The sequence below is a fragment of the Candidatus Enterococcus courvalinii genome (assembly GCF_017315945.1).
Classification (GTDB): Bacteria; Bacillota; Bacilli; order Lactobacillales; family Enterococcaceae; genus Enterococcus_B; species Enterococcus_B courvalinii.
In genome coordinates, this window is sequence record NZ_JAFLWI010000002.1 from 346,029 (window position 1) to 403,699 (window position 57,671).

Annotated in this window: 54 protein-coding genes (2 of these 54 cut by a window edge); 8 read left to right on the top strand and 46 right to left on the bottom strand. The window is 37.2% G+C overall.

Annotation, left to right across the window (positions count from 1 at the left end):
* From JZO71_RS02385 to JZO71_RS02435, 11 genes are all read right to left on the bottom strand, one after another.
* Positions 1-94 carry the 5' end (the start) of a glycoside hydrolase family 1 protein gene (locus JZO71_RS02385; RefSeq protein WP_206897999.1) on the bottom strand. Its footprint begins 1,331 nt before the window's first position, so only the first 94 of its 1,425 coding nucleotides appear in the window; the start codon lies at positions 92-94; its stop codon lies beyond the left edge, outside the window.
* Positions 95-118: 24 nt separating this feature from the next.
* Positions 119-2,017 carry a beta-glucoside-specific PTS transporter subunit IIABC gene (locus tag JZO71_RS02390; RefSeq protein WP_206898000.1) on the bottom strand — a complete coding sequence of 633 codons (1,899 nt, stop codon included), beginning with the start codon at positions 2,015-2,017 and terminating at the stop codon, positions 119-121.
* A gap of 125 nt (positions 2,018-2,142) precedes the next feature.
* Positions 2,143-2,991: a BglG family transcription antiterminator LicT gene (gene licT / locus JZO71_RS02395; protein WP_206898001.1), complete on the bottom strand. Its 849-nt coding sequence runs from the start codon at positions 2,989-2,991 to the stop codon at positions 2,143-2,145.
* Between the two features lie 300 nt (positions 2,992-3,291).
* Entirely contained in the window at positions 3,292-3,609 is a 318-nt protein-coding gene (locus JZO71_RS02400; protein WP_206898002.1) for an AzlD domain-containing protein, read from the bottom strand.
* Positions 3,602-4,381: an AzlC family ABC transporter permease gene (locus JZO71_RS02405; protein ID WP_206898003.1), complete on the bottom strand. Its 780-nt coding sequence runs from the start codon at positions 4,379-4,381 to the stop codon at positions 3,602-3,604. Before JZO71_RS02405 ends, JZO71_RS02400 begins: the two co-directional genes overlap by 8 nt.
* Positions 4,382-4,521: 140 nt before the next feature.
* Positions 4,522-5,457 carry a cation diffusion facilitator family transporter gene (locus tag JZO71_RS02410; RefSeq protein WP_206898004.1) on the bottom strand — a complete coding sequence of 312 codons (936 nt, stop codon included), beginning with the start codon at positions 5,455-5,457 and terminating at the stop codon, positions 4,522-4,524.
* A gap of 45 nt (positions 5,458-5,502) precedes the next feature.
* Complete coding sequence (locus tag JZO71_RS02415; RefSeq protein WP_206898005.1) at positions 5,503-5,895, bottom strand: DUF4430 domain-containing protein; 393 nt, start codon at positions 5,893-5,895, stop codon at positions 5,503-5,505.
* Positions 5,876-6,394, bottom strand: a complete 519-nt coding sequence (locus JZO71_RS02420; protein ID WP_206898006.1) for a hypothetical protein — start codon at positions 6,392-6,394, stop codon at positions 5,876-5,878. Before JZO71_RS02420 ends, JZO71_RS02415 begins: the two co-directional genes overlap by 20 nt.
* Positions 6,395-6,491: 97 nt before the next feature.
* Positions 6,492-7,598, bottom strand: coding sequence for a hypothetical protein (locus tag JZO71_RS02425; RefSeq protein WP_206898007.1), 1,107 nt, complete (start codon positions 7,596-7,598; stop codon positions 6,492-6,494).
* Positions 7,595-8,497, bottom strand: coding sequence for a coiled-coil domain-containing protein (locus JZO71_RS02430; RefSeq protein WP_206898008.1), 903 nt, complete (start codon positions 8,495-8,497; stop codon positions 7,595-7,597). Before JZO71_RS02430 ends, JZO71_RS02425 begins: the two co-directional genes overlap by 4 nt.
* A 233-nt stretch (positions 8,498-8,730) precedes the next feature.
* The gene (locus JZO71_RS02435) at positions 8,731-8,922 is read right to left on the bottom strand and encodes a hypothetical protein (RefSeq protein ID WP_067482101.1); all 192 of its coding nucleotides are present in this window, start codon (positions 8,920-8,922) and stop codon (positions 8,731-8,733) included.
* A gap of 224 nt (positions 8,923-9,146) precedes the next feature.
* On the opposite strand from JZO71_RS02435, the gene JZO71_RS02440 reads away from it, so the two are divergent.
* The 3 genes from JZO71_RS02440 to JZO71_RS02450 all read left to right on the top strand — a co-directional run bounded on the left by JZO71_RS02440 (position 9,147) and on the right by JZO71_RS02450 (position 12,771).
* Positions 9,147-10,649, top strand: coding sequence for a DUF1846 domain-containing protein (locus JZO71_RS02440; protein WP_206898009.1), 1,503 nt, complete (start codon positions 9,147-9,149; stop codon positions 10,647-10,649).
* Between the two features lie 223 nt (positions 10,650-10,872).
* On the top strand, positions 10,873-12,054 hold the full coding sequence (locus tag JZO71_RS02445; protein ID WP_206898010.1) for a NupC/NupG family nucleoside CNT transporter: 1,182 nt from the start codon (positions 10,873-10,875) through the stop codon (positions 12,052-12,054).
* A 156-nt stretch (positions 12,055-12,210) separates the two neighbouring features.
* Positions 12,211-12,771 carry a guanylate kinase gene (locus JZO71_RS02450; RefSeq protein ID WP_206898011.1) on the top strand — a complete coding sequence of 187 codons (561 nt, stop codon included), beginning with the start codon at positions 12,211-12,213 and terminating at the stop codon, positions 12,769-12,771.
* Positions 12,772-12,894: 123 nt separating this feature from the next.
* On the opposite strand, the gene JZO71_RS02455 is transcribed toward JZO71_RS02450, so the two are convergent.
* The 13 genes from JZO71_RS02455 to JZO71_RS02515 all read right to left on the bottom strand — a co-directional run bounded on the left by JZO71_RS02455 (position 12,895) and on the right by JZO71_RS02515 (position 26,732).
* Positions 12,895-13,404, bottom strand: coding sequence for a GNAT family N-acetyltransferase (locus tag JZO71_RS02455; RefSeq protein WP_206898012.1), 510 nt, complete (start codon positions 13,402-13,404; stop codon positions 12,895-12,897).
* Positions 13,405-13,430: 26 nt separating this feature from the next.
* On the bottom strand, positions 13,431-14,387 hold the full coding sequence (locus JZO71_RS02460) for a sce7725 family protein (protein ID WP_206898013.1): 957 nt from the start codon (positions 14,385-14,387) through the stop codon (positions 13,431-13,433).
* 4 nt (positions 14,388-14,391) lie between these two features.
* The gene (locus JZO71_RS02465; RefSeq protein ID WP_206898014.1) at positions 14,392-15,081 is read right to left on the bottom strand and encodes a hypothetical protein; all 690 of its coding nucleotides are present in this window, start codon (positions 15,079-15,081) and stop codon (positions 14,392-14,394) included.
* A gap of 160 nt (positions 15,082-15,241) precedes the next feature.
* On the bottom strand, positions 15,242-16,306 hold the full coding sequence (locus tag JZO71_RS02470; protein ID WP_347401324.1) for a C39 family peptidase: 1,065 nt from the start codon (positions 16,304-16,306) through the stop codon (positions 15,242-15,244).
* Positions 16,307-16,532: 226 nt separating this feature from the next.
* Complete coding sequence (locus JZO71_RS02475; protein WP_206898016.1) at positions 16,533-17,195, bottom strand: amino acid ABC transporter permease; 663 nt, start codon at positions 17,193-17,195, stop codon at positions 16,533-16,535.
* On the bottom strand, positions 17,195-18,034 hold the full coding sequence (locus JZO71_RS02480; protein ID WP_206898017.1) for a transporter substrate-binding domain-containing protein: 840 nt from the start codon (positions 18,032-18,034) through the stop codon (positions 17,195-17,197). The genes JZO71_RS02475 and JZO71_RS02480 overlap by 1 nt, the downstream gene beginning before the upstream one ends.
* 23 nt (positions 18,035-18,057) lie before the next feature.
* Positions 18,058-19,491: an amidase gene (locus JZO71_RS02485; protein WP_206898018.1), complete on the bottom strand. Its 1,434-nt coding sequence runs from the start codon at positions 19,489-19,491 to the stop codon at positions 18,058-18,060.
* Positions 19,492-19,649: 158 nt separating this feature from the next.
* Complete coding sequence (locus JZO71_RS02490; protein WP_206898019.1) at positions 19,650-21,416, bottom strand: glycoside hydrolase family 2 protein; 1,767 nt, start codon at positions 21,414-21,416, stop codon at positions 19,650-19,652.
* Positions 21,409-23,235: a glycoside hydrolase family 2 protein gene (locus JZO71_RS02495; RefSeq protein WP_206898020.1), complete on the bottom strand. Its 1,827-nt coding sequence runs from the start codon at positions 23,233-23,235 to the stop codon at positions 21,409-21,411. Before JZO71_RS02495 ends, JZO71_RS02490 begins: the two co-directional genes overlap by 8 nt.
* A gap of 15 nt (positions 23,236-23,250) precedes the next feature.
* Positions 23,251-23,661 (bottom strand): hypothetical protein, encoded by a 411-nt coding sequence (locus JZO71_RS02500; RefSeq protein WP_206898021.1) that lies wholly within the window; start codon positions 23,659-23,661, stop codon positions 23,251-23,253.
* Between the two features lie 6 nt (positions 23,662-23,667).
* Positions 23,668-24,504 carry a carbohydrate ABC transporter permease gene (locus JZO71_RS02505; RefSeq protein WP_206898022.1) on the bottom strand — a complete coding sequence of 279 codons (837 nt, stop codon included), beginning with the start codon at positions 24,502-24,504 and terminating at the stop codon, positions 23,668-23,670.
* 11 nt (positions 24,505-24,515) lie between these two features.
* The gene (locus tag JZO71_RS02510) at positions 24,516-25,424 is read right to left on the bottom strand and encodes a carbohydrate ABC transporter permease (RefSeq protein ID WP_430733274.1); all 909 of its coding nucleotides are present in this window, start codon (positions 25,422-25,424) and stop codon (positions 24,516-24,518) included.
* 45 nt (positions 25,425-25,469) lie between these two features.
* The gene (locus tag JZO71_RS02515; protein ID WP_206898023.1) at positions 25,470-26,732 is read right to left on the bottom strand and encodes an extracellular solute-binding protein; all 1,263 of its coding nucleotides are present in this window, start codon (positions 26,730-26,732) and stop codon (positions 25,470-25,472) included.
* A 251-nt stretch (positions 26,733-26,983) separates the two neighbouring features.
* On the opposite strand from JZO71_RS02515, the gene JZO71_RS02520 reads away from it, so the two are divergent.
* On the top strand, positions 26,984-27,895 hold the full coding sequence (locus JZO71_RS02520) for an ArsR/SmtB family transcription factor (protein ID WP_206898024.1): 912 nt from the start codon (positions 26,984-26,986) through the stop codon (positions 27,893-27,895).
* A gap of 414 nt (positions 27,896-28,309) precedes the next feature.
* Complete coding sequence (locus tag JZO71_RS02525) at positions 28,310-29,848, top strand: helix-turn-helix domain-containing protein (RefSeq protein WP_206898025.1); 1,539 nt, start codon at positions 28,310-28,312, stop codon at positions 29,846-29,848.
* 26 nt (positions 29,849-29,874) lie between these two features.
* On the opposite strand, the gene JZO71_RS02530 is transcribed toward JZO71_RS02525, so the two are convergent.
* The gene (locus JZO71_RS02530; RefSeq protein ID WP_206898026.1) at positions 29,875-30,816 is read right to left on the bottom strand and encodes a dihydroorotate oxidase; all 942 of its coding nucleotides are present in this window, start codon (positions 30,814-30,816) and stop codon (positions 29,875-29,877) included.
* 137 nt (positions 30,817-30,953) lie between these two features.
* On the opposite strand from JZO71_RS02530, the gene JZO71_RS02535 reads away from it, so the two are divergent.
* The gene (locus JZO71_RS02535; protein ID WP_206898027.1) at positions 30,954-31,166 is read left to right on the top strand and encodes a hypothetical protein; all 213 of its coding nucleotides are present in this window, start codon (positions 30,954-30,956) and stop codon (positions 31,164-31,166) included.
* A 117-nt stretch (positions 31,167-31,283) separates the two neighbouring features.
* Here the strand turns inward: JZO71_RS02535 and JZO71_RS02540 are convergent, their stop codons facing one another.
* The 5 genes from JZO71_RS02540 to JZO71_RS02560 form a co-directional block, all read right to left on the bottom strand.
* Positions 31,284-32,498, bottom strand: a complete 1,215-nt coding sequence (locus JZO71_RS02540; RefSeq protein ID WP_206898028.1) for a multidrug effflux MFS transporter — start codon at positions 32,496-32,498, stop codon at positions 31,284-31,286.
* 220 nt (positions 32,499-32,718) lie between these two features.
* Positions 32,719-33,708 carry a LacI family DNA-binding transcriptional regulator gene (locus JZO71_RS02545; protein ID WP_206898029.1) on the bottom strand — a complete coding sequence of 330 codons (990 nt, stop codon included), beginning with the start codon at positions 33,706-33,708 and terminating at the stop codon, positions 32,719-32,721.
* A gap of 11 nt (positions 33,709-33,719) precedes the next feature.
* The gene (locus tag JZO71_RS02550; RefSeq protein WP_206898030.1) at positions 33,720-36,014 is read right to left on the bottom strand and encodes a glycoside hydrolase family 3 N-terminal domain-containing protein; all 2,295 of its coding nucleotides are present in this window, start codon (positions 36,012-36,014) and stop codon (positions 33,720-33,722) included.
* Positions 36,007-37,338: a PTS sugar transporter subunit IIC gene (locus JZO71_RS02555; protein ID WP_206898031.1), complete on the bottom strand. Its 1,332-nt coding sequence runs from the start codon at positions 37,336-37,338 to the stop codon at positions 36,007-36,009. Before JZO71_RS02555 ends, JZO71_RS02550 begins: the two co-directional genes overlap by 8 nt.
* A 178-nt stretch (positions 37,339-37,516) precedes the next feature.
* Complete coding sequence (locus tag JZO71_RS02560) at positions 37,517-38,050, bottom strand: TetR/AcrR family transcriptional regulator (protein WP_206898032.1); 534 nt, start codon at positions 38,048-38,050, stop codon at positions 37,517-37,519.
* Between the two features lie 104 nt (positions 38,051-38,154).
* Here JZO71_RS02560 and JZO71_RS02565 point away from each other — a divergent pair, with 104 nt between their 5' ends.
* Positions 38,155-39,066 carry an NAD-dependent epimerase/dehydratase family protein gene (locus tag JZO71_RS02565; protein WP_206898033.1) on the top strand — a complete coding sequence of 304 codons (912 nt, stop codon included), beginning with the start codon at positions 38,155-38,157 and terminating at the stop codon, positions 39,064-39,066.
* Between the two features lie 97 nt (positions 39,067-39,163).
* Here the strand turns inward: JZO71_RS02565 and JZO71_RS02570 are convergent, their stop codons facing one another.
* The 14 genes from JZO71_RS02570 to menB form a co-directional block, all read right to left on the bottom strand.
* Complete coding sequence (locus JZO71_RS02570) at positions 39,164-39,517, bottom strand: DUF1048 domain-containing protein (RefSeq protein ID WP_206898034.1); 354 nt, start codon at positions 39,515-39,517, stop codon at positions 39,164-39,166.
* The gene (locus JZO71_RS02575) at positions 39,510-39,842 is read right to left on the bottom strand and encodes a PadR family transcriptional regulator (protein WP_206898035.1); all 333 of its coding nucleotides are present in this window, start codon (positions 39,840-39,842) and stop codon (positions 39,510-39,512) included. Before JZO71_RS02575 ends, JZO71_RS02570 begins: the two co-directional genes overlap by 8 nt.
* A 187-nt stretch (positions 39,843-40,029) precedes the next feature.
* The gene (abc-f, locus tag JZO71_RS02580) at positions 40,030-41,499 is read right to left on the bottom strand and encodes a ribosomal protection-like ABC-F family protein (protein WP_206898036.1); all 1,470 of its coding nucleotides are present in this window, start codon (positions 41,497-41,499) and stop codon (positions 40,030-40,032) included.
* A gap of 246 nt (positions 41,500-41,745) precedes the next feature.
* Complete coding sequence (locus tag JZO71_RS02585; RefSeq protein WP_206898037.1) at positions 41,746-42,567, bottom strand: maltodextrose utilization protein MalA; 822 nt, start codon at positions 42,565-42,567, stop codon at positions 41,746-41,748.
* 12 nt (positions 42,568-42,579) lie between these two features.
* Positions 42,580-43,431 carry a sugar ABC transporter permease gene (locus JZO71_RS02590; RefSeq protein ID WP_206898038.1) on the bottom strand — a complete coding sequence of 284 codons (852 nt, stop codon included), beginning with the start codon at positions 43,429-43,431 and terminating at the stop codon, positions 42,580-42,582.
* A gap of 3 nt (positions 43,432-43,434) precedes the next feature.
* Positions 43,435-44,739, bottom strand: coding sequence for a carbohydrate ABC transporter permease (locus JZO71_RS02595; RefSeq protein ID WP_206898039.1), 1,305 nt, complete (start codon positions 44,737-44,739; stop codon positions 43,435-43,437).
* A 96-nt stretch (positions 44,740-44,835) separates the two neighbouring features.
* Positions 44,836-46,095 (bottom strand): extracellular solute-binding protein, encoded by a 1,260-nt coding sequence (locus tag JZO71_RS02600; RefSeq protein ID WP_206898040.1) that lies wholly within the window; start codon positions 46,093-46,095, stop codon positions 44,836-44,838.
* 107 nt (positions 46,096-46,202) lie between these two features.
* Positions 46,203-47,969 carry a glycoside hydrolase family 13 protein gene (locus tag JZO71_RS02605; RefSeq protein WP_206898041.1) on the bottom strand — a complete coding sequence of 589 codons (1,767 nt, stop codon included), beginning with the start codon at positions 47,967-47,969 and terminating at the stop codon, positions 46,203-46,205.
* Positions 47,970-48,113: 144 nt separating this feature from the next.
* Entirely contained in the window at positions 48,114-49,241 is a 1,128-nt protein-coding gene (menC, locus tag JZO71_RS02610; RefSeq protein WP_206898042.1) for an o-succinylbenzoate synthase, read from the bottom strand.
* Positions 49,238-50,074, bottom strand: coding sequence for a 2-succinyl-6-hydroxy-2,4-cyclohexadiene-1-carboxylate synthase (gene menH, locus JZO71_RS02615; RefSeq protein WP_206898043.1), 837 nt, complete (start codon positions 50,072-50,074; stop codon positions 49,238-49,240). The genes menC and menH overlap by 4 nt, the downstream gene beginning before the upstream one ends.
* Positions 50,067-51,794 (bottom strand): 2-succinyl-5-enolpyruvyl-6-hydroxy-3-cyclohexene-1-carboxylic-acid synthase, encoded by a 1,728-nt coding sequence (gene menD / locus JZO71_RS02620; RefSeq protein WP_206898044.1) that lies wholly within the window; start codon positions 51,792-51,794, stop codon positions 50,067-50,069. The genes menH and menD overlap by 8 nt, the downstream gene beginning before the upstream one ends.
* A complete protein-coding gene (locus JZO71_RS02625) occupies positions 51,784-53,166 on the bottom strand; it encodes an isochorismate synthase (protein WP_242590345.1) in 1,383 nt (460 codons plus the stop codon). The genes menD and JZO71_RS02625 overlap by 11 nt, the downstream gene beginning before the upstream one ends.
* Entirely contained in the window at positions 53,147-54,661 is a 1,515-nt protein-coding gene (gene menE / locus JZO71_RS02630) for an o-succinylbenzoate--CoA ligase (protein ID WP_206898045.1), read from the bottom strand. The genes JZO71_RS02625 and menE overlap by 20 nt, the downstream gene beginning before the upstream one ends.
* On the bottom strand, positions 54,606-55,421 hold the full coding sequence (gene menB / locus JZO71_RS02635; RefSeq protein WP_206898046.1) for a 1,4-dihydroxy-2-naphthoyl-CoA synthase: 816 nt from the start codon (positions 55,419-55,421) through the stop codon (positions 54,606-54,608). Before menB ends, menE begins: the two co-directional genes overlap by 56 nt.
* A 118-nt stretch (positions 55,422-55,539) precedes the next feature.
* Between menB and JZO71_RS02640 the strand changes: the two genes are divergently transcribed.
* Complete coding sequence (locus JZO71_RS02640) at positions 55,540-55,899, top strand: PaaI family thioesterase (protein WP_206898047.1); 360 nt, start codon at positions 55,540-55,542, stop codon at positions 55,897-55,899.
* Between the two features lie 69 nt (positions 55,900-55,968).
* Here JZO71_RS02640 and JZO71_RS02645 read toward each other — a convergent pair whose 3' ends face one another.
* Positions 55,969-57,204, bottom strand: coding sequence for an MFS transporter (locus tag JZO71_RS02645; RefSeq protein WP_206898048.1), 1,236 nt, complete (start codon positions 57,202-57,204; stop codon positions 55,969-55,971).
* Positions 57,205-57,357: 153 nt separating this feature from the next.
* A protein-coding gene (locus tag JZO71_RS02650) for a MarR family winged helix-turn-helix transcriptional regulator (protein WP_206898049.1) crosses the window boundary here: on the bottom strand, positions 57,358-57,671 show its 3' portion. The gene runs 154 nt beyond the window's last position; the window shows 314 of its 468 coding nt (coding positions 155-468); its start codon lies off the right edge, out of view; its stop codon occupies positions 57,358-57,360.

Sequence of the window (57,671 nt, forward strand, 5' to 3'; positions counted from 1 at the left end):
TGATTGAATCTCCTTTACCAGCAACATTCCAAGCACCTTCACATTGATTGGCAGCTGTCGCGCCGCCCCACAAAAAATTCTTTGGAAAACTCATCGATTTTTCTCCTTCATTTTTGGTTTAATTAGCAAGAATAGCGGTAGAAACCAACGTTCCTTGCTGTACTTCATTTTCATCCGTCATGATAATATCCGCATAATCAGGAGTATTCGTCACAATTATTGGCACTTGTGTGCTATAGCCTTCCTCTTCAATCGCCTGAATATCGAAACGAACCAACTTATCGCCTTTTTTAACCGTGTCACCTTGCTTCACAAATACTTCAAAGTATTTTCCCTCTAATTGGATTGTATCAATGCCAATATGAATCAGTAATTCCATGCCATCTTCAGAAATAATTCCAATTGCATGTTTTGTTGGAAACAAAGTCATAATCGTTCCATCAAAAGGTGCGACAACTTCACCTACAGTCGGCTCAATCACTACACCCTTCCCCATGATCCCTTCTGAAAAAGCAGCATCCCTTGCTTGGCTCAACGGTAAAATATTCCCTGTGATTGGTGAAAAGATTTCTTGTTTCGCTACTTTTTTCTTTTGTACTGCAAATGACCCTTTTGCTTCTTCTTTACTCATCGCAATCGTTGGCTCATCATCTTTAAAACCAATCGCCCAAGCTAACCCAAAGCCAGCAACTAATGCCACTGCATCTAAGATCATGCTATAAATTGCAAATTTAATATCGCCATCAGGAGAAATAGCACTTGTGTAACGGAAAATTCCTAATCCACCCATTTGATACGCTTGTACTCCTAAAGCCATAGCCGTCCCACCTGTAAATGCACCAACGACACAAGATGCCCAGAATGGTTTCTTTTTAGGTAAAGTAATCCCATAGATTGCTGGCTCTGTTACACCAAAAATCCCCGAAATAAATGCTGGAACAGACAATTCTTTCAATTTGGCATTTTTTGTTTTTAACAGAACAGCTAAAACTGCTCCTGTTTGGGCAAAAGAAACACTACCACTTGGTGTCAATAAAGCTGTTGGTTGTCCTTGAGACAAAGCGATGATTGCAAATGGAATTAGTGCCCAATGCAGTCCGAACATGACTAGCACTTGCCAAGTAAAACCTAAAATCGCACCAAAGATAATCGGATTGAATGTTTGAATCGCAAGCAATCCATTTCCTAATGCATCTGAAGCCATGTTCATGATTGGACCAATCACAATAAACATTAAAGGAACGGTAATCAACGCAGTGAAAAACGGTACTAGAAATAGCTTAACAACATCAGGAATGATTTTTCGTAATTGTTTTTCAAGAAATGCTGCAAATGCTGTTGAGGCAATGATTGGCATCACACTTGAACCATAACCAGCTGCTGGAAGTGAAAATGGAATACCAAAGAAATTCAAGCCACCACTTTCCGCAAATTGACTGGTCAATGAACCATCAATAAATCCAGTGTATACCATACTTGCTGCAATCATCATCCCTAAAAATGGTGATCCGCCAAAACGTTTCATTGCTGTAAAACCAATAAAAATCGGTAAAAGTAAAAATAATCCATCGCCCATAGCGTTGACTACAGCATAAGTCGGTGTTGCCGCAAACTCTGCACCTAGAGCAAATGACAAGATTGCAGCTACCCCTTTTAACATACCCGCTGCAGATAATGGCGCTAGAATCGGTTGGAAAATACTTGAAATAATATCTACAAATTGATCGAATAAGTTTCCTTTTGGTCCCGAATCTGTTTTTTCCTCCAATAATCCTAACACTGCATCCACATCTTTGCGTACATCAGGAACGTGATTGCCAATCACCACTTGGTATTGACCACCTGATTGCATAACTGTTACGACGCCATCCATGTTTTTCAACACATCTGTATTTGCTTTGCCTTCGTCTTTTAATTTAAAGCGTAAACGCGTAATACAGTTTGTTAACGAATTGACGTTTTCTTTTCCACCAACTTCTTTGACAATGTCTTGTGCTAGTTGTTCATATTTTCCCATGATTTTTTCCTCCAAATTTAAGTATATTTTTTAATCCAGAGGTCTCGCCAACTAAATGTAACGATCCAATTCCATTTGCTGTAAGCTAAATTTACTCCTTTCATTTTATTTTAAGAGAAACTCTCTTACTTCGTTTTTTCGATGATTCTTGCAATATGAATGGTGATATACACTTGTTCATCTTTAGAGACTTGATATTTCCAACGCGTCGCCAACAATTCAACTACCTTTTTAGTTGCTTCAAAGACCTCACGATACTTTTTGCTGACGAGAATAAATAGTTCATTTTCGACTAGTTCTTCGGTTGCCTCTCTTCCTTGTGCATTCAAAACTCTCTCCGCAAAAAATCGAAGATGGGTAATGAAACGCTGAAAGTAAATATCGTTTTCCGCAAAGTTGATCTTCAATGTATATTTGATAACCGTTAGAATTTCTTCAATCATTTGTGTAAGGCTGACGGCTGACTCATTCGTGATATCCAACTCAGCATTTACGATATGTAACGTTAAAAAACCAGACTCGTCATCGGATAGCTGGATACCCATTTTTTCATTGATGAACTGGATACCTCTTCGTGCAATGGCTAGTTCCTCCGGGAAAAAGTGTTTGATATCCCATAATAGAAAATTCTTCATTTGAATTCCTTTGCCTTCTCGCTGGATCGCCGTGTATAAATGATCCGCAAAAGAAATAAAGCTTGTTTCATTAAATTCTTTGTTCAGCTTTTTCTTTGCGTAGTTCAAGATATCAAAAGCAATTATTATCACCTCTTCAGGAATTTCTGAAAGCATTTGTTCCACTCGTAATGACTCACTTTGATTCTTTATTTCAAATACTTTTTCAATACTCTCTGGATCAACCTTAAAGCCAGGTTTTTTTTGAAATCCTAATCCATTACCCATCAAAACAATTTCTTGTCCTTCATCATTCAAGGCAACTACGACGTTGTTATTCAAAATCCGCAGAATTTTCAATTGACTCCCCCATCTCTTTCAGTCTCATCAATGCATAAAAAAAGACCCAAACGACACCACAAATAAATGTCGTTTAGGTTTAGCTTAACTGAATAATAACTATCCTAAAACAAAATTACCATTTTTGGTAAGCGCTGTCAATCTGATTTTCACAATTTTTTTGCGCTTTAATACGAAAAAAATGACACACAATTTCTCCTACCACTATTGATAAACCATAGCTAGACATATACTCTTTTTTCATTTTAGCAACAAAAAAAGGGCTTGGACACATCGATGTCCCACCCTTAACTTCGTTATTTAAATCATTGATAATAGAAAAACAGCTGCTAAACCGGTTACTACAGATAACGCCATAGAGCGCGTTTTATACGCTACACCTGCAACTAAGATCATAGCCAAGATCTTGATATTCCAAGCAAAGTCTAAATGTTCATGTGTGATAAAGACGTCTTTGAATGCCAACGCAGAGAATAACGCTACTGGAACGTACTTCATCCAGTCACTAAACCAGGCAGGAACCTTTCTTTGTGTAAAGTAAAGCATCGGTACCACTCTGGGAATGTAAGCTGCTAGAAATAAACAAGCAACTAATAAAATCAAATAACCTTTACTCATGGTTTTGGGCCTCCTGATCTGGGAAGTTAAACAACGGCTCGTTTACTTGTTCTGCACGGTGTCTTAACTTTTTTTCTTTTTCTTTTTGGAAAGCTTTTTCCAAAAGTAATCCAGCAAAAGAAGCAATCACAGTTGCTACGATCAAGCCAAATGTATTTTGGAATAAAACCATAAAAGCAACTCCTAGGACACCAGAAAAAATACCAGTCAAAATCAATAAACCATTCTTCATTTGCATGATAAACATAAAAATAAACATCGCAGTTAACGCGAAATGAACTAAGTCAGCATCTACCCGAATCACTGAACCAAAAACATTTCCGATCACATTACTTCCTGCCCAAGCAGCCATAGAAAACCAATTGACATACATGGCTTTTTGCTTGTTCCAAGTTGGATCTGTTGAATATTTCAAGTAATTAACTGCATAGTTTTCATCATTTAGTGATTGTGAAAAGACAGCTAAAAATGGACGGCTTTCTTTCTTCATAAATACCGAAAGACTTGAGCCTAGCAATGTATAACGTAATTCTAAGAAAAATACCATCAAGATGGTTGTTGCAAATGATGCGTGTGTTGCTAACATTGAGGCAACTAAGAATTGCGCACCGCCGGAAAAAACCAAAATTGATAATAAACCGGTCAATAATGGATCAAATCCAACCTTCTGTAACAGAACACCACAGGCTAACCCAACCGGGATATAGCTAAAACAAAGCGGCATCACTGCATGAAAAGACTGAAGCCATGGCGCAGTTTTCTTTCTACTCATTAAAATGTCTCCTTTGATTACAACAAATAAACAGCGGACTCATTGTAACATAATTTCAATAAATTGTAGCCGTTTTATCTAAAAACAATATTAAATTTTTCTCATTTCAGCTTCAATTTATCTTTTTTCTTCATCCGAGCTTATTCACGGTGGTAATTAGGATCATACTTATCGGTTTCAATATAAATATAAATCTTCTTGTCGGGTAAACTTTTTCGGATCATTCGTTCAATATCATTGACAATCGCATAAGCGAACTCTTCTTTGATATCCAAAATATCCACTTTCGCAGCCACCAAAATTTCAGTTGGTCCCATGTGAATTGTTTTAATATCGATTAACCTTTCTATTTCTGGTCGATCAAATGCCTTTTTGATTAACACTAAGTCATGTGCAGTCACACTCTCACCAATAATCAGACTATAAAATTCCTTTGCAAGGAAAATAGCCGCACCCATCAATAGGAAACCAATTAACAAACCACTAATCGCATCAAAAGCAGCGATGCCAGTCACCATGGTTAAAATGGTTCCAGCCATAGCTAATACCAAGCCAATTACTGCGCAAAAATCTTCTGTGAAAATAATCAAAATTTCGCTATGGCGACTTTCACGTAAAAAGGCTAACAGTGATAGATTTTCTGTATTCAATTCTTTGATTTCTTTAAATGCAATCCGTAAGGAACTTCCTTCGATAATAATTCCGAATAACAAGATTGCTAAAATAATCATCGGATTTTCCACTTCGTGTGCAGGATGCAATAATTTTTCAAACGCCTCCATGACCCCCAATGCGCCCCCACCAAAAAAGAGCATCATTGCAACAATTGTACTGAAAAAATATTTTGCTCGACCTTCTCCAAACTGATGAAGGTCACTTTGACCAACCGCGGCACGTTTATTACCAAATAATAGTAATATTTGGTTACTACAATCCACGATACTATGGATACTTTCATTCAGCATAGCAGCACTTCCACTGATCGCATAACCAATAAATTTACTGATTGCAACTAAAATATTGGCGCCTAATGCCGCTAAGACAGAAAACATGCCACTTTTTTTTAAATTTTCCACCTATGTTCCTCTTTTCTATAGATTCATTTCCCTTTGAATCTACTCTTAGATTTTTGCTAAATTAAAGACAATTTTTTGACCCGGTTTCAGTTCGATTTCAGCGGCTCCTTTAGTAGCAGATTCGCCATCGATCGTAAATAGCCAATACTTCTGTCCCGTTTGATTCTGTTTGTGTCCTTCGATTTCGGTAATAAATCCTTTTTCTTCTTCAACTTTAAAAGTCTTTTGTAAAACTTCTAAAAGATTTTCACCTGTTTCAAAATCAACTTTCTGATTAGCAAATTCTTTTCCATCTTCTTGAAGAACGATTGTTGCTTCTTGCTGTTGTACACTGGAGCTCAGCTGACTACTAGATGTTTTTTCTATGTTGCTGCTACATCCGCCTAATATCCCCAGACCTATGACAATGACAAACAAACTATAAATAATCTTTTTCATTTTTTCCCCCAAATTGTTTTGCTAGTCGCTGTACGATAGGAAAGAAAAATAAATAAAAAAGTAAATTTCCTATTGCATGCGACACATCGAATGAAATACCTTGTAAATAATAAACTAAAGGCCGCGGTAACTGATACAAAGCCGTATCATAAATCGCCATTAATCCTCCATAAATAAAACCCGCTAAAAAAAAGAAAACACCCTTCAACCAACCGCTTGTTCTGAAATAACTCGACTGTCTACATAAAGTAAACAACAAGAAAATCCCCCCATAGCTAAGCCATTGGCCAATCACCCACGGGCCCATGCCAAAATAAAAACTGCTGATTACTAACGACAAACTCATAACAATCAATCCATCAACTATTCCCAAGTAAAAGACGACCAATAACAAGATTGCCGTCATAGGTTGGAAATTAGGCATAAATTGAAAAGCTATTCTACCTGCTACACAAGCAGCACTGAGCATACTCAGCTGTGCAAGTTTTCTGGTACTCATTTTTTCTCCTCTTCGATCTTAAAAATCAACACTTGAAACTGGCACAAACCGCTTGTTCTGGTTTGTGCCAGTTTCATTATTAACAACGTTCCAGTGTTCAGACTTTTCGTACCATTAACGGAATTAGAAACTCATAGTTGATAAAGAAATCAATAACTGAACGATGATACTCACCAGAAGAAACAAACAATGCGGTTTGCTCTCCTTCTTTAGATACCGTCAGTGATTGGCCTTTATCGAGTAAGACCTCATAAGCATCTTCACCTAATTTTTCCATATCATATTGTGGGTGATCCATTGCAACGATAAAGATATCATCAAGCACCTGCTCCGTTAATTCGAACTCACTTTGCAAATTCAAACGTAAAACTTTGGTATTATCTAAAAGTGTCTCATTGACAGTAAAACCAAGCTGTCGAGCATGTTCCAATAATTGATTCAATTTATGATTAAAAATCGTCATTTGTCCGACTGAAAAGACACGTTCAACTGACCAATAACGAATAAGTGCTAAAACTTGATCATCTTTCACGTCAATCGTCATTGTTTCTGGAGAAATTTTCAAGAGGTTAATTGCATCCACTTGATAACGTTCATCAATCGTTGGCAATGCAAAAGAGAAAATCAAGTTGTCTGAATCATCCAACGCGTAATTAATTGAAAAATGACGTGTTTCCCATGTGTCATAGGTGGTTCTTGATAATTCTAGCCCAATGTCATTTAAAGGCTTCAAAAGCTCATAGGCAAAGTATTCAACCAAACTCGTTCGAGCAATCGGCGAAATGGGGTCACCAGCTAAAATGTATTGTTGATACGCACCTAGCAACTCCGAAAATCCAGATTCAATGAATGCTTTACGCATTCTTAAATCAGCAAGCTGTGTTTCAGCTTCATGAATCATTTGAACGATTTCTTGGTGGTCTTGCTCTTTTCCACTTAGGTAAGACTGATTATCAGCTAACTCTTGTTCTTTTTTCGCAAGCGTTGTGTCTGCGGTCATCTGAGGAACGATTTTTTCTTTTTCATGAATTTTTGTTCCTTCAGCTGCGCCTTCTAGCTCCTCTTCAGAAGCTGATTCTGTTAAAAGCTCAGTCGTTGTTTCATCAAGGGCTGCTTCTTCTGTCGGATCAACTGTTGCTTCTTCGTTCTCGATTTCTGAAGGTTCGACTACCTTTTCTGCTTCTTCTTTATCGTACTCGCTCATTCTTCCAAACCTCCTTCATCAAGGATTGTCGTTTCTGGGTTTTCACTACCAAGATAACTCATTAAAAATTGATGGATAGCTGGACCAAAATTTTCTTTCCCACCAAAGTAACGCGTAATTTGGCGCTGTTCTTTTTGTACGATGGCAGCTTTTAGTTGATCTGCTTTTGCTTGTTGCATCATAGCTTCTTTTTGTTTTTGAATTTTAGCTGGTTCGTCAATATAAGGTAGCCAACCTAACTTTTCATTTTCATAAACTTGTTTTTCTTTTGCCAATGTTTCAATTTCTTCGTCAATTTTTTTTCGGTTTAAGAAACCTTTTGACTCTTCTAAAGCAGCTATCTTTTTATTGTATGCGCCAATTTCTTCATCCAGACGCTCAATTTCTGTTTGTGCAGTAATTACTTTTGCATCCAACTCATTTAGTTCATGACTGTAATCTACTACTTCACCTTGGGCATATTGCTCCCATTCAGCATCAATTTGCGGTAAAACAAAGATTTCCGGTAAACTAGCGTCAATCGCAATCGTTGGGCGTTCATGATAGTATGTGCCAATTTTGTAATAACTTAAAGTGGGTGACATTTCATCCACTAGTTCCATAAAAGGAAATTGTTGCAGGAAACGATCTTGGATTTTTCTCATAAGTAATTGATCAATTTCATGGTTTTCATTCGAGCTTCGTTTTAACTCATCATTTAAATGACTATTGTATAGTCGATAAATTTCAGGAATATTTTCTTCACGTACAGCTTGTTCAAATGCCTGCAGATCTCCTAGCAATTGAGACAAGTTTATACTTGCTTTTTGTTTGATGTCATCAAAAGATGACTCATCGGTATGTTTATCCATCTCTACCGTTTCAGGTTCATGGTGTTCTTCTGTTAAAGAATCTTTCATATTTTTTACCTCCTTGCTTTCAATTGATAACTTAATAGTACCATTTTCTTCAAAAAATTGTTACAAAATGGGGCACGGAAATAACGAGTTGCTCGCTCATTTAGATAAAATCGAAAAAAACAAAAAAACTGTAACAAAAGTCGAGAGACCCATGTCACAGCTCTTAAAACAGCGTAAGAGAATGCACACTTGTGACAACTCTTCTTATCTGCTTTCATCAATCAATGATTGTTTTATTTGTTAGGCAGTTCGCGGGTTGTGAAATGAATGCGTTGTTGTTCGTCGCGAGTTAGTAATGTTTCTTCATTTAAATATGAAAGTCTAAGTTCGCCTAATTCAGGATTTTCTAGCATTTTTTCATACCCAGTAAAAATCGAACGAATATAATTTTTATAAGCATTTTTCTTTTTTTGTCTTTTTTTCATAGGACACCTTCCTTATCAAAAGTATCATACCAATGAATAGCTTCGTAGACAAGATAGAATCGAAAAATTGACTGAAACATTTCTGTTTTTTTAATCTAACTGTTTCTAGTTAAAATCACTGATTATTCAAAACTAACATGATTCTTTTCTTCAAATTTTCTCACGAAGGTTGACGAATCAGTAAAAAAATGAAAAAATGCTTTAGTACTTAAGGAGGGAATCTAGTGAAAAAAATCGGTTTTGACTCAGAAAAATATATTGAAGAACAATCTACTTATATTTTGGAGCGAGTAAATCACTATGACAAATTATATTTGGAATTTGGTGGAAAATTAGTTGACGACAAGCATGCAAAACGTGTACTACCTGGTTTTGAAGAGGACGCTAAGATTAAATTACTACAAAAATTGAAAGATCAAGCAGAAATTTTGATTTGTGTCTACGCAGGCGACATTGAGCGTAATAAAATTCGTGGTGATTACGGAATCACTTACGATATGGATATTTTGCGTTTGATCGACGAATTACGTGGCTATGGTTTAATGATCAATAGTGTCGTTATCACTCGTTATAATGGCCAACCAGCAACGAAAGTTTTCATTAATAAACTTGAACGTCGTGATATCAAAGTTTACACACATTCAGAAATTGAAGATTACCCTGTTAACGTGGATAAAATTGTATCTGAAGAAGGGTTTGGTAAAAATGCTTATATTGAAACAACAAAACCCATCGTTGTGGTCACAGCACCTGGTCCAGGTAGTGGAAAATTAGCAACTTGTTTGAACCAACTTTATCATGAAAGCCAACAAGGACATGCTGCTGGTTATTCCAAATTTGAAACTTTTCCAGTTTGGAATGTACCGCTAAAACATCCATTGAATATTGCTTATGAAGCTGCAACTGTTGACTTAAAAGATGTCAATATGATTGATTCCTTCCATTTTGATGCCTACAACAAAGTAGCGGTAAACTATAATCGTGATGTTGAGACCTTCCCTGTCATCAAACGTATCATAGAAAAAATCACCGGTAAAGAATCGGTTTATTTATCACCTACTGATATGGGTGTGAATCGTGTTGGTTTTGGTATCACCGATGATGCAGTTGTTCAGGAAGCTTCTAAACAAGAAATCATTCGTCGCTATTTCCAAACAAAGTGTGACTTTAAAAAAGGGCAAATTGATGAAGAAGCAGTGAACCGCATCAAGTTAATCATGGAAGAAGTTGGACTACGACCTGAAGATCGTAAAGTGGTTACTCCCGCTCATGACTATGCCAAGACAATTCAAAATCCTTCAAAAGATCCAACTGCTGTAATTGCAATTGAACTTCCAGATAATGTAATTATTACTGGGCGTACAGGGCAGTTGATGGATGCTTCCGCAGCTGTCATTTTGAATGCTGTAAAGCATCTTGCACATATTGCTGATGACATTCCTTTACTTTCACCATTGATTTTAGAAACAATCCAAGGAATGAAGTCACAAGCATTGCATTCTTCCATTGATAAATTAACGATCAACGAAGTCTTGATTGCTTTATCTATTAGCGCAGTGACAAACCCAATTGCACAAGTTGCTTATGAACAGCTTAGTGAATTGGATGGTGCCCAAGCGCATTCGACCGTTATGATGAACAAAAATGATGAACAGACGTTGAAACAGTTAGGAATTGATTTAACTTGTGCGCCAGTTTATCCCTCTGAAAATCTTTATTATCAGTAATCAAATTTTGAATACAACTTGTCAAAACCATATTGAACTTTTTTGTTCGATATGGTTTTTTTATGCTTGAAGTCCCTCATCTTTTTGAAAATTTTTTTAGAATCAAATGGTTTTTTTGTTGTATCCGCTTCACTCTAAAAAAACAATGAAAGTTTAATTGAAAGGTTAGTATTTCGTTATGAAAACAGGTAAAATTAGACGGAATTTTGTTAGGAGTGATTTTTTGAGTTACGTGTTAGGAATTATCGGTTTAATACTAGTTTTAGCGGTTGCTTTTTTCATTAGCAATAATAAAAAAGCAATCAAATTGAAGCCTTTACTTGTTATGTTTGTGCTTCAATTAGTTTTTGGTTTCGTGCTTTTGCGAACTTCTGTGGGGCACGCAGTTGTTTCGGTTTCAGCAAAATTGTTCGACCATTTATTAGCCTTCGCCGGTGAAGGTGTCAACTTTGTTTTTGCTGGTGTTGCAAATAAAGGAAGCTTCCCCTTCTTCTTAAATGTTTTGATGCCAATCGTCTTTATTTCAGCAATTATTGGGATTTTACGTTATATCAAAATCTTGCCTTTATTTATGAAAGCAGTTGGTCTTGGTTTAAGCAAAATCAATGGTATGGGGAAATTAGAATCGTATAACGGGGTTGCCTCTGCTATTTTAGGACAATCTGAAGTATTTATTTCCATTAAAAAGGAACTTCCTTTCTTGTCTGAAAAGCGTTTGTTCACAATGAGCGTTTCCGCAATGTCGACAGTTTCAATGTCAATCGTCGGTTCTTACATGGCCTTGATTGATTCTAAATATGTGATTACTGCCCTTGCTTTAAATTTACTTGGTGGTTTCATCATGGCTTCGATTGTCAATCCTTATGAACTCGATCAAAAAGAAGACGAGTTAATCATTGAAGAAGACAAAAATCAAACATTTTTCCAAATGCTGGGTGAATATATTTTAGATGGGTTTCATGTTGCAGTGACTGTGGCAGCGATGTTAATCGGTTTTGTTGCTTTGATTGCAATGATCAATGCTATTTTCAACGGATTATTTGGCATTACGTTCCAAGAAATCCTTGGATACATCTTTGCCCCACTTGCTTTTATCAGTGGTATTCCTTGGAATGAAGCAGTTGATGCTGGAAGCATCATGGCAACAAAATTAGTTACTAATGAATTTGTCGCTATGACTGAACTTTCAACTGGAAACTTCCATTTCACTGAAAGAACGACAGCCATTTTATCCGTTTTCTTAGTTTCATTTGCAAACTTCTCTTCTATCGGAATTATTTCTGGTGCGATGAAAGGGTTGAATGAAGAAAAAGGAAACTTGGTCGCAAAGCATGGCTTGAAAATCTTGCTTACTGCAACATTAGTCAGCTTCCTTAGTGCGATTGTTACAGGTTTGTTAGTTTAAAACAGACGAACAAGATGCGTGAAAACAATTTTGTTGATCTCATCATGGAATTAAATTGACTGAAAAGAAAGAGACTGGGAGTAAAACTTTTCCCAGTCTCTTCTTTTCATTTTATGCATCATTAGGTTATATTATTAACTAATAAGGAGGTAAAATATGACTTATTGTTATGTGATTATTGGTCCATCTGGTTCGGGGAAAACTTCGTTAGCCGCTTCCGTTTTTCGTCCAGATCAAAAAATCATTACGCACACCAGTCGCCCAAAGCGTCCTGGCGAATTAAATGAAAAAGATTACTACTTTGTCTCTAAAAAAAGATTTCAAGAAATGATTTTGGATGGTGCATTTGCTGAATGGGATGAATACGCGGGAAATTACTATGGCTCTAGTAAAATGGAAATTGCGAATCGTTTAAACAAAGATGATTGTTACGCCGTACTAACAGCCGCTGGATTTTGGCGACTTTATGAAATTTTTGGTGAGCGTATTCGTCCTATCTTTCTTTCAATTTCAAAAGAAACGTTGCAAAAACGTTTAGAAGAACGAGGGGATTCCCAAGCTGAGCGTTCAAAAAGACTGGCACTTTTTGATCATGATCAAGAAGAACTACGGCGTCTGGCTAGTATCCCTACCCTTGAAATTATTTCAAATGACACAACTTTTGAATCAGCACAACAGCAACTCTTAAAAATTTTAGAAGAAAATACTTCACGATAACTTTTTCCAATCATTTTTCGGTTATTTGCTATACAAAAAAGGAATCAGACACACACTCTGCTTCCTTTTTTACTTTTCTTCAAATGACAAAATACAAATTCCTTTTAATTAATGATTTTCCCACTAAATCACCAACTGATAAGCTAGCCTCTCCCCATTTTCAAACGGAAATTCAATCATCCCTCGATAATGGAAGCCTGCTGCTAAAATTGTTTTTTTCATTGGTTCGTTGGTCGGATATGTGTCGATTCGGATATCCTTGACTCCTTGGATGGCCACAATTGTTACTAAATGCTTTAGTAAGTTTTTCCCTAAACCTTTTCCTCTAACAGTTGGATCAACTGCCACACGATGGATAGACAAATAGCCTGATGAGACTTCTTCCCATGAGCCATCGATTGCTGTATAAACAGGATCAATACCAGAAACTAAAGCTGCTGTGCCTACGATCTGTTCGTCATCAATCAACACAAAGCTTTCTTCTTTTTCACTATCCATCAAAATCATGTCTTTGGTTGGCCCGTGACCGTTTTGCCATTGTGGTAAGCCTTGTGCTGCCAAAAATTGTGTTGCTGCTTGAATGATTTCCATCACTTTATCGATGTCTTCAGGTCTTGTTTTTCTAAGGTACATTTTCATTGCCTCCCGTAACTTTCTTTTTATTGATCTAATTCTTGTAAGCGATTGGTTTGTGTCACTTCTTTCAGCCAGTTTGTTGGATGCTCCACTAGCCGACTCATTAGCTCTAAGTGATGGAGTAAGGACCACTTTTTTAATACCCCTAAACCTGGAAATTTTTGCTTTTTTTCTAGTAATAAAAGCTCGATTATTCCTGAAGTAATCAGTAGTTGGTCTTGATTGCGCCAAACCCAACTTTTCATTTTCGCCGCTGCTTCAAAGAATTTGAGTGCTTGATCTTTTGCAGACTCATTACTATCAGAAATGAAATGCTTCACCCGGATATTCCCGTAAGCATCAACATAAGTTAAATGGATGGCTAACGCACGACTAGGATACCCTTTGTCAAAATAACGACTACCTTCAATTGTAAAATCAGCAAAACCAATATAGCCATCTTCTCGGTGAAACAAGTAATCATCGCTAAAAAAATCATCTGGCTTTTCAGCATAGTTTTCAACATATTTTTTCGTTTGAAAAGAGTCGCGTAAAATGATTTTATTTTCTGGTAGCCAAATACGCAATCGGCTATTATCAGGAATAATGAATTTTGTTTCGCTCTTTGCCAACTTTTTCCAGCTTGCTGGCTCTCTTAAATAGTACTGTCCATCGAAAATCAACCATTCAGGAGGATTGTTCACAATCTCTTGAAAATTTTGAGGTGTCAAAATCACCCCATGTTGAATGGCGCTCTTCTGTGTTTCAGTCCATGAATGTAGATGTTCTTGAAACAACTTAAATTGGCCTACCTGTGGATTATCGATTACGGTTAGAGGTTGGTTTTTCTTTTGGAAAAGTTCAATAACGTTTTTAAGTGTCGCAGAATCTCGAACTGGTTCAATAATCGGCTGAACTTTAGCAGATAAAACATTACGATTTATTGCTTCTTTCAAGGCTAACAGATCAAATTGTTTTCCACGCAAATAAGGATAATACATAAGATCACTCCAATGGCTCAGTTGGCAGACGCCGAATTTGTTGTTGTTGTCGTAGGTATTCATAATCTTGTTGTAGGGCAAGAACCTCTTCTTGCAATTCCTCTACTGCTTGATTGTTCAGGTCTTCCATGAAGCGTTCATAATAACGTTCAGTTGAAAATGGATTGTGTTCATCTGAACGTTTTTTTAGTTCTTTATACAATTGTTCAGTCGGAAAATATCTGACCCCACGTTCCATTTGTTTCGCTTTTCGAACCTCTCTAAATAGTGAGGCCATAAAACGGTTAGTTAGTGCCGTTTCCGGTACTGTCAATTCTTTTTTTGTTGCTTTTTTGGCAATTGCAAAGGTTCCTGGTGCAGGCATTTCTTCCATTGTAACGTAGGGTCTGTAAACAAAAACACCAATTTCTGCTGGAATCTCTACCTCGACAGCTTCATAGAGTTCCTGAGGTAAAACGAAATAATTATAGTGTCCAACAAATGAAAGCTTCGCTGCCGAACGGAAATCTGCTTTTGTTACTTTTAATTCATAGCAGCGCCATTCACGCGTCCCATCTGCTTTTGTTAAACAACATAATGTATCGACAATTCCCTGTTCTTCTGGCATTGTGACCTCTTCTACCACGATCCCACCTTGCTCAAGACAGTATTGGTAAAGTGATTGCTCCATATCAATTGTTAAGGATGTTTTCATCTTTCCACCTCCAAAGGGAACGTATTTTCGCCTAATCATCTTGTTTATTTTACACAACGATGATGAAAAATACCAGCTATTTCTTATCAACTGGCAAACCAAAAAAGAGTGCGACAGCAATTGCCACACTCCCAACGAACTTTTCATTTACCATACCTGATTAACGAACAGCTACTGCCATCTTAGTGACATTAAAGGAATTCTCATAGGTACTCGCATTGATCCACTTTGCACCAAAAACAGGATCAACTACGTGGTACGCACCGTTTTTAAAGCCAGCAACTAGTACCACATGACCATTCCAGACAGCACGTCCCCAAGGCATTTGTTTAAACTGCGGTGAAGCATAATTGTAGGTGATCCAAGTAACAACTGGATTTCCTTTGCGAATCTCATTCTTAATTGCATTTGTTCCTTGTCCAGAAATATTTGCTGTATTTCCACCTACTTTTTTCGCCCATTGAATGACTGGATCAGCCATCATTCCTTGATAGGTTCCAGAAACATTATGACGCCATTCACCTGAATAACCGTGATACGGATTATTGTCGTTTGCACGTGGCATCGAGTTAACAAATGTCAGCAAATCTTGATTCGTTACGCCTTTGTAACGCAAAGCTTGTAGTAATGATGCTCCTTCGCACAACATGGTATTTCCTTGCCAAACAACTGGTACATTTAATACTTTTTCGTCACTTGGGGCTGGAGATGGCGCACTATTTGGCATTGCATACCAACCAACGCCTTCGATTTTCCATCCTTGCTTGCTGATAATATTCTTTTCATTGTTATCTAACGTATAATGGTGCCAATTTACTTTTTTACTATATAAACGAGTAACAGGGACACCTCCGCTACCTTTATAGGAATAAAAAGCAATCCCTTCGTACGTCCAATCAGTATGAGAAATTTTATCTCTTTCTCCTGCATCAATCGTATAGAAATGTTCACCGTTATAACGATTGTATAAACGATAGACTGGTGAGCCATTTGTTGGCGCTTGCCACGCTACACCTTCATAATTCCAACCAACACGTTTCAAATTATCTCTTTCTCCTGTACTACGTGTATATAAATGTTCCCCACTGTATTTGTTGAAAAGACGATACATTGGAATGCTACCTGCACTGGTTGTTGCTATTTCTTCTGCTTGTGTGTGTTCTGTTTGTAGACCAATTACTAAAAGTAAACCCAACCCGAACAAAGCGAATCCTCTTTTTTCCACGTTTATCCCCCAGTTCATTCAATTATTTGCACAAAAATTGTAGCACGAAATACCGCATGACAAAATCTTATTCAAAAAAGACTCTTTTTTTCTCATTCTTGCATGATAATTGTACTAAAGATGACTCCTAACAATAAAATTATCTAACAGGAAGAATGAAATAGCAATTTAAAAAAAGAAGCTAGGAATACTTTCTATCCTAACTTCCTTGATTATCTATTCACTTTCATTGGATCAAACGATTCGCATAATGTTTTTCCAATAGTTGTTGGATTTTCTCGATCCCAATACAAATCAACCAATAAACCAAAGCAACTAAAATATACAACGAAAAATAATCAAATGTCCGACCACCAATGATTTTTGCTTTTTGAAAAATTTCTGGAACGGTAATCGTTGCTGCCAAAGAAGTGCCTTTTACCAAATCCATTGCCACGTTACTTAACGCAGGGACAGAGATACGAAAAGCTTGTGGTAGTACAATATAGCGTAGAACTCCTAAAAAAGAAAAACCACCCGCCAAACCAGCATCCCATTGTCCTTGAGGCACGCCAGCTAATGATCCTCGATAAATTTCACCAAGAAAAGCACTGCTTGTAATTGTAAAACAAATGATCGATGCTGTCACTGCACTCAGTTGATAAGGTAAGCCGAAATACAATAAAAAGAGTAACACTAACGCGGGAACTCCTCGAAAAAAAGAGAGATAAAAACGAACGAACCAGCGAATAGGTCGCCAGCGAACGAACCCGAGTATTGTTAATACAATCCCAATCACATTTCCTAACAAGAAAGAAAGGACCCCGATTCCTAACGTATATGTCAGCCCTTGTAAAACAAAGGGAATGGACTCCCACATTAGGAGAAAATCAATTGTGGGAAAATACATTATTCACTCACCGTCTCAGCGATTTCTTCTTTTGGTTTCACTGATACATCTGTTTGGAAATAGCCTTCCGAAATTGTTTTCAATGTACCATCATCTTTCATTTCTTTAAGTGTTTCATTCACTTTTTCTTCTAAAGCATCATGTCCTTTTTTAAACAAAAAACCACTACTATTCGCATTGAAATACACGTTCTCCAAAATTTTAACTGGAATATCCGGTAACGCAGCTACCGACATCTTTTGTAAATAGTAATCATTTAAGATCACATCAGTGCGTCCATTTGCAACATCTGTAAGGTATTGATCATTTGTCGCATTATCATAGGTAACTAGTTCTGCGCCATACTTTTCCGCTAATTTCATATAACTAGTGTTAGGTTCGCCAGCAGCTTTCTTGCCTTTTAAATCTTCTAAAGAAGCAATCCCAGAATCATCTTTTTGACGCACAATCATGCTGTCAAAAGAATATTTGATTGGATCAGATAAAGAGAATTTTTTTTCACGTTCTTTTGTGATCCCAAAATCATTCGCTGCAAAGTCAACTGATTGCTTAGATACAGCAGTAATTTGCCCATCAACATTATACTCTTTAAATGAAATATCAACGCCTAAACGTTTTGCTACTTCTTTTGCTACATCAACATCATAACCAACTAGTTGATTATCATCATTATAATAAGATGCTGGAAACAAGGTTCCTGAAGTTGCAACAACCATCTCTTTCTTGTCTTCCACTTGTTTTAAACTATTGTCTTCTGCTGTTTTAGAATTTCCTTGCCCGCAAGCTGCTAAAGCGAATAAACCACTGACTAAAATAATTGCAAAAACCGACTTTTTCATTTTTTCCTCCTAATAATCACACACTATTGAACATTTTTCGGTAAATAAAATTTTTGATTTTCTTCAAATAACTTTCCTATAGTAAATAAAAGATCTTCACGACCTCTAGCTGCCATAAACTGAATTCCTAACGGCAGCCCTTCGCCAGTTAGATGTGTTGGTAAACTAATACCTGGCTGTCCAGTCAAATTCGCTAACTGAGTATAAGGAGTAATTTGCAAACTCTCCTCAAACATTTCCGTAACAATGTCAAAAGCTTGCCCTTCTGATAGTTCAGAAACTTGACTCATTTTCTCGCGAATCAGGTCACTTTGTAAATCTCTTGCTATTTCTGGCGCTGAGAAAGCGGTCGTTGGTGAAAGAAACAGATCATACTCTTGGAATAGCTCTTCCATTGTTACCGCTGCGCGATCCCAAACATGCAACGACGCGATGTAAGTAGCTGCAGCAATTTTTTTTCCATATTCTAATAACGTCCACGAAATAGGTTCCAATTCTTCCTGTCTGACAGATCGCTTAAGATTTCCCTCAATCGAAGTAATCATTGCCGCAGTTTCAGCAGCATTCATTTGATAATAAGAATTGATCAAGTGACGTCCGTCTAAAGGATAAGCGATTTCTACTACGTCATGACCTTGCTCAACTAAAAAATTCACCGCATTTTTTACCGCTTGTTTTGCTTCTTCACTAATTGTTGAGCCAATCGGTGAGGCAGAACAAACCGCTATACGCAATCTTTGCTTCTCTGGATGTGTTTCCCATTCTGCTGGGGATGCTTGATAAGGCGCACCTGAAGCAGTTCCACGTAACCCATAAAACAAGGCTTCTGTATCTCGCATCGAAATCGTTAATCCAAAGTCAATTGCAGCGCCTTGCCAACCACGCCATGCGTATGGGCCCACAGGCATCGTTCCTCTTGAAGGTTTCAGACCAATCAGACCACAAAACGAAGCGGGGATTCGGACAGACCCTCCACCATCACTTGCTCCTGCCATAGGAACAATACCAGCTGCCACAGCCGCTGCTGCACCCCCACTTGAACCACCAGGTGAATGAGCAACATTCCACGGATTTTTTGCTGGACCATACAGTACAGGATCTGTGATATTTTTAAATCCAAATTCAGGTGAATTCGTTTGCCCAAGTGGTAACAAACCAAGTGACTCAATTTGTCGAACATAGTTTGAATTCATTGAAGCACGATGATCTTTGAACAAAACTGAACCTGATGTTGCTAACCAACCCTTTTTTTCCTGTCCCAACATTTTTAACGGAAAAGGCACTCCCGCCAACAACGAATCAGTCTTTTTTGAAGGCAAATCAGTAGTAGCAAATGTCACAAAAGCATTTAATTCAGGATTCATTTTTTTGGCTTTTTTCGCTGTTTCTTCAAGAAACTCTTGTTGGCTGAATTGCTTCTCTTTCAATGCCTGAGATAGATAGATCGCATCTTTCATTTTAGACCCTCCTTTTTTCCCAAGTTATTCTCCCATAAGTTTCTATACAAAACAATGAATACGCTTGCACATTTATGCACAAACTTTTAAACAATAAAAAAGCTGGGCGTCACTTTTATCTGCGACTAAACCCAACTTTTATTTGTAACTATTTTGACTTATTTCACTCTTCTTGTATTGATTTCTTTCACTTTAGCTAAATCAACTTTTGGTTTTCGATCTGTCGTCAATAAACCATTCACCTCTTGCTCAACATCTGTCAACTGTGTATAACAGTAACCTGTAATAAATGGTAAGTTCTGAATCGCCTGATGGATCGCATCAAAACGTGCCAGAAATTGTTCTTCATCTCTTACTTGATTCCCATAACCCCAGTCCTCTGCCTTTTCAGTTGTAAAAGCAATACCACCAAATTCAGAAATAATAATCGGCTGATCTTGGTAATGATAACCCTCAGCGAAAGCATAAAAATCTTGATTAAATTGATGTTCATTGGTTACAAAATCTTTTTTATTTTCATAACGCATTTTGAACCGTTCACCGTATTCTTCATAATCGTGTAATGTCAAAATATCAGAAATCGTATGAACCCAACCATCATTTGTGATTACTGGTCGTTGCTTATCAAATGATTTCGTTAAATAATAGATACTTTCAGTAAAGTGCTGCTGTTGTTGCTCGTGTTCGATTCCTTTGATTCCCCAAGACTCGTTAAACGGTACCCAAGTAATAATTGATGGATGATTATAATTTTGACGGATGATTGCTTGCCACTCATCGACAAAACGCTCCATTGCTTGATCGTTAAACAGATAAGTCGATGCCATCTCGGACCAAACTAACAAGCCTTTTTCATCACATAGATATAAAAATCGTTCGTCTTCGATCTTTTGATGTTTTCTTAACCCGTTATAACCCATTTCTATAATCCGATCAAGATCTACTTCCAGCGCTTCAAGCGAAGGCGGTGTGATTCCTGATTCTTTCCAATAACCTTGATCCAAAATCAATCGTTGATAAAGCTGATGATGATTCAACAAAACTTGTCCTTTTTTAATTGAAATATCACGCATTCCAAAGTAGCTGGATACTTCATCCAACAATTCACCTGATTCAGTGAAAAGACGGAAAGTCACATCGTATAAATGTGGTGATTCTGGCGACCAGACTTTCGTCCCCCAACATCCATCCTCTTTGAGTCTTGTTTGCAATGAAATGGGGTTGAGCGAATGAGTCAGTAATCCTCGATGTGAACTAACTAATTGTTCAGCAAATGAGACGTCCGCTTCAAATAAATAACTTCGTTTTGGATAAATCGCTCCTTCTTTAACAAGTGGTTCAAAAATTATCTGATCATTTATTAAATCTGGCGTCATTTTAACTGACGCCAATCGGATGTCTGACTGTTGTTCCTCCAACCAAACCGATTTCCAAATCCCCGTTGTTTGTACATACCAGCAACCAAAATTATCTGTTAACCATCGTTGCTTTCCTCTTGGTTGGTCTTCCGCAAGTGAATCTTCCACACGAATCACCAAATGATTTTCGCCGGGCAAAGCTTCCGTTAAATCAAATTCAAAACGTTCGTACGCTCCTTGATGTGTCCCGATTTGTTTGCCATTCAACCAAATTTGGCTAAAATAATCAACACCTTCAAATAATAATGTGTACTTTTTCTGTCCTTCTAAAACGATCTTCTTCTCATACCACACAACGGAATGATGGGAGGAATCATTGATCCCGCTCAATTCTGTTTCATAAGTAAAAGGGACAGTGATTGGAACTGTGTTTGGGATTCCTTGATACCATTGTTGTTGGATTCCTTGATTGTCGTCATCAAATTGGAATGCCCAAGTGCCATCGAGTAAGGTCCAATTTTTTCGAATGAATTGTGGACGTGGATGCGCTCGTCGAAGATTATTCATATTCTGCCTCTTTTCTCCATCGATTTTTGATAAAAATCTGTTCTGGATGATATTGATCATTGATTTCCTTGATTTGTTCTAAAGGAACTTTTGCTTGTCGGTCATAAGTAAGCAAACCGTTGATTTCTTGTTCTACATCTGTTAACTGCGTATAACAATAACCCCATAATGCTTTAGATTCATAAACCGCTCGCATAATTCGACCATAATCAGCAAGAAATTGTGCACCATCATTTACAGAAGTATAGCCCCACCCTTTTTGACTTTGGACTTGATAGCCGATTCCTCCGAATTCAGTTAACAAAATCGGTTGATTCTGATACGTAAATCCTTGAGCAAAAATTGCCCATTTTCCTGGTGGATGATTGATCAGTCCCTCAACGCTTGCTAAACTACGTTTGAAATGATTGTACTTCTCCGTTTCATTTTCCCCACCATGATTATAATTGTGAATTGCGCAAATATCCGTTTCGGTCATTTCCCAACCATCGTTAGAAATAACTAAACGAGTTGTATCTAGCGCATGCAAAAAATTGTAGATACTTTTAGAAAAACTTTGTTGTTGTGCATTCAGATGAATTTCTGGAACCCCCCAGCTTTCATTTAGCGGAACCCACGTTACGATCGACGGATGATTATAATCGCGCTCAATAATTTCTATCCACTCTTTTGTCAGCCTAGAAACTGCATCTGAGGAATAAACAGGTGCAGACGCACATTCTCCCCAAACAATGAACCCTAACTGATCTGCCCAATATAGAAATCGCGGGTCTTCCACTTTTTGATGCTTCCGACAACCATTAAATCCCATTGCCTTCGCTAATTCGATATCCTTGATAAATGATTCATCATCTGGAGCTGTCAGTAATCCCATGGGCCAATAACCTTGATCCAATACTAGCTTTTGATAATAGGGTTGATTATTCAAGAAAATCATTCCGTTTTCTACATGGACCTTACGCATACCAAAATAACTTGTTACTCGATCCAACACTTCTTCGCCTTCAACTAATTCAAAACGAATATCAAACAGATTTGGATTTTCGGGCGACCAAGTCCACCCTTGGTCGTGAAAGTTGGTCCGAAAAATTTTTTGATTATAAAGATCGATCCAACGTTTGGTAAAAGTTGAAAAAATGGTCAGCTGATCTTCGCAAATCACGACACCCTTAAATGAGATTTGGTAGCGCAAGGTTTGACCTACAGCCGCAGCAGATACAGTTAGAGCAAAACAGACATTTCCTTGATCAATATCTGGTGTTAATTCAACTTTTTCAAGATGCTTTTCTGATACCTCTTCCAACCAGACTGTTTGCCAGATCCCTGTACTATTTGTATACCAGATTCCTCTGGATTCTGGTTCCCAAAATTGTTTTCCTCTGGGAATCGTTTCATCCTCATGAGGATCCCAGGCGCGAACGACTAAGCTTTGTTCTCCTGTTATTAAAAAGTCAGTAATATCAAATGAAAAGGACGTTTGTCCACCAAAATGATTTCCTACATAACAGCCATTGACATAAATATCTGCTCGATAATCCACCGCGCCAAAATGTAAGAAACATCTTTTTAATTCCTGTTTTTCCCAAGAAAATGCTCGCTGGTACCAAACAACATCGTGAACCTGACGTTGTTTGATTCCACTCAACTCTGATTGATAAACAAATGGCACTTCAATTTTTTGATTCAGTTTTTCAGGTGTACAATACCACCGTTCTTTTATTCCAACATTTTCATCATCAAAAGCAAATGACCAGACCCCGTTCAAATTGACAAACCGTTCACGGACAAATTGCGGACGAGGATACTCTTCACGCATCATATTTTTAACTCCCAACTAAGATTTTTGAACGTTCAATTTAATTCCCTTATTTCTAGCAAGTAAAATAATCCCTGCTGTCATTCCTAACGCTAGACTAATAATGTCTAGAATCAAGTAAGAAAATAATCCTTGAACTAATAAATACACACCTATTTTTATATTCACCTGATTGTCTTTTACATATCGGTGGCTAATGACTAAATTTGCTAATCCTAGTCCAATCAATAATGTACCAAATGTACATACAAACAAGAAAACATTCCCAAACAATGCATCAATTGCATTCAATTGCGCTAAATTACTTTCGACCATACCAGAAAAGATTTGCTGCTGATAGAAGCCATAAATTCCAATTGTTAACACGCCATCAAGGATTTGCCAGATTCCCATGATTCGAATCAATTGTCGTTCTCTTTTTCGTTCCATTTTTTCCTATCCTTTCACACCAGCTGATAAAGACATCGACTGTAAAAAATATTTTTGAGCAAATAGGTACAAAACAAAAGTTGGAATAATTGCCACCAGCGCGCCGGCCATCAACAAAGTTGGTTGTGCCTGATACATACCTTGTAAAAGTTGTAGTCCTGAAGTAATCGGCATTTTTTCGATATCATTAAATACGATGGATGGCCATAAAAAGTCATTCCAAGAGCCAGTAAAAGCAAATAACGCTACTACTAATAACACTGGTTTGATCAAAGGTAAAATAATTCTACGAAAAATCGTCCATTCGCTCGCACCATCAATCTGCGCAGCTTCATCAAAATCTTTTGGAATATTATCCATAAACTGTTTCACTAAAAAAATATTGAACACACCAGCTGCTCCAGGCACAATCATCGCCAGTGGCGTATTGACCCAGCCCAAAACATCAACGATCTTATAAAGTGGAATCAAATTCACCACACTCGGGAACATCATCGTTGCTAACAAAAAGGAAAAAAGTCCATTTTTTCCTCTAAAACTTAAACGGCTATAGGCAAATGCCGAAAATGAGACGACCACTAAAACTAAAAGAGTGTGTGACACAGAAATGAATAACGAATTAAAGAACCATTTAACCAACGGTGTGCTTGAATTATTCACTAAAAGTTCTGTGTAGTTCGTCAACACCCATTCAATTGGTAATAACTTAAATCCAGCTGTCATTAGCTCCATTTCAGATTTAAACGATGTTAACACGCCGTATAGTAATGGAATCATCCAGATAACTCCCATCACGAGTAAAAAGCAAAATGCCATTACTTTAGACATTGACTTTTTTTTCATCTTGTCTCCCCCTACTCTTTTCGCAACAATTTAAATTGGATAGCAGAAACCACCATGATACAAAGACCTAAGATGACTGCCATAGCAGATGCCATCCCAGCAATTGATTGCCCTGAACCAAAAGCATTTTGTTGGATATACATCAATAAGACCCGCGTTGAATTACTGGGGCCTCCACCCGTCAACATTAATGGTTGTCCATACACATTAAACTGTGCAACCGTTGTCATTACTACGGTATATAAAATCTGTCCTCTAATTGCTGGCAAAGTAATTTTAAAAAATTTTTGTAACGTCGTAGCGCCATCAATATCGGCTGCTTCATAAAAATCTTTTGAAATGCCATTTAACGCTGCTTGATAGATAATCATATTTCCACCAATCGTCCACCAAACCGTTACAACCACTAACGCGATCCAAGCATAAGGCTGTGTTCCAGTCCAAGGAATGTCAGATTGTAAAATCGTGTTGATTGGACCATAATTGACATTAAAAATTAACGTCCAGATGATTACTACGGCAGAAATAGCAAAAAGTGAAGGTAAATAAAACAGTGATTGAAATAATTTCGCTAATTTTGGTTTCGTGTTTAATGCTGCTGCTAAAATCAATGGAACGATAATACAGCTTGGTACCGAAAATAGCACAAATAGAAATGTATTTTTTAATCCAATCCGTAACTGTTCATAAAAAGTAGACTGTTCATTAAACAAGAGATCTTGATAATTAGCTAAACCAACAAAAGTCGGTGAGTTGAACAAATCCCAATCTGTCAAAGAAATATACAACCCAAAAATCACTGGTAGTAAGAAAAAAATTGTAAAAATCGTCAAATGCGGGGCTAAAAATACCCAAGGCAACCATCTCTTTTTCTTGGTCACCTTGCCTGTAGCTGACATCGTTTCTGTAGAAGTCATCATAACTGCGCAGTCCTTTCCTAAATCAAGATAAGTTGTGAATAAAAGTTATTTATTGGAACTATCTTTAGCAATTTTATCGACAACTTCTTTTTGCATGCCTTTGGTGAAATCAGCTACTGACTGTTTCCCAAAGACTGTATCAAAACCGTGCGCATCAATGTATTCTGAAACGTAACCATTGTATTTGTAATCAAAGATCGAAAGTGTCGCTTGTTGTTCAGGTGATTCAATAAAGAATGATTGTGGCATTTTTTGATATTCTTCATTCTCTAAAATTGCTAACGCTGCTGGATTTTGGCCTGCTTTCGCCCATTCAAGTGAATTCGTCCGTAACCAATTGATAAATTCCATGATCCCTTTGGTCTTCTCAGCGGAACGATCTTTATTCTTAAACATAACAAATTGATGTGAAGATGCCCAATTGACTATTTTGCTTGTATCATCTGTTAACTGTGGTGAATTAGTCAATCCCCAGTCAAATTTTGCATCTTTGATATTATTTTGTAGCCAAATGCCTTCTGGGAAAAAGAGAAGTTTCCCAGCTAAGTATAATTGGGTTGGATCTTCCCCATCTTTTGTTGTCACCCCAGCTTGATATAAATCAGCCCACGCACTCATCGCTTCCTTCGCAGCTGGTGTATCTAAGGTTGGGGCAGTTCCATCTTCCGTTAATTCACCGCCTGCTTGTTTAAATGTTGATAAGTAATTGGGTTTCATCCAAGTAACAGCTACACCTCGGATATCATCAGCTTTTGCTTTTTCACCTGCCTCTTTGATTTCATCAAAGGTTAAGATATTGTCATCCAGCGCATTAGGTGCATATTTTTCAAGTAATTCTTTATTGTAATAAGTTCCCCAGTTATGAATATCAAGTGGCAAGCTATAACGAGTCCCATCCAGTTCACCTAAGTTCCATGCCTCAGTCACATAATTTTCCGCTTTGATTTCAGGAAAATCAGCCAAAATATCATCATAATTTTCTAGCATGTCATTGTCTTTATATTGTTTGATTCGTTCTGCGTGAACAATATTTAGATCTGGAATATTTTTACCTGAGTTAACGACAGTTGGGATTTTGGTATACATATCTGTTTCTTTTAATGAGACATTTTTGATTTTATATTCAGGATCAGTTTTGTTGTACTCATCAATCATTGCCTTAACATTTGAACTATCTGCTCCTGTAAATGGATTCCAAAAAACGATTTCTTTTTCACTTGTTGATCCTGTACTTTCAGTGTTGCCACATGCCGTTAATGTCATCAAACAAGCACCCGTTACCAATGCCATACCTAATAATTTTTTCATTTTCCTGTCCCTCTCTCAATTTTACTAAATAGTTAATTTTCGACGATAATTATTTTTCAATCAATTAACTTTTTAGTATTTTTTTATTTAAAACAAATAGTACATTGCTAAATTAGCATCGTATGTAAGCGCAGTCAACATTATTTTGTCAACGTTTAGCAAAAACAACTATACAGTTAAATGGACGTTAGGATATAATCATATTGAGAGATAAGCTGTTAACTTTTTAGTTAAATAGGAGATGAAAAATTATGGAACTTTCTTTAGACAAACGTTCTTTACCTGTTTTTGAATGCCTCGCTAGCGCTACTCGTTTAGAAATTTTAACATTTATCGGAAGCGAAAAAAAAAGCGTTGGAGAAATTGCAAAACATTTAGGGATCAGTAATGCAATCACTACTAGACATATTCAAAAAATGGAAGATGCTGGTTTAATCCATTCTGAGCGTGGCGTTGGTGCCAACCGAAATAAAAAAATGGTCTACCTAAAAGTTGATGACATCAATATTCGTTTCCCAGAAAAAATTTATCAAGAATTCCAACGATATTCTACTAATCTGAAACTGGGGCATTTTACGGATTTTTCTGTCACACCTACTTGCGGATTAGCTACCACTGAAGACGTTGTGGGTAAAGCGGATGATCCAAAATATTTTATGGATGCAAAACGTGTAGATGCTACATTATTATGGTTCAGTAGCGGATTTGTTGAGTATAAGATCCCTAATTTATTACAAGAAAACGAAACACCTGAAATGCTTGAAATCAGTTTTGAAATCGCATCAGAATTTCCCTTATCGAATAACGTTTGGCCAAGCGATATTTCAATCTATGTTAATGATGTCAAAGTTGCCGTCTATACTGTTCCTGGCAATTTTTCAGATATTCGTGGACGCTATACCCCAGAATGGTGGAACGATAGCTTCAGTCAATATGGCCTTTTGAAGCATCTTCGTATCAATAAATTAGATACGGGTATCGATGGTGAGGCTTATTCAGATATCACAATCGAGGACTTGAAACTGCATGAGCTACCTTTCATCAAATTACGTTTTTCTGTTGAAGACGATGCCAAACACCAAGGTGGATTAACCCTGTTTGGCACTGGTTTTGGCAATCACAAGCAAGATATTTTGATTACTACTTATTATTTGAAAAAATAGATGAAGAAATAAAGTTTGAGACTCGAGAAAAAATCAAACATGCCATTTTTATTTTTCGACAAAAGAAACTACCCAATGATAGAAATAAATATGTAGCAAGTTCAAACTTAAAATAAGATTTAGTTACTTCTCAATGATTTTCATTCTTCTTTTCTTTGAAAACTAGATCGAAAACATAAAAAAGACTGGAATTTATTTTGTTCCAGTCTCCTTCTATTTTTAATTTTTGTTTGTTGATGATGGTCATTGTGAAGTAAAAAACATTTTGTCCAACAGAAAATATTCTTTGCTTTTTTTGAATTGATGATATAATTGTCTATACTATCTCTACTGAATGTATTGTTATTTTCAGATTTTATATTTTGCTTATAAACGAAGTAATTCTTTTAAAATTGTGTAAAGCAGGTGCTGATTTTGAATCTTTTGAATTTATTGGATAAAAATAGTCGTATTCAAATCTCAATGGTCCACTTTTTAATGGACTACAATACAAAAACAAATATCACAGCAATGATCGAAGAACTATCATTAACTCGCTTTCTTTTTGAAACAAATATTAAAGAAGTCAGTAGTATCCTCGATCAACTAGATATCGGGTTATCCCTTAAATACGACAAAACACAAGATAATATCACCCTTCAAAAAGACAATCACGCTAGCTTAGACAAATTTTATTATTATTATCTGGAAGATTCTGTAGGTTACCAAATCTTGATCTACCTTTATCGTCATCCTAATTATTCAATTGTTGAATTAAGTCGCAGTCTCTCTTTAAGCGAAGCAGCTATCTATCGACAGCTAAAAAAGTTAAATGATGAGATCAAAGAATTTGATATCCAGATACGTAAAGGAACGATCATTGGTGATGAGCTACAAATTTGTTATTTCTTTTTCCAGCTACTTTGGGTAGCTATGCCATTAGACGAATTAGAAAAGAAAACAAACGACCATAGTAGTTTGCGATTTGTTGATTATTTAGAAATGAAGTTAGAACAGAATTTCACAAGTGAAGCGAAGCTAAAACTGTATCTTTGGATCCGTATTCTTAAAACGCGAATTGTGAAACAGCCAACTCTCGATTCTAATCCAACAATACAGATGCTATTTGATTTTCAAAAAGAGGATTCGATTTACCAAATCATCAGAGATGCCTACTTTCTTTCGCTTAGCCACTCGGCTGTTTTTGGTTCAGCGCATAACGCAATTTATCTCTATTTATTTATTTCCTCCATGTCGATTTTGCCCCCTAATGCAAAAACACTGATCGATGATCATTATTGGCCGACAATCAACCCCCAAATCATTTCGTTGAATGAATTGGTCGTGGATAAAGTTCGTACTGCTTATCAAATTGATTCAAAGAATATCGATGAAACGTTCATTATCAATTGGAAATATTATTTAACGCAAATTCATGGATCACTTTTATATTTTAAAGGAAACATTAGCTTTCTCGATGAAAAAATTCTTTCTGAAAGACTTTTAAAAGCAACGGTATTTATCCCTAATTTTGAACTTACACAACAGATTCTTGATGAAGCTGAACAGTTAGTAAATCAACCATTGCTCTATGAAACAAAGGAATTAGTCACACGTATTTATCTCTATTTTATCAATCAAATGAAACGTTTTTCGACAAGTCAAATTACAATTGGTGTTCACTCTAGCGATGATTATCTTCACAGTAATATCATGGTCGAAACAGTTAAAACAGAATTTGACAATCATTTTTTTATTACTTGTGAAATCGCTGAACGTGGGAAAAATTACGATATTTTGATTACTAATTCGACTCTCTCTCTTTGCGACTTCCATTACAAAGACCTTTATATTACAAATAATTTCAAGACAAATATGGACGTTGATGCGTTACGTGTGTTGCTAATGAAACATTCTCCACAAAAAAAATTAACAAAAAAAGCGATTAATACAAAAAAAAACGTGAGACAATAATCGTCTCACGTTTTTTGCTCTTTTGTTTAGGAAATAGTCCGTAATTTCCCTTGAAATTCGCTGATTGATTGATAACCCTTTGCTTCCATAATTTCTGCCAATTCTTTGATTACTCTAGTAAAGATTTCTGGTCCTTCTTTGTGCAATTGCGTTCCAATTTGAAGCATACTTGCACCACATAATAAGTGCTCGAAGGCGTCTTGTCCGTTACAAATCCCACCAGTTCCAATAATTTGGATCTCAGGTTTTAATCGTGTATAAAAAGCGCGAACATTTGCTAAAGCTGTTGGCTTGATATACTCGCCCCCAATTCCACCAAAGCCATCCTTCGGTTTGATTACTACTGTATCACTTTGAGGGTCAATATATAACCCATTCCCTACACTATTGACGGCATTCACATAAGTCAACGGAAATTGATTCAAGATCTCTGCCATCGCATCGAAATGAGCAAAGTCAAAATAGGGTGGTAATTTCACACCCAAAGGTTTTGTAAAAATGGAAAATGCTTGTTTAAGTGTTTCAAAAGTTGCATCGAAATCATAAGCAAGTTGTGGTTTTCCCGGAACATTAGGACAAGAAAGATTTAATTCTGTAATTCCACGAAAATCACTTTTTTCAATCATTTCTAACATTTCTAAATTCTCTGCTACACTCATTCCCGCAATTGAGAAAAACAACGGAGCAGCCGTTGGATTTTCTTTTTCATATTGAAGTGCGTAGTCCAAATAATAAGCAAAACCTAAATTAGGTAACCCCATCGAATTGATGCTTCCTAACGCTACATCATAATAACGTGGTTCAGGATTTCCTACACGCGCTGGGATCGTGCAACTCTTAGTAATCATCGCACCAGCATCTGAGCTTGCTAGTTCATGCATTTCTTGCACCGTTATACAATGTACACCAGACGCATTCATAAACGGATTAGCAAAAGTATGGTTGGCAAAGGTCATTTCTAAATTCAAGATAATCGCTCCTTCAAAGGCATTTTATCTAGTTTAGCATTTCCAACTAGAAAATCAATAAAAAAACTTTATTTTTTTCAAACCAACTGGATAACGTTCGTCTTTAGCGAGAATAAAGTTTATTTTAACGAAGGCTATTGTTTATTTCACTAACGATGAGCAGCCGTCTTCACGTAAGCAATCTTATTTGTTTCAATACGTATCAATATGTAATAGTTTACTTTATTGGTGTTCTCAAAACAGGTGGACAATTAAACGAAATTATCCAATTACTGAAAGACCAAAAAAGACGAGAAATGGCGTTACTTGAGCAAATCAAAAAATTGCTTGAAGAAAAAGAGGCCCAATAGATAAAAATATTCTATCCTCGTTTTAGACGTTTTCAATTATCAGAAAACGTCTTTTTTACACAAAAAGAGGCTAGAATACTGTCTAGCCTCTTTTCTACATTCAACTACTTTTCTTAACTAATTTTTTAAGAGTGATTCCTTTTTTTCTTTTGAAAAGATATCTTTTCCTAACATTTTATATAAAATAACCGCACATGCTTCAGAAATAAAGATCAATACGGCTAAAGGTAGATACGTATTGCTTCCCATGATTCCTACTAACGGCGTGAAAACCATTCCGATTGCATACATTCCTAATCCAAGTACAGAAGAAGCAATCCCAGCATGCTCGCCTTGTCTTTCCATAGCCATTGTTGTTACCACTGCATTTACTAAGCCCAATGTCGATACAACTAGCAACAAACCAAGCAAAGCAAGCCACAAATGATTCGTATGGATACCGCTAATAATAACCAAAATACTACCTAGAAAACCAAGACCCACTCCCCAACCTAACTGACGGAAGCTACTCATTTTCTTCGATAATACACCAGCAAGTTCTGCTGCAACCACAATCCCGATTCCATTGATTCCATAGATCAAACTAAACATTTTATCTGACAAACCAAAAACATTTTGTAACATAAAGGAAGAACCAGAGATATAACAAAACATCGCCGCATAAACAAAACCTTGGATCAACACGAACATCATAAATGGCCGATCACTGAATACCGCTTGCCATCCTGCTTTCTGGTCGATTTTTTCAGTTGCCACTTGAACTTCATGTGTTTCTTTAAATCCGATTAGAATACCTAAAAATAATAATAAACCAACTACTGCAAGAAAAATAAAAATACCTCGCCAAGAAAAATAACTCAAGAAAAAACTCCCTAGCAAAGGAGAAACAATCGGAAAGATACCATTGATTGCCATTAACATAGCAATGAAACGAGTCAGTTGAGTACCAGAAAATAAATCTTTTGCAATTGCTCGCGTTAAAACGACACCAGTAGAGCTAGCAATTCCTTGAATCAAGCGTAATCCTAGAAATAACCAAATATTTGTGACAGATACTGATAGTAAACAGGCAATCACAGAAATACTAATGCCCCATAGCAGTGGTTTCTTCCGCCCAATGCGGTCACTAATTGCACCAATAAATAATGGACCAAATGCAAGCCCTGCTAAACACATGGTTAAACTTAATTGAACCATTGATGTCGGGATCCCGAAATCTGTTTCTAGCACTGGTAAAGCTGGTAAATAAGTATCAAGTAGCAAGGGGCCATATGCGCTTAATGTGCCAAGCAGGATAGATAGCCACCATATTTTCTTTTTATTTTCAATCATTTTCCTTTCACCTCAAAAAAGAAAATAGCATGGAAAAACGGAAATATCAATAAAAATCCAGTAAATTTTCACTTTTTTCAATAAAATGAGAACAATACTCATTTTACATATTTTTGACTTAAACAAAAAACGTCGAGACCTGATTGACCTCGTACGTTTTTTCTCATTAATATGACAAAACTACTTAGTTGCTCCATTTTTATCAAATGAACTTTTTCAATTATTTTTCAGTAGTCATGCCTAAAATCTGATTATTCAAGATAATTGTTTGTTTTTCAGATGACAAGTTTTCCGTTATGCCTTTGATTCGTTCAAGGATGATCGTTGCTGCTGTCTCCCCAATTTTTTCTGTGGGTGGATTTATTGTGACTTGTGGTAAGATACTTTGCTCGCCTTCAGATAAATAGTCATAATGTCCAAACAAAATGTCTTTCCCTACAGAAATCCCTTGTTCATTAAAGCATTCTAAGGAACCAAGAGACATATTGTAATTGCTGACAAAAAGGGCCGTTACCTTTTTCGCCAACAATTCTTTTGTTCCTTGATAACCACTCCTTCTAGTGTAATCTCCTTCATAGATCTCAAGTTCCACTGTAGGATGATTTTCGATTGCATCTTTTGCACCTAACAGCCGTTCTTTTGCTGTGTAATCTGTTTGTGGCGCAGTGATATAACCAATCTTTCGATGTCCTTTAGCCATACAATCAGCGATCACTCTTGCGACACTTTCACGATCATTTAATAAAATGACATCTGCATTATTCAATGGATCTGGATAATTCAAAGAGACGATTGGAACATTGACTTGCGCTAATTTCTCCATGTCGATCCACTCTTCACTTGATAAAAAGACAATCAACCCATCAATGGAGTGTTTCAACAAATAATCAATTTTCTCATCCATTTGTTTTTCACTTTTCGAAAAACCACTAAGCAGTATGCTATAGCCATTTGCTTCAGCAACTTTTTCAATGCCGGAAACAACTTCTGAGCCAAATCGACTGGAAATACTATTCATCAGTAAGCCAATGGAAAAACTTCGATTATTTTTAAGACCTTTGGCAATAATATTTTCTTTATAATCTAAAGCTTTAATCGCTGAAGTAATTTTTTCAACATTTGACTGCCTTAACTGTTGACCATTCAAATACCGCGATACTGTTCCTACTGAAACACCGGCAAGTTGAGCAACGTCTCTAATTGATGCCATCTTTTCCACTCCTACCAATCACAATTGACTTCTGTCTCCTGATCACCAATCATGATTTTTGCTTTTTTGGCGAAATGCCAGCAGTTGTCTGCACCTAAATATTGAAAATCTTCTGGAGATAACTCAAACTTCACCGTTTTTTCTTCCTGCGCTTTTAATTCGTGTTTGCTAAAAGCTTTCAGCATCTTTTTACGCTGAATAACGGAGCCTCCAAGGAGTTTGACAAATACAAGTGAACTGACTTTGCCAGCAATCGATCCTTTATTTTTAACTTTAACGGATACCGTTAGTTTGTCAATATTTGTTTTGCATTGAAGCGCTGAAAAAGCAAATGTAGTATAGCTTAACCCTTCCCCAAAATCATGTAGTGGACTGCCGCTTAGATCATAATAATCCTCTTTTTTTGAGGCATCTCTCTGATAATAATAAACTGGCAACTGTTGACTATTTCTAGGATAAGTAATACTTAACCGACCACTTGGGTTTGATTGTCCAAGTAATGTCTTCGCGATTGCTTTTCCTCCTTCTTGTCCTGGAAACCAGCCAATCAAAACAGCATCAGACACTGCTTCAACTAGAGTCAAGTCAGAAGGGCGACCTTGGATTATTACTGAAACAAGTGGCTTTTCAAGTTTTGCAAGTTCAGTTAAGAGAACTTCTTGTTTTCCTCCCAAAGATAAGGAGGCGACATCAACGTTTTCTCCAGAGTCCATATTGACCCCTTTTGATGAGACCGCACCATTTTGTAAAAATTCCATGTCGAAGTTTCGTGCACTTGATCCACCTAAAACAGCGATGATTAAATCTGCCTCTCTCGCTAGTTGAAGTGCTTCTTTGATTTTTGCTTCTTGGGACACTTCATTTCGGATCTCGCAGCCTTCGGCATATGTGACAGTTGCTGAAGAAAATAGTTTTTTGATTTCCCGATAAATCGTTTTTTCTAATTGTATTCCTGTCTGTGGCGCTGAATAATCACCCAATAAGTGATATAAGTTATCTGCATTTGGTCCGATTACTGCGACTTTTTTGCCGTTTGGATTTAGCGGAAGGACACCATTGTTTTTAATAAGAACTAAGCTTTCCTCTGCCAATTGTTGATTTAATTCTCTTGATTCTGTCCATAATTCTTCCCATTGATTTTTTGGATCTTTGATAAAAGGATCTTCAAATAACCCCAATAAAAATTTAATTGCTAAAATGCGTCGCACAGCTCGATCAAGCATTGTTTCGTCAATCACATCTTCTAAAATACCTTCTTCAATTTTAGTGTAAGTTTCATCCCATAAACTTAAATCAATCCCAGCAGTTAACGCATGACCTGCTGCCTCTGTTTGTCTGTCATACACATCATTCAGACGATCCAGAGCAATTCCATCTGCCATGACTAAGCCTTGAAAACCCATTTTTTCTCGTAGGTTTTGTTCAAACAATTCATGATTCACATGACAAGGTACACCATCAATATCATTGTATGCAGCCATTACCCCAACAGCATTGCGTGTACTTTTCAATAACGGTGTATAAATATCTGCAAATTCTCGTCTGCCAATTGGAACAGTTCCAGAATTATGTCCTCCAAGAGCCTCTCCCTGTGCTATACAATGCTTTAAAACTACGCCAATTTGTTCTTTCGACCGATCAATATCCATTACTCGTTGATCTAAAAAAGTTGTTTCATCAGAAATCAAGGAGCCTTGAAAGCCTTCAACGATTGCTTCACTCATTCGTGCACTAAGAATCGGATCTTCCCCAAAACATTCTTCTGACCTTCCCCAGCGCGGGTCTTTTAATAAATCCAAAGTTGAAACCAAAGCTAAATGTACACCTTTTGCCGCTAGCTCTTTTGCCATCAAGCGACTCGTTTGCTTAACTAGTTCTAGGTTAAAACTACTGCCACGACCGACATTCGTAGGATAAGAAATGCTTTCAAGTCCTTGGTGACCATGGGGACATTCTTCGACAATCAAAGCAGGGATGCCCCACCTAGAATGATTAATCACATATGCTTGAACTTGATTCGCTACTTTCCAACTATCTTTTGCAGCAATGCCATTTTTATCATCGACTTTTGACCAGGGATCTGCACGAAATAATCCATAGAGCGCTCCGATTCCCCCGCCCCATTGGACGTGATTCTTAAATTTTTCGGTTAATTCAATTGTTTCTTGTTTATTTTCATAACATTCCCATCCATAAAGATGTTGATTGACTTGTCCAACTTTTTCGCTAAGGTTCATTCGTGTTACTAAATCTTCTACACGTTCGCGAATAGTTAACTGTGCATTTTGATATGGATAATTACCCAAGTTCTCCCGCTCCTTCTTGTCGTGCTTTATTTGCAGCTAATACAAATGGTACAAATAAAAAGACGTCTAAAATAATCAATAAAACTGTCAAAATAGCTGCTTTAACATCGCCACCTGTGGCAATAAATGATTGGATAACTGGTGGTGTGATCCATGGCGCTGCAGCAACTGTTTTTTCAATCAGGCCAACACTTGTTGCAACATAAGCAATAACTAAGTTGATGGAAGGAATAAGTGCACAAGGAATCATGTAGATTGGATTCATTACGACTGGTAATCCAAACATCACAGGTTCAGTAATGTTGAACAAACAAGTTGTCAATCCAAACTTGGCGATTTGTCGCTGTTCTTGTCGTTTTGAAACCCACAATATCGCAATCACCAATGGTAAAATACACCCTCCACCGCCAATCAATCCAAATGCGTTCGTAAAAGGTTCGGTAATAATATTAGGGATCTCTTTTCCAGCGGAAAAAGCATCCATGTTTTCTTGAATCGATTGTAATAATGGTGCTTGACGAATTGGTGCCAAAATACTTGAACCATGCATACCAAACACCCAAAGAAAATCAGAGAAAAATTGTAAAAATAAAATACCTGGAACAGATAGAACAAAGGCTTTTAACGGTGTTTGAATGGCTAATTCAATCAAGCTCGGAAAGTCAAGACCAGTAAACTTATCCAGTAGAAAAACAAAAATGGCAAATAAAAGAATAACTGCTGTTTCAGGAACTAACGAATTGAATGAAGTAGCAACTGCCGGTGGAACCCCATCTGGCATTTTAATTTTTAACTTCTTGATTTTCGCTAGCTTCATGAATAATTCTGTCCCCACAATTGAAGCAATCATCGCCGTTGCTAAGCCGGAAGAAGAAGTCAAACTTTGTAAAAACACTCCAGTTGCTTCCGCTGTACTACCATCCACCAAAGTAACATTACTTTTCAACGGCATCAAAATAAACATAACAGCAACACTTAACACACCCGCGTGAACTGCGCTAAAAGCCGGATCATTCATTTCACCAGATCGAATATAATGATTCGCTAAATTCCAGCCGATGTTATAACATACAACAATCGCTAGAATGCTCATCGTACCATTATTGACGATTGAAGCTAGGTTTGCTAGAAAACTTAAATCGATCCATTGTTGAACAAAAGCATTAGAAAAAATCAATGCATTCAATAAAACCATGACAGAGGCTGCCATCACGAGTGGCATCGTAATGATAAAACTGTCCCGAATTGCAAGTAAGTGACGCTGGCTGTTCATCTTAGAAACGATTGGTAATAACTTTTCAGATAACTTGTCTACAAAACTCATTAGTAAATCTCCCCCATTTAAATAAGTTGAACCGGTTCAACTTCACTATATCATGACTTTTCTTTTTTGCAATAGTTTTTTTGGATGCGGATTCATTTTTTTGTAAAATAACTCGGTAGCAAAAAAAGCCAACCAAAAAATTGGCTGGGTATTTATAGATTATGATATTAAGAAATCATTACTCATGAAATGCCTTAATCAAAGCGGTTATTTCTGAAATGCTTTCTTTTTGTCCCGTTTCGATCCAGCTCAACCACACTTCAAAAATGCCCGCTGACATGAATTTGATCCAGTAGTAACGTTTGCTTCCTTCCCAATCTTTCCAAGTGGTCGTTTCATCATAAAAGCGGGCCATTTGTTTACTAAAGAGCTGAAAAATAATCTCTTTGTACCCTCCTTCAATAGCTGCTTGGAAATCTGGGGTTAGCACTTGAAAGAAATCAGACAAATCATCAATTTTCTGTTCATGGCTAACTTTATGAATCGTTTTATCAAAAATGAGTTGAAACTTTGGTTCATAATATTCAGTTAACACTTGTGTAAGATCAGTAAAATGGCGATAAAATGCCATTCTACTCACTCCTGATTTCTTAGCTACTTCAGAAACAGTCAATTTTGACAGTTGCGTTGTTTTTAATAATTCAAGTGTTGCTAACGTAAGCCATTTCTTTGTATCTTCTTTCATACTTTTTGAATAATTCGTGACTGCCATAACAGATTCCTCCTTCTGTCACAAATGCCTATAAGTTACTTGATTATGCTCTTTCAATCTTCTAAAATAGCATCCATAACAAATGTAACATTAGGAGGTACAAAATGAAAGTATTAGTCACAGGCGCCAATGGATTTGTTGCAACGCATATCATAAAATTATTACAAGAAAAAAATTACGAAGTGAATGGAACTGTTCGAAATTTGGACCGCGCCCCTATCATTTTTGACGGTATTTCTTACTTTGCCGCAAATTTAACAAGTGCTTCTGGTTGGAAAGATTCAATGGTTGATGTTGATGCAATTCTCCACGTTGCCAGCCCACTTGGACATGAAAATTCTAATGACCCAAAGCTGATTGCTGAAGCTGTTCAAGGTGTTCAACATGTTTTTGACGCTGCACATCAAACTGGAATCAAACGGATTGTTATGACTTCCAGTCAAGCAGCAGCTACTCCCTCGGCAAGTACGACAGGCGTGATTGATGAAACTTATTGGTCTGATCAACAAAATCCAGAACTCAATGCTTATCGTTTATCAAAACTAGCTGCGGAAAAAAAGGCTTGGGAACTAGCCAAAAAATATGATTTAGCTTTGACAACCATTTTACCAGGCGCTATTTTTGGTAAGGCTTTAACCAGTAACCGCTCATCAAATGGTGTCTTAGATGGAATCAAACGTTCCCGTTTAGTACCAAAAATTTCGCTTGAAGTAACAGATGTCGACGACCTAGCTAATCTGCATCTTTTAGCTTTAGAAAATAGTGACACGATTGGTGAACGAATTTTAGCAAAAAACACAGACTTATCTTTTGCACAAATCAGTCGAATTTATGGGAATCAACCGATTGTCATCCCTGATTTTGCTTTAAAGTTCGCAGCTATATTTATTGGCGAACTACGCTCTTTAGTTCCAATGCTGAAACGAAAATATACTCATAGTAATCAAAAAGCTATCAAGTTGGGTTGGCAACCACGAGACGGACGCCAAACGGTACTAGATGCAATCGAAAATTAAGTGAAGAAACGAGGCAAGGATATACTTCTAAAACTTGCCTCGTTTTACATGTAGAGCTCTGAATTGAGTCAATTAATTAGTAAAAAAAATACTAGACTTACTTCAACTTTTTCTTAATTTCACGATTCAAATTTTCACGCCAATCTTCTGTATAGGTCTTTGTACTTTCCAAAAGTTCATCGCAAAAAGCAGCCACATTTGTCCCAGTCACTTCAAGAACTTTTTTCCCGTCGACTACGCCTTCTTCAAATAGATCAATCAATTCATATTGAACTTCCATCATGTCATAGCCACTACCAGCTGCAAATTTCCACATATGGCTTTGGATTTTTTTGAAAACAAATTGATAATCAGTTGGTAACGCATCGACTCGCGCCATTTGTTTTTTGTATTCCTTTTTACTTGCAATAATTTTTTTTACATTTAAATAATCATCAAAAAACTTATTCATTTGCTCGCTCCTCCTTTAATTGAGCCATTTTTCCCGATAAAAATGTCCATTTTGCCCAAAAATGTTCCAGTTCAGCTCGTCCTGCATCGTTGAGAGTAAAAAATTTTCTAGGCGGTCCCATATCGGAGGGCTTCTTTTTTGTATCCACCAGTTTATTTTTTTCAAGCCGTAGCAAAATGGTGTACACTGTTCCATCAACTACATCAACAAACCCAAAGGCATTCAGCTTTTTCGTTATCTCATAGCCATAGGTCTCTTGCTGACTAATAATTTCTAAGACGCAGCCCTCAAGCACACCTTTAAGCATTTCTGTTAAATTTTCCATGTCCTTCTCCTTGAATTTTCTGTTTTCAGTAATAAGTAGCACCGAGTACCACTATATAGTATTACTTATTACAAGAATTGTCAAACTCTTATCTGTACTTCTTAAAAAGACCAAGAGAAAAAAGAAGCTACGACTGATGAGTCATAACTTCACTTTTTCTTATAAGAGAATAGCTGTAAGATTAACTTTAGGTCTTCAAAACTAGCTTTTGGTCTTCAATTTGGTAAACTACTTCTGCGACTTCACGAACAAATAACGTATCATGAGAAGTAAAGAGAACAGTTCCAGGATATTGTTTGATTAATTGTTCTAATGCTTCCATCGTATTGATATCAATAAAATTCGTTGGTTCATCTAAAATTAGCGTATTTGCCGGTTTGGCAAAAAGTAAGGCAATCGCCAAACGAGTGGCTTCACCACCACTCAAATCACGCACAGATTTACTGATTTCCGTTTGTTTAAATCCCAAATTATTGAGCAATGCTCGCACAAAAGGTTCTGGATATTCTGTTTGTTTCAACAAATAGGCTAACAAAGTTTCCTCACTTGTTAATTGATAATCCATTTGCTGATAAACAGAAAAAACGACTTTTGAAGAAACGGTAATACCTTGTTTCTGGTCAATAATATAACGTAATAACGTCGATTTTCCTGAACCATTCGCACCCGTAATTGCAATTTTCTCTCCTAAGCCAAATTGAAAAGTGGTTTCTTCTAGTAGTTTCTTTCCAGCGACTTCCAGTGCTATTCGGTCTCCCATAATTGGAAATCTATGATGGATTTCCAGTGTTTTCGGCGTAGGAAAAATAATTTTCTGATTTTTTACTTCACCCGTTTGCTCTGTTAACTGTTCCAAACGGCTAGTCATTGCTTTCGCCGTTTTTTGTAAAGACTTTTGGACTGTATCTTTTTGCTTTGACGAAGCTAGCCGATCTGGACGTTGATTTTTTTGTTTCTGCTTTTTTATTGTTTGTGTTAGTTTTTTTGCTTGTGCTTGTTTTTTTATGATAGCATTTTCTAAACGCTTTTTCTCTTTTTGAAAATGATCGGCTAAACGTTCCTTTTCGATACGCTCCGCCTCTTTTTGCTCCACATACTCCGCATAATTTCCATTGAATTCTCTCACACGGCCCTCTTCGACTTCCCAAATTTTGGTTGCGATTTGATTCATGAAGAAGCGGTCGTGACTGACCACAACTAATGTACCATAATAATAATTTAGTTCTTTAATCAACATTCCAATACTTTGGCTATCCAAATGAGTAGTCGGCTCGTCTAGGAGTAAGCCCATTTGATAATCAGATAACTGATTAGTTAAGCGAAACTTCGCTTGTTCTCCTCCACTAAGAGTTTCCATGCCCGTTATCGGAACAGAGAATCGACTTAACAGTTCGCCATCTAGCTGTTCACTGACCTGAATATTTGTTATCTCTTCACTTTGTGCGTAGTAGTTAAATTCAATTTCTCTTTGAACTTTTCCGCGATCAGGGTCGACTTTACCAGCAATCAATTTTAGTAATGTTGACTTTCCACTTCCGTTCTTACCAATAATTGCAATGCGCTCATTCTGATAAATCGTTAACTCATCAATAGATAAGATGCATTTAGCACCATAATTTTTTTCAATATTTGTTAACTTAACAGCTAAGTTTTCCATTTTTTCCGCTCCTTTTACGAGGGAAAAGTGCATACAAAAAGAGGTAGCCATAAGCCACCTCTTTGATTTCAATCAAAATTATCGAAGGAAAAAAGGATACACTCATCCCCTGAAATCACATGTGCTTAGGACTTTTTTATTAACTAAATGTTGTTAAAAAGTGCAATGCGCAATTTCATGGAAGCAGTCATTCTTGTTCTCCTTTACTTTTTCTTTTCTAAACTATAACAAAAATGTTGATGTCCTTCAAGCCTCAGCTACTTGCTGATCATCCTTGAATCCAGTTTTTGCAAAAATCCATAATAGTAACAAAACAGCTACAGTTGACTGAATCCCCAACATTAAAATCAAATCAAAATGCAAAAAACCAACTACTGCAGCAAGAATCGATCCTACACCCAACACATTCAGCATTAGATTCGCACTTTCTTTAAATGTTCGGATAGAAGAAAAACGGCTTTTTCTGGTCATCCATAAAAAGAGTGAAGCACCAAACAAAATCATGATAGTCATGACTAGTAAGATAAAACCTAAACTTAGACTATAGGACAAGATAATCACTGGACGATTGCTGAGATAAAATTGTTCTTCTAGAAATTGTTGAAATTCTTGTGGTGTTTGACTCATTGCTGGCGTAAAAGACGGCCCATAGTTCATTGTATAACTTCTTGTTTGCCCGTTGTCTTTTTGTTGAATATGCCACTGTGTTTTTTCAAAATTAATAAACGCACCCTTTTGTTGGACACTTTTTGGCAAATTCACGCCTACGATTAGTTCTTGGTTTTCAAAAATGATACCTTCTTTCCCCTTTAATTCGCCGTTGACAACTTGTAAGCGAGAAAACTGTTCCACACCTGCTTGATCCATCATCTGATTGACCGCTAAAAATTGCTGGCTTGGTATTGCGGTAACCTGATTTGCGTAATAAAGGGGGACTGGGATTGTCATAAAAGAGACTAAAAAGACTAATACTAAGAAAAATTTGGGCCATGAAAGTTCCTTTCGACCAGCAAACAAGCGTTTCGGTCCAGCTAGGCTGGCAAAATAATTAAATGGGAAAGTTTGCATTTCTGATACCTCCTATCCTTTGGTTCCTCCTGAAGTTAACCCTGTAACAAAGTTTTTTTGTAAGAAGAAGAATAACAAACAAATTGGTAAAGCAATCAAGATTGCTCCAGCCGCAAATAACGATACTCTTTGATTCGTTACATCAGAAATAAAGGTTTGTAACCCGACTGCTACTGTTTGGTTCTCCGGTGTGCGCAATAAGAATTTTGATAGCATGAAATCGCCAAATGGTCCCATGAATGCCCATAATGCTTGAACGGCGATCATTGGTTTAACTAATGGCAAAACGATTTGAGCAAAAATTCGAAAATGCCCTGCGCCATCTAACTTCGCCGATTCATCAAGGTCAATTGGTACCGTATCGAAATAACCTTTCATCAACCAAGTATTCATCGGAATTCCGCCACCAATATAAATCATCGTTAAGAACCAATACTTGTCTAACGCATCAAGTAAGAATGCCATAACATAAAAAGCAGTCAAAGCGGCCATCGTTGGTACCATTTGAATAACTAAGAAAAACATCAAACTTGATTTACGACCAATAAAGCGATACCTACTATACGTATAACCTGCTAATGTTACGACCGTTACTTGTATCACCATTGTTAACACAGAAATAACCAGAGTATTTTTATACCAAGTGCCGTACAACGTTTCATTAAATAAACGTGAAAAATTATTCAACGTCCATTCACCAGATAAGTCCAAACTAAATGCAGCGATATTTCCTGGTTTAAATGCCGTACTAGCAGTAATCAATAATGGATATAAAATAATGATTGAGAGCAAAATTAAGAAAGTATACGTAAAAAAGTGTGATACTTTTCGTTGAAATCTCGCACTAGAATTTATTTTTTTCATCTGCTAATCCCCCATGTTGAACGCATTTGTTTTCTTAAAGACAAGTAAGGAAACACAAATTACTACAGCAGAAATAATCAAAGTGATTGCTGAAGCCATTGAGTACTGTGGTGATGTCCCTGTTGTCAATTTATAGATCCAAGAGATCAAAATATCGGTTGAACCTGCGCCACCACCGACACTGCCGGGCCCACCATTATTAAATAGATAGATCATCGAGAAGTTATTGAAGTTTCCTGTGTATTGCGTGATGAATGTTGGTGCTGCCACTAAGAAAATTGCAGGTAACGTTATATTTGAGAAACGTTTCCAAGCATTTGCCCCATCGATTTTTGCTGCTTCGTACAGATCTTCAGAGATTGATTGCAAGATTCCAGTTACCATAACATAGATGTATGGGAATCCTAACCAACCTTGAACAAGGATAATCGCTACTTTTGTCCAATTCGGATCAGTTTTCCAAGAAATTGCACCAATATCAACCAAAGGTAGATTATTCAAAAATGGAATGACTTGCGTGTTAATCGCTCCAACACTGTCATTGAAAATGTTAGAGAAACTCATAATTGTAATAAAAGCAGGAACAGCCCAAGGTAATAAGAAAATAATACCAAATACACGTTTAAATTTAATAAATTTTTGATGCGCAACTACAGCAGTCAAAACACCTAAGCTAATTTGCAGAGTTGTTGCACACAAAGTCCAGATGATTGTCCAACTAAAAACAGATAAAAAAGTATTTCGATAAGAACTTAAAAAGAAGATACTAAAGAAGTTTTTGAATCCCACCCAATCAATTAGACTTGCAGGAGGAATATGATTGAAATCGTAGTTTGTAAATGCGGTGAATAAGGTAACTAATACTGGAAAAATAATAGTGAAGATCATTAAAAGATACGCTGGTAAAGTCAACAAGTAAGGAAATCCTTCATCCCCAATCGTCAGCAATGTTTCTTTCATCGTTCGATTGATTTTCTGCCCATTTTTTCGCATAGTTGCGACACGGTGTGCATCATAAAGATTTAAAGCATAAAAGAGAAAGAAAATGATCGTAATAATTAATTGTAATGTTCCTTCAATCAAAATAAATAACGAATGATCTTCTATAGGGATACTTCCCAGTGTGACTAATCCAACTAATGATTGAAATCCTCCAAGGATCATTTGAATCACAAAAATAAGAAAGATACTGAAAAAGGTAACTCCTTTCGCTTTTTGTCCATTTGCTAGCTGACCTAAGCCAGGTATTAGTGAAAAAAGTGTCACTTTATTGACTTGAACTTCATTTTTCGTTCCAGACTGTTTCATCTAAAACGCCCCCTAATCATTTGATTCTAACTAGTTAAAGGGGACGTGACCTGAGCCACTGTTCCCCTTCTCCTTTTTTCTAGCTTTGTGGAACTTTTAATATTTTTGTTCAATTGCTTCAGTAATTGTTTTCACTGCGCTGTTCGCAGATTCTTTTGGTGTTTTAGCACCAGAAGCTGCATCAAACATTAAGTTTTCTGCTCCTGTCCAAACTTCAGCCATTTCTGGAATGTTTGGCATTGCTTGTGCTGTTTCATACTGTTCAATTACCGCAGTTGTCAATTCATCATTTTTGGCTTTCGCAGTTTCGCGTGCGCTTTGGTTTGCAGGAATTTCATTGACCATTTCGAAGAATGTTTCTTGGTTTTCTTGGTTCGTTACATAATCAAGCCATTTTTGAGCCACGTCTTTGTTTTTTGCGTAGTTGCTAACAACCCAGCCTTTACCTCCACCAAATGGTTGGTAAGATTCCCCGTTATCTAAAGTTGGAATTTTTGCTACACCGTAGTTAACTTTACTTTCTTTATACGATTGTGCTTGCCAAGGTCCATCAATAATTGCTGCCGCTTTGTTTGAAGTAAACTGTTGTGTCACAAAGTCGCCAGCACTAGTTACATCTTGCATACCTTTTGGCCAAACATTTTGGAACCAGTCCGTTGCATAAGTAATTCCTTCAATTGCACCGGCATTATTTAATCCGATATCTGAAGCATCCGTTCCATCTTCACCAAAAACATAACCGCCGTAGCCTGCAAGTAATCCGTATGAATAATAGAAATCAGTCCATTTTGCTAGGAAACCAGTATTTTTCCCTGCTTCTGAATCAAAAGCAAATCGTTCATCTTTCGCAAGATCTTCGACTTCTTTGAATGTTGCTGGTGCTGCATCAATCAAGTCTTTGTTGTAATACAAAACAAGCGTTTCAATTACAGCAGGTTCTCCGTAAATTTTACCGTCATAAGTTACTTGTGCTTTATCTGTTTCATCATAATCCGCTTCATTTCCCAATTTCACTTCCGCTAAGTGACCTTGTTGTCCCAAAGCACCAATTCGGTCATAAGCAGCCATCATCACGTCTGGTCCTTTTCCTGCAGGACCATCAAGAGCTAACGCTTCTAATTGGTCAAACATGTCTTTTTCGACTAACTTTATTTTGACATCATTCTCTTTTTCAAACTTGCCTTTAATCTCATTCATGTAATCGGTATAACCTGAATCAACAGAAATGGTTAGTGTTTTTTCATCATCTGCTGCTTTACTGCTTGATTTTCCACCACTGCCACAAGCAGCAAGTCCACCAATTACTCCGACTGAAAGCAAACCTAGACCTAATGTTTTCATCATTTTACTTTTCATTTTTATTTCCCCCTGTATTTTATTTTTCAGTTTTCTTACTAAAATTATTATACTGTTATTAAAAATAATTATGCAACCGCTTTCTCCTTGTTACCGGTAACAAAATATCAGCAACTAAGAATAAAACCATGTGGTTGGATTTCAATCTTTTCATCCTTCAAAGCATGAACACCTTGTGAAAAAAGTACTTCACTTGGTTGTTCTAAGACATACACTTCTTCTGTTTCATTAAAAACAGCTTGGACTTTTTGTTGATCCAGTTGTCGAGCAAATACAATAATCCCTTTTGTTTCAGGTGATGTTTTCCATACAGTTTCTCCCTCAGACAAAATCAAATGCAACCGTTTGCGCAAATGGACAAGTTCTTTCATAAAAGCAAAAAGTTCCAAGTCTTGTTTTTCTTCGTCCCAAATCATACATTTCCGACAATCAGGATCATCCTGTCCTGTTAAACCAATTTCTGTTCCATAATAAATACATGGGGAACCTTTTTGTAAAAACATGAACGTCATGACCGCTTTTAACAAATCTTTGTTTTCTTCACACATCGTGAGAATTCGTGCTGTGTCATGGGAATCCAGTAAATTGAACGTTCCTTCATTGACTTGATCACGATACAGCATTTGTTGTTGGTTCATCCCGCTGATCATTTGCGAGACACTGATTTTCTTTTTCACAAAATAGTCTTTGATTGAATCTGTAAATGCATAATTCATTACTGCGTGGAATTCATCTCCTTGCAACCAAGCCTGTGAAGAATGCCAGATTTCGCCTAAAATATAAATATCTGGTTTTGCCTCGGTGACTGCTGTATAGAATTTCTTCCAGAAATGATGATCAACTTCATTTGCCACATCTAGTCGCCAGCCATCAATATCAAATTCTTCGATCCAATAAGTTGCAATCTTTAAAAGATATGCTTGAACTTCAGGATTTGCCGTATTTAATTTAGGCATATGCGGCGTAAATGCAAACGTGTCATAAGAAAGGTGTTCTGCGGTTTCTGGCAAATCAGTTAAGCGATAATCATCCACTGGAAACGAATGGATATGGAACCAATCTTTATAAATCGACGCTTCTCCATTCTTCATTACGTCTTGCCATTGTGGTGAGTCATCACCCATATGATTGAAAACAGCATCCAACATCACACGAATCCCTCGTTGGTGTGCTTGCTCTATCAATGTTTTAAATAATTTTTTATCACCAAAATGAGGATCAATTTCTAAATAGTCAATCGTATCATATTTGTGATTAGAGGTTGCTTTAAAAACTGGACAGAAATAAATACCATTGATTCCTAAATCAACTAAGTAATCCAGATGATCAATTACTCCTTGTAAATCACCACCAAAGAAATCATCCCGATCAGGCGCTTTGCTTCCCCACGGTAATGTGTTTTCCGGATCATTACTCGTATCTCCATTAGCAAAACGTTCTGGAAAAATTTGATACCAAACAGTTTCTTTCACCCATTCTGGCACTTTGAAACGATCAATCTCTTGAAAATAAGGCATTCTAAAGTACATGTTTGGTTCTGCTAAAAAGCGAGTTTGATAAGGAAATACCCCTTGATCCCCGTAAAAACATTCCGTTTCATCTTTACCAATCACATGGAACCCGTACTGGATTCTTCTAGTATCACTACGGACTTCAAGTTCCCAATAATCATGCACATTGGTACTCAGTCCTTTTTTCATTGGCACTTCTTCTAAGTACCACTCTTCCTTTGTGAATGTATATGGATCACCTTTTATCATAAATACTTGTTCGATGTCATCTTTGCCAGTCCGAAGTCGCAAACGAAGTGTTTCCTTCGTGTACAAATAGGCAAATTCGCTTTCTGGACGATGATAAACTGCTGCAGTGTTCATGTATTTCCTCCTTTTTTACTTCTGAGATAATTTCACTATAAAAGAATCACACACGAAAGACAACGCTTTCAAAAATGTTAACGATAACAAGTTCTCTTGGCACAAAAAAAACACGAAAACAGCTTTTGGTTTTCGTGCAAGATTTTACTGATTGATTGAGTGATTGGATGAATACGTTTGTTTCTGTTCACAAACTTCTTGGATTGCTCGCCAATCTAATTCAATTCCTAAACCAATTCCTTGTGGAACAGCAATCCTTCCTTTTTCCATTTTTGCTGGTTCCTTAATGATGTCCTTAGCGTAATAACGATTGGCGGCGGAAATATCACCGGGAAAAGTAAAGATAGTTTGGCTGGCAAACTGTAAATTCAATGCTCTGCCAATCCCAGACTCAAACATTCCTCCAAGCCAAACTAGCAATTGATGCGTTTGACAAAAATCAACAATTCGTAGAGCTTCCGTGATACCTCCCACGCGTGGAATCTTTAAATTAATTGCTCGACAACTGCCTAACGCATAAGCAGTTTTTACATCCTCTACTGTCCGAATATTTTCATCTAAACATATTTTTGTCTGAAGTTGTTGCTGAAGTCGGGCATGATCGACAAAATCTCTTTGGTGAAATGGTTGCTCAATCATCGCTAAATTCAATTGATCTAATTGTTTAAACAACTCTAAATCAGCTAATGTATACGCTGAATTTGCGTCTGCCATCAGTATAATATCTGGGAACTTTTCACGAATAGCACTTAGCGGCACAATGTCATAACCCGGTTTGATTTTTACTTTGATGCGCTGATATCCTTGTTCAAGATAACTTGACACTTGCGCAATCAAATCTTCTGTCGTCACATGAATCCCAACGCTGACACCAACCGGAAGTGTTGATTTTTGACTACCAAAATAACTTTGTAAACTTCGCTGTTCACGTTTTGCAAATAAGTCCCAAACAGCCGTTTCTAATGCTGATTTTGCCATGAAGTTTCCTTGGACAGATTGAAACAATGACCAAACATCTTCTACCTGTTGCAGTTCCGCTTGAAATAGACGTGGTATTAGTTGTTGTTCAATGAGCTGTCGATCCGCGCTGATCGTTTCTTCGATGTAATCAGGTTGCTCAAAAGAAACCAGTTCTCCATATCCTTGATTCCCTAATTCATCTTCTAAAATCAAAAGGTCTAACGATTTTTCTTCAAGTACACCGTAACTTGTTTGAAAAGGAATCGTTAAGGGAAGACGTAGTTGGTATCGCTCAACTTTCGTAATTTTCATCGCATATCCTCGCTAACAATACTTTTTTCTGCTAACCATTGAGATAACTTGCTCACAAAAGCTTGTGGCTGTTCCAGATGCACACAGTGACCACTATCAGGAATAACTACCAACGTCGAATGTGAAAGCTGTTGGCACAACCTATTCCCGATAGCAAGGAATTTTTGATCTTGCTCGCCAACCACGTATAGAACTGGCTGCTTCAGAGTCGCCAATTCCAACCAATAATTTTTTTGCACACCCGTCCCCATAAACCACAAACTCATTGCCAAGCCAAATTTATTCTGACTCAACCGCTCGTTCCGAATCTTTTTTTGCGTTTGTTTCGGTAAGTTTTTTTGACTAGAAAACAACGGAAAATTTTGCCAAAAATCCACAAAATCAACAAGAGGCCTGCGCCACAATTTTAATGCTAATTTTTGGTCCGCCTCTTTTCGCTGTTTTCTTTCTTTCTCGTCAATTATGCCAGGAGTCCCCGCTTCTAAAATTACACCGCAAAGATTGTTTGGTTGCTCAATTGCCCAAGCTAATGCGACTCTTGCCCCCATAGAATAACCTAGAACATACCAATGTTTAATCTCTAATTCCTGTATCAACTGATTAAGGTCCTTCACTATTTCAGACAATTGGTAACGCCAGGGATGTACAAAAACACTTGAGTCTCCATGACCAAGTAAATCAATAAACAGAAAATTATATACTGGATCTTGAAGCAACTGAAACGTTTGCTTTGTTCCAGTGAAACCATGTAAACAAACGACTGTCGCCTTTGAAGGATCATATTTTTGTTGCCAGCTATAAGCATAAATTACTCCACGAATGGTTCTATTCATTTATTTCACCGATTTTTTCTTGGTATTCAGCTACTATTTCTCGCCAAAGGTGCACCGGTTCATCTTGATTTCCAGCGACTTCAATCAATGTCCAACTCTCAGCAACCCGACTTTTCTCGATTGCATATTCAAACTCAGCTAAGGAAGTTGGTTTAACATATTGTCCATCGTACAAGTCAGCCACTTTTGCAAAATCCAATGAAAGTGGCGTCTCAAATAACGGAGTGAAATCTGTTTTATCCAGTTGTTTTTGTGGTAAAAAGGAAAAGATTCCACCACCGTTATTATTGAGTAAGACAATCGTAACTGGCAACTGAAGCGAACGAATCATCTGTAACCCATTCATATCATGAAAAAGTGCCAAGTCGCCAATCAATAAATAAGTCCGTTGCGTTGTAGCAACTGAAATACCGGCTGCCGTTGAAACAATTCCATCAATCCCATTGATTCCACGATTACCAAATACTGAATAAGAAGTTGCGCTACTCATTGCGTAACGATCGACAAAACGAACGGCATTACTGTTGGATAAAAAAAGTTGTTCATTGGATTGAAGTAGTTCACTCAGCTTCAAGCTGGCACTACTTTCATTGAATCCTTGTATCAATTCCTCTTTTTGAAGTACGACTTGGGCTATTTTTTCAGCCTGCTTCCATCCTTTTAGCCAACTGGAATCCTTCTGTTTTTTCAATGAAGTCATAGCTAGAGCTGATTGGCAAAAAATGGAAATTGTGAAAGGTAAAAAGTAATTAGTCACATGTAATAGGTCTTGCCACTGTTCTTGCTCATCGACTAAAACAAAAGTCGTTGTCTCTATAACTAGTTTTTGCAAATACAGCAGGACATTTTTCGTAACTGGTAACCGACCAAAACGAATCACTACTTCTGGCTGTTTCACTTTGTTGCTAGCAAAAATCAACTCAGCATGTTTCAAGTAGTTCTCACTTTGTCTACCACAGGTTGCTAAATTAGTTAAGGGATCACCAATGATTGGCCAACCTAATCGCTCAGCAAGCTGGATTAACAATTGTGCCTCTCTTACACTCACTTCATTTCCAACAATCAATAGTCCTTTTTTTCCAAACCAATCTTCAAATTCTGGTATGAATTGTACCAACGTTTCAGGTTTTGTTCGTTTTTCACCTTTAAAAGATTGTTCTAACTGAAAGTCTAAATCTGGCAATAATGGCTCACGAAAAGGCAAATTGGCATGGACTGGTCCCACGGGTACTTGCTGTGCAGTGTACCCTAACTGGATACCTTGCCAGTAACTATAGCGTTGCATTGACTCCGAACCTTCCGGAACAGCTAACTCCACAAATTTTTTCACATGGGTCCGATATAGTTCTTGTTGATCCATCGTTTGAGGTGCCCCCACTTCACGTAGCTCTGGTGGGCGATCTGCTGTTAAAACAACTAGCGGATGATTGGTCTCTTTAGCTTCACAAATTGCTGGATAATAGTTTGCTGCCGCTGTTCCAGATGTACATAGTAGGCCAACCAATTCTGTTGTCACTCCTTTGGCCAGTCCTAAGGCAAAAAAACCTGCAGAACGTTCATCAACATCAACGTAACATTCAATTTCAGGATCGCGAAAAAGTAATAAAGCTAAGGGGGTGGAGCGTGAACCAGGACTAATGACTACTTTTGCTAAGCCACCATCTTTCAATCCTTGAATAAAAGCTAACAGATATCCTGTTGTTTCTTGTTTACTCGTCATTACCTTTCACTCCTCTAATCATTGGTTGGAACTTCAACCTTGTTTCTAATCGTTCTGCTTCTGGATCGGAATCATCAACAATCCCACATCCGGCATACAATAACCCTCGATTTCCGCTAAAAACACCTGAACGAATCCCCACTGCAAACTCACCGACATCTTCAGTTAAGTCAAGCCAACCAATAGGTGCGCCATAAAGTCCTCGTCCGGCTGTTTCTTTTTCAGCCAACCAACGTAAAGCATCTGCTTTGGGCTCCCCACCTAATGCTGGCGTCGGATGCAGTTCTCGAACAACATCTAGTAAACTAGTTCGCTCTTTTCTAGCACCTTTGACAGTTACAAATAAATGTTGAATATCTCGGTTTTTTAAAAGACTTTTATCAGAAACAAATAACTCTCCTTGCGTAAACTCTGCTAGCTGTTTCTTAATTCGTTTGACTACCACTTGATGTTCATATGAATTTTTAGTGTCTTTTAAAAGTTTTTCACTATTTTCTCGGTCTTCTTTCTGACTTTCTCCCCGTGAAATCGATCCTGCAATGCCCGCTGTTGCAAACATCGTTCTGCTTGCTTCAACAAGTCGTTCAGGCGTTGCCCCAACGAAAGTATGCTTTTTCGCTTCCAATGCAAACACATAGGTATTTGGTTGTTGTCGCAACAAATTTACGACAATTGTTTCGATTGAAATAGGCTTTCCACTAAGTTCCATTTGGCGTGCCAGAACAACTTTTTTGAGTGCGGAATTTGTTTTTTTGATTTCCTCCACGCTTTCAGAAACCAAGGAAACAAATGCACCAACGTTTCGTTCTTTCATAACCACCATTGTGCTTGCAGATTCTCTGGGAAGATGATTGAGTAATTCCACCACTTGATTTTTTAGTGAATCAAAACGCTTTTCAAGTCTTTTAAAAAACTTTAGATCGCAATCGTCTTTTTCTTGATAACAAGTCAACGTGACTATGCAGAGATTCTTTCTTTGAGTAAACAAAATTTCAGGTAATACAAAATAACCTTTTTCTAGCTTTCCCCAAAACAACTCTTTCGCGCCCTCACGATCAAATGGGAACCCACCAAATAAAATAGGCGGTTCTTTTCGTTTGCTCACCATGCAAAAGCTTTTAAAAAACTCTTCTTTAAATCGTTCAATCGCTTTAAATTCTGTTCCATCATCAAAAAACTGCTTCACAGCGCCCAATCCAACATAGCCTAAGCTATGATCTGGCGTTTGCCAAAAAAAGCGCGCACCCTGATAGTCACTTGTTTTAGCAAATAACTGCCCAAATTCTTGTAAGGGCACTTCATAGCTATAGCTAAAGTAGTTTTTATCAGTTAAAGAAATGTCTTCTTGCCAATTACTTAAGTTGATTTTCAATATAATTCACTCTTTCTTCTGTCAGAAATAGTCGTTTCAATGGTTTTCCACTCGCCGTTTTTGGCATACGCGACACACTAAAAATTTCACTAGGATGCTTGAACCTTGCTAGTGGTTGTAAAAGGCTTGTCAATTCCTCAGTTGTTAAAGTAACCTTTTCTTTCACTACTAAATAGGCTACTGGTCTTTGTCCCCAGTGGTCATCTTTGCGACCTACCACCACTGCTTCTTGTATCAACTCACTCTGAAGCAACGCAGCTTCGATTTCTGCTGGGTATATGTTTTCGCCGCCTGAGATAATCAATTCACTCATCCGGCTGTCCACATATAGAAAACCTTCTTCGTCCAGATGGCCCAAATCCCCTGTTCGGAACCAACCTTCTTTTGTCCATGCTGCTTCCTCACGATAGTTTAAATAATGACTAGCAATTGTTGGTCCTTTTAGTAAAATTTCTCCAGTTGGCTGTTGGCCCTGATTCATTTCGATTTTCAATTTGGTCCCCATCAACGGCACACCAGCAGAACCTAATTTTTCTGATGCTTTTTCCGGTGATAAAGCGATCACTTGTGAACAAGTTTCCGTCATTCCATAAGACTGGATCACCAATAATTTTTTGGCTACACATTGACTAAGCGTGTCCCGGTCAATTGGTCCACCCCCCAACAATAACTTGGGAGCAGTAAGATATCCCATTTCCGGAACAAGCGGTAAAAGGTCTTTTAGCATTTTTGTCACAACCGAAAGACAGATTCCCTGTCCCTCTAGTAACTCTTCATGGATTCTTTCTGAAGAAAAGTTCGTATGTAAACGAACACTAATTCCTAACACTAATGAACGCAATAAGATTGCTAAACCACTAATATGATACAGTGGCAAACAACAAATCCAACTGTCAGATTCAGTTAGTTTCATGTTCATCTTGGTTGCTAAAGCGCTCGCACGGTGGTTTGCAAATGTTTGTGGAACTCCTTTTGGTTTTCCTGTCGTTCCAGACGTATACATAATAGAAGCAATTTTTTCCTCATCATAACCAGAATCATGATAGTCGATTTCGTCCACCACGGGTAATTGTTCTGGACGTGGAAATTCAAGTAAAGAGTCAGTTACAGAAATAAGTGCATTTTCTGTAATCAGCCACGTCGTTTTGGCATCAGCTAATTGAAATGCGATTTCCTCAGAAGTTAGATGTACATTCAGGAACTGAACTTCAAGACCTAACTCCCACAAAGCCAAAATTGTCAGGTAGCATTGCGCTGAATTTTGACTATAAAGAGCCACTCTTTTTACGTTTTCAGGTATTTTTTCTGCAAAATAAGTCGCGTATCTTTGGACAGATTGGTTTAATGCAGCAAAAGACCAACTTTTATTTTCAAAATAAAAAGCTGGTCTAGTTGGATGAAGCTGTGCTTGTTGCTGCAACCAACTCCTTGGATGTGATTTATGGGAATTTAGGGAATTGATCAAAATCTGGTTCTCGTTTTTCTTTAAAGGCATCGCGTCCTTCTTGTGCTTCATCCATAGTGTAATAAAGTAACGTTGCGTCACCAGCAAGTTGTTGAATGCCAGCAAGGCCATCTGTATCAGCATTCATAGCAGCTTTAATCATGCGTAGTGCCAACGGACTTTTTTGTAACATTTCTTCTGCCCACTCAATTGTGACATCTTCCACATCAGCTAGTGGAGCCACAGTATTGATCCAATTCATTGCTAACGCTTCTTCAGCTGTGTACTGTTTGGTCATGAACCAGACTTCTTTTGCTTTTTTATGCCCAACGACCCGTGCCAAATAGCCAGCGCCATAGCCTCCGTCAAAACTACCAACATTCGGACCAGTTTGACCAAATTTGGCATTATCAGCAGCAATTGTTAGATCACAAACCAACTGCAATACATTTCCTCCACCAATTGACCAACCTTTAACCATTGCAATTACCGGTTTAGGAATCACGCGAATTAAACGTTGTAAGTCAAGAACATTTAAACGTGGAACTTGATCGTCACCGACGTAGCCACCGTTTCCTCGAACTTTTTGGTCACCACCAGAACAAAATGCCTGATCTCCAGCTCCAGTTAAAATAATGACACCGATGTCTTGACGTTCACGACTAATTGTAAAAGCATCCATCATTTCAAAAACAGTTTTCGGGGTAAACGCATTATGAACCTCTGGGCGATTGATTGTAATCTTCGCGATTTTTCCATATTGTTCAAATAAAATTTCACTATACTCTTTAATTGTTTGCCATGTTCTCATGATTTTCCTCCTTTAATTCATCCTTTTCATTATACACAAGAACGAAAGAAAACGGTTAAAAATCCGCGGAATTTTTAGTAATCTGTTATACTATAAAAAAGAACGGAGTGATATTTTTATGAATTTATTGGAACACTTACAAATAAAAACACTAGAACTTTCTCCAGAAAAAGTTGTCTTAGCTTTAGACATCCACGCCATTCATTTGCAACCTTATGGCTATCTGCATGGCGGAATCAATGGTGTCCTGATTGAAACAGCTTGTAGCCTTGGCGCAAATCAACACTTAGAGCAACCACATTTTGCTATTGGCGTGGATCTACAAGTAAACCATCTCAATAAAGCACAGACGGGTACCTTGACTGTCATTGCTACACCAGATAAGGTTGGCCGATCTTTACAAGTTTGGCAGGCAGAAATTTTTTTAGAACAACAAACAAAAATCGCAGTTGGACGTTGTACCTTAGCTGTCCAATAAAATAGGTGAAGCTTTCAAGTTATTTTTTGAAGTGCTTCACCTATTTTTATGCAGTAGAATGATCAATGTTTAACTAATTACTGTTTGAACAGTTTGGTACATCACTAACATGGCACAGAAAATCAACAAAATCCCCATAACTGCTGGTGCAGAATGTCCCAGTGAGACATATAGCTGTCCACCAATCAGCGGGCCGATGACTCTTGCTAACGATTGAATTGCTTGACTTCCACCTTGTACGCGTCCTTGTTCTTGTTGTGTAACTGCTTTAGATAATAGACCGTTGAACGCTGGTCCAAAAATTGAATCACCAAAACCAAAAAGAAACATTCCAATAATGAATAGACTTGGTTGACGAAAAATTGCCGAACCAGTAATCAATAGATAGCCAATGATTTCAGCACCCATTCCTAAGGTTACGATTTGACGATCCGTGAGCCATTTTAATAGTCGCGGCATGATTAAACTTTGAGAAAAAATATCTTGAATACCAATTATTGAAAAAACTAAGCCGATAACTGTTGGTTGCCAGTGAAAAGAATCAATCGTAAATTGAGAGAAAACCGCTTGAAATGCACCGTTTGGAATCCAAAGTAAAAAACCGGCGAACAATAGACGGCTGACTTGCTTGATGGAAAGAATATTTTTTAATTGGATAAATGGATTTAAACGACTAACAGGAATTGCTGTTAAACGATTTTCTTTTGCTAAACTTTCTGGTAGAAAGAAGTACCCAAATAAAAAATTAAGAAATGTCACAAAAGCACCAGCAAACATCGGGATTGCATAACCAAAATGAGCAAGTAAGCCACCAATCGTTGGTCCGAATACCACACCAACACCAGTAACGGCACTAATCCAGCCAAAATATTTTGTTCGTTCCTCAGTTGGAGTAATGTCAGAAAAGTAGGCAAAAATCGTACCAATCGTCCCCCCTGTGAGACCTTCAATTATCCGACCAAGAAATAAAATCCAAAGTGCGCCACCTAAACCAAATACTACGTACCCGATTGATGAACCTAACAAACAAATCAGCAACACAACTCGTCGACCAAAGCGATCGCTTAATGCACCTAATCCAGGGGCTGCCAGAAAAACACAGACGGCATAAACGGAAGTCAGTGCTGTTACTGCCAGTGCTTGATTGGCTGAATTACTGATATAAGGTTGAACTAAAAACGGAATCACAGGTGAAACAATTGTAAAACCAACACCTGAAAGAAAAACTGAGATTAAGCCAAAAAGAAAAGACTTTTGATCGACTTGATTACGCGATTTGATTGTATTTTGTTGATTAGAAAACATAAAAAACTCCTTTGTTATAAACATTATATTGTGTCCTAGGCAACAAAATAATATTCTTTTTTTGTGTCCTTGTCAACAATTTTTTGCGCAAAAAAACAGAGCGAATGATTCGCCCTATTTTTCAGTCAGAATCCTGATCCTTAAATTTTCTTCTCACAACTCTAATTTTTCGATTTCCTGATCCAGGTGTTGGTCATATTTTACTAAAAAGCGCGCTAATTCTTCATACTGTTGTTCCGTTACTTGGTCAAAAATCACTTGATCTCGCTGTTGAAATTCTTCATGTGTTCGCTCGTGCACTTCAAAAACTGCTTGTCCCTTCTCTGTTAATTTGAAGTAAACTTCTTTCTTATTATCAGGTTTTTGGTAGCTTTCAATATACCCTTTTTTCACTAATTTTTTGGTTATTTTACTAATTGCACTTCTTGTCATAAATAATGAACTAGCAAGCTTAGTTACATTTGAAT

Coding starts and splice junctions, on each gene's coding strand:
- JZO71_RS02390 (WP_206898000.1), bottom strand. CDS start 2,017: ATGGGAAAATATGAACAACTAGCACAAGACATTGTCAAAGAAGTTGGT.
- JZO71_RS02400 (WP_206898002.1), bottom strand. CDS start 3,609: ATGAGTAAAGGTTATTTGATTTTATTAGTTGCTTGTTTATTTCTAGCA.
- JZO71_RS02405 (WP_206898003.1), bottom strand. CDS start 4,381: ATGAGTAGAAAGAAAACTGCGCCATGGCTTCAGTCTTTTCATGCAGTG.
- JZO71_RS02415 (WP_206898005.1), bottom strand. CDS start 5,895: ATGAAAAAGATTATTTATAGTTTGTTTGTCATTGTCATAGGTCTGGGG.
- JZO71_RS02420 (WP_206898006.1), bottom strand. CDS start 6,394: ATGAGTACCAGAAAACTTGCACAGCTGAGTATGCTCAGTGCTGCTTGT.
- JZO71_RS02425 (WP_206898007.1), bottom strand. CDS start 7,598: ATGAGCGAGTACGATAAAGAAGAAGCAGAAAAGGTAGTCGAACCTTCA.
- JZO71_RS02430 (WP_206898008.1), bottom strand. CDS start 8,497: ATGAAAGATTCTTTAACAGAAGAACACCATGAACCTGAAACGGTAGAG.
- JZO71_RS02435 (WP_067482101.1), bottom strand. CDS start 8,922: ATGAAAAAAAGACAAAAAAAGAAAAATGCTTATAAAAATTATATTCGT.
- JZO71_RS02450 (WP_206898011.1), top strand. CDS start 12,211: ATGACTTATTGTTATGTGATTATTGGTCCATCTGGTTCGGGGAAAACT.
- JZO71_RS02455 (WP_206898012.1), bottom strand. CDS start 13,404: ATGTACCTTAGAAAAACAAGACCTGAAGACATCGATAAAGTGATGGAA.
- JZO71_RS02460 (WP_206898013.1), bottom strand. CDS start 14,387: ATGTATTATCCTTATTTGCGTGGAAAACAATTTGATCTGTTAGCCTTG.
- JZO71_RS02465 (WP_206898014.1), bottom strand. CDS start 15,081: ATGAAAACATCCTTAACAATTGATATGGAGCAATCACTTTACCAATAC.
- JZO71_RS02475 (WP_206898016.1), bottom strand. CDS start 17,195: ATGTATTTTCCCACAATTGATTTTCTCCTAATGTGGGAGTCCATTCCC.
- JZO71_RS02480 (WP_206898017.1), bottom strand. CDS start 18,034: ATGAAAAAGTCGGTTTTTGCAATTATTTTAGTCAGTGGTTTATTCGCT.
- JZO71_RS02485 (WP_206898018.1), bottom strand. CDS start 19,491: ATGAAAGATGCGATCTATCTATCTCAGGCATTGAAAGAGAAGCAATTC.
- JZO71_RS02490 (WP_206898019.1), bottom strand. CDS start 21,416: ATGAATAATCTTCGACGAGCGCATCCACGTCCACAATTCATTCGAAAA.
- JZO71_RS02495 (WP_206898020.1), bottom strand. CDS start 23,235: ATGATGCGTGAAGAGTATCCTCGTCCGCAATTTGTCCGTGAACGGTTT.
- JZO71_RS02500 (WP_206898021.1), bottom strand. CDS start 23,661: ATGGAACGAAAAAGAGAACGACAATTGATTCGAATCATGGGAATCTGG.
- JZO71_RS02505 (WP_206898022.1), bottom strand. CDS start 24,504: ATGAAAAAAAAGTCAATGTCTAAAGTAATGGCATTTTGCTTTTTACTC.
- JZO71_RS02510 (WP_430733274.1), bottom strand. CDS start 25,424: ATGATGACTTCTACAGAAACGATGTCAGCTACAGGCAAGGTGACCAAG.
- JZO71_RS02515 (WP_206898023.1), bottom strand. CDS start 26,732: ATGAAAAAATTATTAGGTATGGCATTGGTAACGGGTGCTTGTTTGATG.
- JZO71_RS02520 (WP_206898024.1), top strand. CDS start 26,984: ATGGAACTTTCTTTAGACAAACGTTCTTTACCTGTTTTTGAATGCCTC.
- JZO71_RS02540 (WP_206898028.1), bottom strand. CDS start 32,498: ATGATTGAAAATAAAAAGAAAATATGGTGGCTATCTATCCTGCTTGGC.
- JZO71_RS02545 (WP_206898029.1), bottom strand. CDS start 33,708: ATGGCATCAATTAGAGACGTTGCTCAACTTGCCGGTGTTTCAGTAGGA.
- JZO71_RS02555 (WP_206898031.1), bottom strand. CDS start 37,338: ATGAGTTTTGTAGACAAGTTATCTGAAAAGTTATTACCAATCGTTTCT.
- JZO71_RS02560 (WP_206898032.1), bottom strand. CDS start 38,050: ATGGCAGTCACGAATTATTCAAAAAGTATGAAAGAAGATACAAAGAAA.
- JZO71_RS02565 (WP_206898033.1), top strand. CDS start 38,155: ATGAAAGTATTAGTCACAGGCGCCAATGGATTTGTTGCAACGCATATC.
- JZO71_RS02570 (WP_206898034.1), bottom strand. CDS start 39,517: ATGAATAAGTTTTTTGATGATTATTTAAATGTAAAAAAAATTATTGCA.
- JZO71_RS02575 (WP_206898035.1), bottom strand. CDS start 39,842: ATGGAAAATTTAACAGAAATGCTTAAAGGTGTGCTTGAGGGCTGCGTC.
- abc-f (WP_206898036.1), bottom strand. CDS start 41,499: ATGGAAAACTTAGCTGTTAAGTTAACAAATATTGAAAAAAATTATGGT.
- JZO71_RS02585 (WP_206898037.1), bottom strand. CDS start 42,567: ATGCAAACTTTCCCATTTAATTATTTTGCCAGCCTAGCTGGACCGAAA.
- JZO71_RS02590 (WP_206898038.1), bottom strand. CDS start 43,431: ATGAAAAAAATAAATTCTAGTGCGAGATTTCAACGAAAAGTATCACAC.
- JZO71_RS02595 (WP_206898039.1), bottom strand. CDS start 44,739: ATGAAACAGTCTGGAACGAAAAATGAAGTTCAAGTCAATAAAGTGACA.
- JZO71_RS02600 (WP_206898040.1), bottom strand. CDS start 46,095: ATGAAAAGTAAAATGATGAAAACATTAGGTCTAGGTTTGCTTTCAGTC.
- JZO71_RS02605 (WP_206898041.1), bottom strand. CDS start 47,969: ATGAACACTGCAGCAGTTTATCATCGTCCAGAAAGCGAATTTGCCTAT.
- menC (WP_206898042.1), bottom strand. CDS start 49,241: ATGAAAATTACGAAAGTTGAGCGATACCAACTACGTCTTCCCTTAACG.
- menH (WP_206898043.1), bottom strand. CDS start 50,074: ATGAATAGAACCATTCGTGGAGTAATTTATGCTTATAGCTGGCAACAA.
- menD (WP_206898044.1), bottom strand. CDS start 51,794: ATGACGAGTAAACAAGAAACAACAGGATATCTGTTAGCTTTTATTCAA.
- menE (WP_206898045.1), bottom strand. CDS start 54,661: ATGCCTTTAAAGAAAAACGAGAACCAGATTTTGATCAATTCCCTAAAT.
- menB (WP_206898046.1), bottom strand. CDS start 55,421: ATGAGAACATGGCAAACAATTAAAGAGTATAGTGAAATTTTATTTGAA.
- JZO71_RS02640 (WP_206898047.1), top strand. CDS start 55,540: ATGAATTTATTGGAACACTTACAAATAAAAACACTAGAACTTTCTCCA.
- JZO71_RS02645 (WP_206898048.1), bottom strand. CDS start 57,204: ATGTTTTCTAATCAACAAAATACAATCAAATCGCGTAATCAAGTCGAT.